This is a genomic window from Escherichia sp. E.sYA108 (assembly GCF_011754335.1).
GTDB lineage: Bacteria > Pseudomonadota > Gammaproteobacteria > Enterobacterales > Enterobacteriaceae > Escherichia > Escherichia coli.
Map to the genome: position 1 here is coordinate 2,074,441 of NZ_JAAQVZ010000001.1, position 56,746 is coordinate 2,131,186.

62 protein-coding genes, 2 tRNA genes and 2 pseudogenes (2 of these 66 running past the window's edge) are annotated in these 56,746 nt (G+C 45.0%); 30 read left to right on the forward strand and 36 right to left on the reverse strand.

The window, feature by feature from the left end; translation table 11 throughout:
* Positions 1–379, forward strand: the 3' portion of a protein-coding gene (ybtX, locus tag HBM92_RS09530; protein ID WP_001286281.1) for a yersiniabactin-associated zinc MFS transporter YbtX. The gene continues 902 nt to the left of window position 1, outside the view; 379 of the gene's 1,281 nt are visible here — the last part of the coding sequence; its start codon lies beyond the left edge, outside the window; the stop codon is at positions 377–379.
* 27 nt (positions 380–406) lie between these two features.
* Complete coding sequence (gene ybtS, locus HBM92_RS09535; protein WP_000703047.1) at positions 407–1,711, forward strand: yersiniabactin biosynthesis salicylate synthase Irp9/YbtS; 1,305 nt, start codon at positions 407–409, stop codon at positions 1,709–1,711.
* A 193-nt stretch (positions 1,712–1,904) separates the two neighbouring features.
* Here the strand turns inward: ybtS and HBM92_RS09540 are convergent, their stop codons facing one another.
* The 3 genes from HBM92_RS09540 to mtfA form a co-directional block, all read right to left on the reverse strand.
* Entirely contained in the window at positions 1,905–3,167 is a 1,263-nt protein-coding gene (locus HBM92_RS09540) for a tyrosine-type recombinase/integrase (RefSeq protein ID WP_024174323.1), read from the reverse strand.
* Positions 3,168–3,328: 161 nt separating this feature from the next.
* Positions 3,329–3,404, reverse strand: a tRNA-Asn gene (locus HBM92_RS09545).
* A gap of 100 nt (positions 3,405–3,504) precedes the next feature.
* Entirely contained in the window at positions 3,505–4,302 is a 798-nt protein-coding gene (gene mtfA, locus HBM92_RS09550) for a DgsA anti-repressor MtfA (protein WP_001325918.1), read from the reverse strand.
* Between the two features lie 93 nt (positions 4,303–4,395).
* Here mtfA and HBM92_RS09555 point away from each other — a divergent pair.
* The 7 genes from HBM92_RS09555 to HBM92_RS09585 all read left to right on the forward strand — a co-directional run bounded on the left by HBM92_RS09555 (position 4,396) and on the right by HBM92_RS09585 (position 7,530).
* Positions 4,396–4,485 (forward strand) — tRNA-Ser (locus HBM92_RS09555).
* 278 nt (positions 4,486–4,763) lie between these two features.
* Positions 4,764–5,600, forward strand: a complete 837-nt coding sequence (locus HBM92_RS09560; protein WP_000830396.1) for a DUF6387 family protein — start codon at positions 4,764–4,766, stop codon at positions 5,598–5,600.
* Between the two features lie 216 nt (positions 5,601–5,816).
* Positions 5,817–6,035 (forward strand): helix-turn-helix transcriptional regulator, encoded by a 219-nt coding sequence (locus HBM92_RS09565; protein ID WP_001298701.1) that lies wholly within the window; start codon positions 5,817–5,819, stop codon positions 6,033–6,035.
* Positions 6,036–6,116: 81 nt separating this feature from the next.
* Complete coding sequence (locus HBM92_RS09570) at positions 6,117–6,407, forward strand: hypothetical protein (protein ID WP_000687678.1); 291 nt, start codon at positions 6,117–6,119, stop codon at positions 6,405–6,407.
* 52 nt (positions 6,408–6,459) lie between these two features.
* Positions 6,460–6,756: a hypothetical protein gene (locus HBM92_RS09575; protein WP_001091321.1), complete on the forward strand. Its 297-nt coding sequence runs from the start codon at positions 6,460–6,462 to the stop codon at positions 6,754–6,756.
* Positions 6,757–6,828: 72 nt separating this feature from the next.
* Positions 6,829–7,071 (forward strand): hypothetical protein, encoded by a 243-nt coding sequence (locus tag HBM92_RS09580; protein WP_000564596.1) that lies wholly within the window; start codon positions 6,829–6,831, stop codon positions 7,069–7,071.
* Positions 7,072–7,179: 108 nt separating this feature from the next.
* A complete protein-coding gene (locus HBM92_RS09585) occupies positions 7,180–7,530 on the forward strand; it encodes a DUF6404 family protein (protein WP_000505229.1) in 351 nt (116 codons plus the stop codon).
* Positions 7,531–7,593: 63 nt separating this feature from the next.
* On the opposite strand, the gene HBM92_RS09590 is transcribed toward HBM92_RS09585, so the two are convergent.
* Positions 7,594–7,998 (reverse strand): H-NS family nucleoid-associated regulatory protein, encoded by a 405-nt coding sequence (locus tag HBM92_RS09590; RefSeq protein ID WP_001287374.1) that lies wholly within the window; start codon positions 7,996–7,998, stop codon positions 7,594–7,596.
* Positions 7,999–8,156: 158 nt separating this feature from the next.
* Entirely contained in the window at positions 8,157–8,636 is a 480-nt protein-coding gene (locus HBM92_RS09595; protein WP_001233369.1) for a DUF4756 family protein, read from the reverse strand.
* A 224-nt stretch (positions 8,637–8,860) separates the two neighbouring features.
* On the opposite strand from HBM92_RS09595, the gene HBM92_RS09600 reads away from it, so the two are divergent.
* On the forward strand, positions 8,861–9,541 hold the full coding sequence (locus tag HBM92_RS09600; protein ID WP_001351137.1) for a hypothetical protein: 681 nt from the start codon (positions 8,861–8,863) through the stop codon (positions 9,539–9,541).
* A gap of 84 nt (positions 9,542–9,625) precedes the next feature.
* Here HBM92_RS09600 and HBM92_RS09605 read toward each other — a convergent pair whose 3' ends face one another.
* Positions 9,626–10,207: a replication/maintenance protein RepL gene (locus HBM92_RS09605; RefSeq protein WP_000572033.1), complete on the reverse strand. Its 582-nt coding sequence runs from the start codon at positions 10,205–10,207 to the stop codon at positions 9,626–9,628.
* Positions 10,208–11,119: 912 nt separating this feature from the next.
* Here HBM92_RS09605 and HBM92_RS25675 point away from each other — a divergent pair.
* The 3 genes and pseudogenes from HBM92_RS25675 to HBM92_RS09615 all read left to right on the forward strand — a co-directional run bounded on the left by HBM92_RS25675 (position 11,120) and on the right by HBM92_RS09615 (position 13,755).
* Positions 11,120–11,390 (forward strand): annotated as a pseudogene (locus HBM92_RS25675) (hypothetical protein).
* A 169-nt stretch (positions 11,391–11,559) separates the two neighbouring features.
* On the forward strand, positions 11,560–12,522 hold the full coding sequence (locus HBM92_RS09610) for a hypothetical protein (RefSeq protein WP_000398601.1): 963 nt from the start codon (positions 11,560–11,562) through the stop codon (positions 12,520–12,522).
* Positions 12,523–12,582: 60 nt separating this feature from the next.
* A complete protein-coding gene (locus HBM92_RS09615) occupies positions 12,583–13,755 on the forward strand; it encodes a ComEA family DNA-binding protein (protein ID WP_001120270.1) in 1,173 nt (390 codons plus the stop codon).
* 91 nt (positions 13,756–13,846) lie between these two features.
* On the opposite strand, the pseudogene HBM92_RS25680 reads toward HBM92_RS09615, so the two are convergent.
* A pseudogene (locus tag HBM92_RS25680) lies at positions 13,847–14,213 on the reverse strand (hypothetical protein).
* Positions 14,214–14,244: 31 nt separating this feature from the next.
* The gene (locus tag HBM92_RS09625; protein ID WP_001298513.1) at positions 14,245–14,718 is read right to left on the reverse strand and encodes a DUF4755 domain-containing protein; all 474 of its coding nucleotides are present in this window, start codon (positions 14,716–14,718) and stop codon (positions 14,245–14,247) included.
* A gap of 432 nt (positions 14,719–15,150) precedes the next feature.
* On the opposite strand from HBM92_RS09625, the gene HBM92_RS09630 reads away from it, so the two are divergent.
* Together HBM92_RS09630 and HBM92_RS09635 are read left to right on the forward strand one after the other, a co-directional pair.
* The gene (locus HBM92_RS09630; protein ID WP_000722536.1) at positions 15,151–15,681 is read left to right on the forward strand and encodes a lipoprotein; all 531 of its coding nucleotides are present in this window, start codon (positions 15,151–15,153) and stop codon (positions 15,679–15,681) included.
* 10 nt (positions 15,682–15,691) lie between these two features.
* Complete coding sequence (locus HBM92_RS09635) at positions 15,692–15,967, forward strand: hypothetical protein (RefSeq protein WP_000430097.1); 276 nt, start codon at positions 15,692–15,694, stop codon at positions 15,965–15,967.
* Positions 15,968–16,026: 59 nt separating this feature from the next.
* Here the strand turns inward: HBM92_RS09635 and HBM92_RS09640 are convergent, their stop codons facing one another.
* Entirely contained in the window at positions 16,027–16,863 is an 837-nt protein-coding gene (locus HBM92_RS09640; protein WP_001151469.1) for a macro domain-containing protein, read from the reverse strand.
* A gap of 136 nt (positions 16,864–16,999) precedes the next feature.
* On the opposite strand from HBM92_RS09640, the gene HBM92_RS09645 reads away from it, so the two are divergent.
* The gene (locus HBM92_RS09645; RefSeq protein ID WP_000122165.1) at positions 17,000–17,509 is read left to right on the forward strand and encodes a TIR domain-containing protein; all 510 of its coding nucleotides are present in this window, start codon (positions 17,000–17,002) and stop codon (positions 17,507–17,509) included.
* Positions 17,510–17,640: 131 nt separating this feature from the next.
* Here the strand turns inward: HBM92_RS09645 and tcpC are convergent, their stop codons facing one another.
* The gene (tcpC, locus tag HBM92_RS09650) at positions 17,641–18,564 is read right to left on the reverse strand and encodes an NAD(+) hydrolase TcpC (protein WP_000562556.1); all 924 of its coding nucleotides are present in this window, start codon (positions 18,562–18,564) and stop codon (positions 17,641–17,643) included.
* Between the two features lie 56 nt (positions 18,565–18,620).
* Positions 18,621–20,123, reverse strand: coding sequence for a MobQ family relaxase (mobQ, locus tag HBM92_RS09655; RefSeq protein WP_000964096.1), 1,503 nt, complete (start codon positions 20,121–20,123; stop codon positions 18,621–18,623).
* 645 nt (positions 20,124–20,768) lie between these two features.
* On the opposite strand from mobQ, the gene HBM92_RS09660 reads away from it, so the two are divergent.
* From HBM92_RS09660 to pilV, 3 genes are all read left to right on the forward strand, one after another.
* Positions 20,769–21,074: a conjugal transfer protein TraD gene (locus HBM92_RS09660; protein WP_000368352.1), complete on the forward strand. Its 306-nt coding sequence runs from the start codon at positions 20,769–20,771 to the stop codon at positions 21,072–21,074.
* A gap of 398 nt (positions 21,075–21,472) precedes the next feature.
* Complete coding sequence (locus tag HBM92_RS09665; RefSeq protein ID WP_000243503.1) at positions 21,473–22,030, forward strand: type 4 pilus major pilin; 558 nt, start codon at positions 21,473–21,475, stop codon at positions 22,028–22,030.
* A gap of 52 nt (positions 22,031–22,082) precedes the next feature.
* Positions 22,083–23,546 (forward strand): shufflon system plasmid conjugative transfer pilus tip adhesin PilV, encoded by a 1,464-nt coding sequence (pilV, locus tag HBM92_RS09670; RefSeq protein WP_000592086.1) that lies wholly within the window; start codon positions 22,083–22,085, stop codon positions 23,544–23,546.
* A 114-nt stretch (positions 23,547–23,660) separates the two neighbouring features.
* On the opposite strand, the gene HBM92_RS09675 is transcribed toward pilV, so the two are convergent.
* From HBM92_RS09675 to hiuH, 6 genes are all read right to left on the reverse strand, one after another.
* Positions 23,661–25,481 (reverse strand): hypothetical protein, encoded by a 1,821-nt coding sequence (locus tag HBM92_RS09675; protein WP_001106251.1) that lies wholly within the window; start codon positions 25,479–25,481, stop codon positions 23,661–23,663.
* A 113-nt stretch (positions 25,482–25,594) separates the two neighbouring features.
* A complete protein-coding gene (locus tag HBM92_RS09680) occupies positions 25,595–26,815 on the reverse strand; it encodes a tyrosine-type recombinase/integrase (protein ID WP_001298509.1) in 1,221 nt (406 codons plus the stop codon).
* 847 nt (positions 26,816–27,662) lie between these two features.
* Positions 27,663–28,313, reverse strand: coding sequence for a metal-binding protein ZinT (gene zinT / locus HBM92_RS09685; RefSeq protein WP_001007778.1), 651 nt, complete (start codon positions 28,311–28,313; stop codon positions 27,663–27,665).
* A gap of 257 nt (positions 28,314–28,570) precedes the next feature.
* The gene (gene msrQ / locus HBM92_RS09690) at positions 28,571–29,206 is read right to left on the reverse strand and encodes a protein-methionine-sulfoxide reductase heme-binding subunit MsrQ (protein ID WP_001240078.1); all 636 of its coding nucleotides are present in this window, start codon (positions 29,204–29,206) and stop codon (positions 28,571–28,573) included.
* On the reverse strand, positions 29,207–30,211 hold the full coding sequence (gene msrP / locus HBM92_RS09695) for a protein-methionine-sulfoxide reductase catalytic subunit MsrP (protein WP_000740068.1): 1,005 nt from the start codon (positions 30,209–30,211) through the stop codon (positions 29,207–29,209).
* A gap of 108 nt (positions 30,212–30,319) precedes the next feature.
* Complete coding sequence (hiuH, locus tag HBM92_RS09700) at positions 30,320–30,733, reverse strand: hydroxyisourate hydrolase (RefSeq protein WP_000920127.1); 414 nt, start codon at positions 30,731–30,733, stop codon at positions 30,320–30,322.
* A gap of 132 nt (positions 30,734–30,865) precedes the next feature.
* On the opposite strand from hiuH, the gene hprR reads away from it, so the two are divergent.
* Positions 30,866–31,537 carry a response regulator transcription factor HprR gene (gene hprR / locus HBM92_RS09705; protein WP_001347103.1) on the forward strand — a complete coding sequence of 224 codons (672 nt, stop codon included), beginning with the start codon at positions 30,866–30,868 and terminating at the stop codon, positions 31,535–31,537.
* The gene (gene hprS / locus HBM92_RS09710; protein ID WP_000826735.1) at positions 31,537–32,895 is read left to right on the forward strand and encodes a two-component system sensor histidine kinase HprS; all 1,359 of its coding nucleotides are present in this window, start codon (positions 31,537–31,539) and stop codon (positions 32,893–32,895) included. The genes hprR and hprS overlap by 1 nt, the downstream gene beginning before the upstream one ends.
* A gap of 107 nt (positions 32,896–33,002) precedes the next feature.
* On the opposite strand, the gene hchA is transcribed toward hprS, so the two are convergent.
* Together hchA and HBM92_RS09720 are read right to left on the reverse strand one after the other, a co-directional pair.
* Positions 33,003–33,854: a glyoxalase III HchA gene (gene hchA, locus HBM92_RS09715; protein WP_000218217.1), complete on the reverse strand. Its 852-nt coding sequence runs from the start codon at positions 33,852–33,854 to the stop codon at positions 33,003–33,005.
* 595 nt (positions 33,855–34,449) lie between these two features.
* Positions 34,450–35,508, reverse strand: coding sequence for a porin (locus tag HBM92_RS09720; protein ID WP_000824389.1), 1,059 nt, complete (start codon positions 35,506–35,508; stop codon positions 34,450–34,452).
* A gap of 649 nt (positions 35,509–36,157) precedes the next feature.
* Here HBM92_RS09720 and drpB point away from each other — a divergent pair.
* The 4 genes from drpB to vsr all read left to right on the forward strand — a co-directional run bounded on the left by drpB (position 36,158) and on the right by vsr (position 39,110).
* Positions 36,158–36,439: a cell division protein DrpB gene (gene drpB / locus HBM92_RS09725; RefSeq protein ID WP_001441990.1), complete on the forward strand. Its 282-nt coding sequence runs from the start codon at positions 36,158–36,160 to the stop codon at positions 36,437–36,439.
* Positions 36,440–36,478: 39 nt separating this feature from the next.
* Positions 36,479–37,129: a phosphohydrolase gene (locus tag HBM92_RS09730; protein WP_001304276.1), complete on the forward strand. Its 651-nt coding sequence runs from the start codon at positions 36,479–36,481 to the stop codon at positions 37,127–37,129.
* Between the two features lie 111 nt (positions 37,130–37,240).
* Positions 37,241–38,659 (forward strand): DNA-cytosine methyltransferase, encoded by a 1,419-nt coding sequence (dcm, locus tag HBM92_RS09735; RefSeq protein ID WP_001157268.1) that lies wholly within the window; start codon positions 37,241–37,243, stop codon positions 38,657–38,659.
* Positions 38,640–39,110, forward strand: coding sequence for a VSPR family DNA mismatch endonuclease (gene vsr / locus HBM92_RS09740; RefSeq protein WP_000228684.1), 471 nt, complete (start codon positions 38,640–38,642; stop codon positions 39,108–39,110). Before dcm ends, vsr begins: the two co-directional genes overlap by 20 nt.
* On the opposite strand, the gene yedA is transcribed toward vsr, so the two are convergent.
* Positions 39,099–40,019, reverse strand: a complete 921-nt coding sequence (gene yedA / locus HBM92_RS09745; protein WP_001212226.1) for a drug/metabolite exporter YedA — start codon at positions 40,017–40,019, stop codon at positions 39,099–39,101. The two genes, vsr and yedA, sit on opposite strands and share 12 nt — an antisense overlap.
* Positions 40,020–40,191: 172 nt before the next feature.
* Here yedA and HBM92_RS09750 point away from each other — a divergent pair, with 172 nt between their 5' ends.
* The 3 genes from HBM92_RS09750 (at position 40,192) to dgcQ (ending at position 43,235) form a co-directional block, all read left to right on the forward strand.
* Positions 40,192–41,109: a DUF808 domain-containing protein gene (locus HBM92_RS09750; protein WP_000922688.1), complete on the forward strand. Its 918-nt coding sequence runs from the start codon at positions 40,192–40,194 to the stop codon at positions 41,107–41,109.
* 78 nt (positions 41,110–41,187) lie between these two features.
* Entirely contained in the window at positions 41,188–41,370 is a 183-nt protein-coding gene (locus HBM92_RS09755; RefSeq protein WP_000009302.1) for a YodC family protein, read from the forward strand.
* A 170-nt stretch (positions 41,371–41,540) separates the two neighbouring features.
* Entirely contained in the window at positions 41,541–43,235 is a 1,695-nt protein-coding gene (gene dgcQ, locus HBM92_RS09760) for a cellulose biosynthesis regulator diguanylate cyclase DgcQ (RefSeq protein WP_001351132.1), read from the forward strand.
* On the opposite strand, the gene HBM92_RS09765 is transcribed toward dgcQ, so the two are convergent.
* Both HBM92_RS09765 and yodD read right to left on the reverse strand, forming a co-directional pair.
* Positions 43,232–44,047 (reverse strand): mannosyl-3-phosphoglycerate phosphatase-related protein, encoded by an 816-nt coding sequence (locus HBM92_RS09765; RefSeq protein ID WP_000491477.1) that lies wholly within the window; start codon positions 44,045–44,047, stop codon positions 43,232–43,234. The genes dgcQ and HBM92_RS09765 overlap by 4 nt on opposite strands.
* Positions 44,048–44,344: 297 nt before the next feature.
* Positions 44,345–44,572 carry a peroxide/acid resistance protein YodD gene (yodD, locus tag HBM92_RS09770; protein ID WP_000844800.1) on the reverse strand — a complete coding sequence of 76 codons (228 nt, stop codon included), beginning with the start codon at positions 44,570–44,572 and terminating at the stop codon, positions 44,345–44,347.
* A gap of 162 nt (positions 44,573–44,734) precedes the next feature.
* Between yodD and dsrB the strand changes: the two genes are divergently transcribed.
* Complete coding sequence (dsrB, locus tag HBM92_RS09775) at positions 44,735–44,923, forward strand: protein DsrB (RefSeq protein ID WP_000867217.1); 189 nt, start codon at positions 44,735–44,737, stop codon at positions 44,921–44,923.
* A gap of 43 nt (positions 44,924–44,966) precedes the next feature.
* Here dsrB and rcsA read toward each other — a convergent pair whose 3' ends face one another.
* From rcsA to fliF, 14 genes are all read right to left on the reverse strand, one after another.
* Positions 44,967–45,590, reverse strand: coding sequence for a transcriptional regulator RcsA (gene rcsA, locus HBM92_RS09780; protein ID WP_000103994.1), 624 nt, complete (start codon positions 45,588–45,590; stop codon positions 44,967–44,969).
* A gap of 289 nt (positions 45,591–45,879) precedes the next feature.
* Positions 45,880–46,665 carry a flagellar biosynthetic protein FliR gene (gene fliR / locus HBM92_RS09785; protein WP_000983988.1) on the reverse strand — a complete coding sequence of 262 codons (786 nt, stop codon included), beginning with the start codon at positions 46,663–46,665 and terminating at the stop codon, positions 45,880–45,882.
* An 8-nt stretch (positions 46,666–46,673) separates the two neighbouring features.
* Positions 46,674–46,943 (reverse strand): flagellar biosynthesis protein FliQ, encoded by a 270-nt coding sequence (gene fliQ, locus HBM92_RS09790; RefSeq protein ID WP_000187358.1) that lies wholly within the window; start codon positions 46,941–46,943, stop codon positions 46,674–46,676.
* A gap of 9 nt (positions 46,944–46,952) precedes the next feature.
* A complete protein-coding gene (fliP, locus tag HBM92_RS09795) occupies positions 46,953–47,690 on the reverse strand; it encodes a flagellar type III secretion system pore protein FliP (RefSeq protein ID WP_001253318.1) in 738 nt (245 codons plus the stop codon).
* The gene (gene fliO, locus HBM92_RS09800; RefSeq protein WP_001298519.1) at positions 47,690–48,055 is read right to left on the reverse strand and encodes a flagellar biosynthetic protein FliO; all 366 of its coding nucleotides are present in this window, start codon (positions 48,053–48,055) and stop codon (positions 47,690–47,692) included. Before fliO ends, fliP begins: the two co-directional genes overlap by 1 nt.
* Positions 48,056–48,057: 2 nt before the next feature.
* Complete coding sequence (gene fliN, locus HBM92_RS09805; RefSeq protein WP_001282092.1) at positions 48,058–48,471, reverse strand: flagellar motor switch protein FliN; 414 nt, start codon at positions 48,469–48,471, stop codon at positions 48,058–48,060.
* A complete protein-coding gene (fliM, locus tag HBM92_RS09810; protein WP_001295641.1) occupies positions 48,468–49,472 on the reverse strand; it encodes a flagellar motor switch protein FliM in 1,005 nt (334 codons plus the stop codon). Before fliM ends, fliN begins: the two co-directional genes overlap by 4 nt.
* 4 nt (positions 49,473–49,476) lie before the next feature.
* Entirely contained in the window at positions 49,477–49,941 is a 465-nt protein-coding gene (gene fliL, locus HBM92_RS09815; protein WP_000133106.1) for a flagellar basal body-associated protein FliL, read from the reverse strand.
* Between the two features lie 104 nt (positions 49,942–50,045).
* Positions 50,046–51,173 carry a flagellar hook-length control protein FliK gene (locus HBM92_RS09820; protein ID WP_000620058.1) on the reverse strand — a complete coding sequence of 376 codons (1,128 nt, stop codon included), beginning with the start codon at positions 51,171–51,173 and terminating at the stop codon, positions 50,046–50,048.
* Positions 51,170–51,613 (reverse strand): flagellar export protein FliJ, encoded by a 444-nt coding sequence (gene fliJ, locus HBM92_RS09825; RefSeq protein WP_000807584.1) that lies wholly within the window; start codon positions 51,611–51,613, stop codon positions 51,170–51,172. Before fliJ ends, HBM92_RS09820 begins: the two co-directional genes overlap by 4 nt.
* Before the next feature lie 18 nt (positions 51,614–51,631).
* Positions 51,632–53,005, reverse strand: coding sequence for a flagellar protein export ATPase FliI (gene fliI / locus HBM92_RS09830; protein WP_000213277.1), 1,374 nt, complete (start codon positions 53,003–53,005; stop codon positions 51,632–51,634).
* Positions 53,005–53,691 (reverse strand): flagellar assembly protein FliH, encoded by a 687-nt coding sequence (gene fliH, locus HBM92_RS09835; RefSeq protein WP_001282674.1) that lies wholly within the window; start codon positions 53,689–53,691, stop codon positions 53,005–53,007. The genes fliI and fliH overlap by 1 nt, the downstream gene beginning before the upstream one ends.
* A complete protein-coding gene (gene fliG / locus HBM92_RS09840; protein ID WP_000067950.1) occupies positions 53,684–54,679 on the reverse strand; it encodes a flagellar motor switch protein FliG in 996 nt (331 codons plus the stop codon). The genes fliH and fliG overlap by 8 nt, the downstream gene beginning before the upstream one ends.
* On the reverse strand, positions 54,672–56,330 hold the full coding sequence (gene fliF / locus HBM92_RS09845; protein ID WP_000994423.1) for a flagellar basal-body MS-ring/collar protein FliF: 1,659 nt from the start codon (positions 56,328–56,330) through the stop codon (positions 54,672–54,674). The genes fliG and fliF overlap by 8 nt, the downstream gene beginning before the upstream one ends.
* 214 nt (positions 56,331–56,544) lie before the next feature.
* Here fliF and fliE point away from each other — a divergent pair, with 214 nt between their 5' ends.
* Positions 56,545–56,746, forward strand: the 5' portion of a protein-coding gene (gene fliE / locus HBM92_RS09850) for a flagellar hook-basal body complex protein FliE (RefSeq protein ID WP_001274301.1). Its footprint extends 113 nt past the window's final position; the window shows 202 of its 315 coding nt (coding positions 1–202); the start codon lies at positions 56,545–56,547; the stop codon falls past the right edge of the window.

The following is a 56,746-nucleotide window of genomic DNA, read 5'->3' on the forward strand; positions in this document are numbered from 1 at the left end:
GACGGCTTATGGCGTCCAGGGGATCGCGCTGCTGGCGGTGGTGATGACGCTCATGATGGCGCCGGGTCATCTGCTGCTGCAGATTCTCCAGTGTCTGGTCATTGTCCAGTCCATTTCGCTGGCCTGCGCGCTGGTCTGTCTTTACGCCACGCTGATGTCGCTTTCATCGCCTTTGCAGGCCGGTGTCGACTTCACCCTCTTTCAATGTACTGATGCGGCAATCGCCATTCTGGCAGGCGTTATCGGTGGCGTTGTTGCTCAACATTTTGGCTATGCGGCCTGCTTCCTGTTTGCCGGGGCATTCACGTTGCTGGCGGCGTGGGTTGCTTATATCCGGCTGCATTCGGCAAGAGAACTGATGACAAGCGCAATTGATTGATCCGCGAATAACACAGAGAGGTAAGGGATGAAAATCAGTGAATTTCTACATCTGGCGTTACCAGAGGAACAATGGCTACCGACGATTTCTGGCGTTTTACGCCAGTTCGTAGAAGAAGAGTGTTATGTCTATGAGCGTCAACCCTGTTGGTATTTAGGCAAAGGGTGCCAGGCACGGCTGCACATTAATGCCGACGGAACGCAGGCGACATTTATTGATGATGCCGGGGAGCAAAAATGGGCGGTGGATTCCATTGCCGACTGCGCGCGTCGTTTTATGGCGCATCCTCAGGTGAAAGGACGTCGGGTATATGGACAGGTTGGGTTCAACTTTGCGGCGCATGCGCGGGGGATTGCCTTTAACGCCGGGGAGTGGCCGCTGCTGACGTTAACCGTTCCCCGTGAAGAACTTATTTTTGAAAAGGGAAATGTCACCGTTTATGCGGACTCCGCCGACGGGTGCCGACGTTTGTGCGAGTGGGTAAAAGAGGCCGGTACAACGACGCAGAACGCACCACTGGCGGTGGATACCGCCCTCAATGGTGAGGCATATAAACAACAGGTTGCGCGCGCCGTTGCGGAGATCCGCCGTGGCGAGTATGTCAAAGTGATTGTCTCGCGCGCCATTCCCCTGCCATCGCGGATTGATATGCCCGCCACGCTGTTATACGGGCGGCAGGCAAACACGCCTGTGCGCTCGTTTATGTTCCGTCAGGAAGGACGCGAAGCGCTGGGCTTTAGCCCGGAACTGGTGATGTCAGTGACGGGCAATAAAGTGGTCACTGAACCGCTTGCGGGCACCCGCGATCGCATGGGAAACCCGGAGCATAATAAGGCGAAAGAGGCAGAACTGCTGCACGACAGTAAAGAGGTGCTTGAGCATATCCTTTCTGTCAAAGAAGCTATTGCTGAACTGGAGGCCGTTTGCCAGCCGGGCAGCGTGGTGGTTGAAGATTTAATGTCGGTTCGCCAGCGCGGCAGCGTTCAGCATCTGGGGTCTGGCGTGAGCGGTCAGCTTGCGGAAAACAAGGATGCCTGGGATGCGTTTACCGTGCTGTTTCCGTCGATTACCGCCTCAGGTATCCCTAAAAATGCTGCTCTGAACGCGATTATGCAAATTGAGAAGACGCCGCGAGAGCTTTATTCCGGCGCAATCCTGCTGCTGGACGATACGCGCTTTGATGCGGCGCTAGTTCTGCGTTCCGTATTTCAGGATAGCCAGCGCTGCTGGATACAGGCGGGGGCGGGAATCATCGCGCAATCTACGCCGGAACGCGAACTGACAGAAACCCGGGAGAAATTAGCGAGCATTGCGCCCTATTTAATGGTGTAGGAGTAACTGTTTTCTAACCTCACAACCAGATTGTCCAAAGACAATTGAGTCGCTCTTTGATTCCTCTGTGACTCTATTGTCTTCTTTTGGGATAAAATAGGTGTTTTTCGTCATGAAGTTGATAAAAGTCTATATAGAACCACCTCCTGTGGAGGTGGTGGTAATTTGCCAGAGTGTGGGATTCGTTAGTATACTATGGGATAAACTTATTTTTACCAATTGTATAAGGCGGTGCATAAGATTCTCGGCATGCTTCCAGATAATCCGACCACCACTGCATCATCGCTTTGCGGGCTTCCAGGTGCTCTGCCTTATGAATATAAGCCATGCGCACGGTATTGCGCTCCTGATGACTCATCTGGCGTTCTACTGCGTCCTTTGCCCATAAACCCGATTCCATCAGCGCACTGCATGCCATTGCCCGGAAGCCGTGACCGCAGATATCCTTTTTCGTGTCGTAACCCATCACCCGCAGTGCCTTATTGACCGTGTTTTCACACATTGGCTTATACGGGTTATGGTCGCCGGGGAAGATCAGTTCATTATTACCGGTGATATCCTTAATCTGTTTCAGAATGGCGATGGACTGTTCTGAGAGGGGGACGATATGCGGCATTCGCATTTTTGCCCCGCGGCCGGAATAACGCACGCCAATAATGGGTTCTCGCGTCGCGGGTATCGTCCAGACTCGGTTTGTGAAATCAATCTCTGACCAGCGGGCGAAACGCAGTTCACTGGAGCGAATGAACACATGCAGCATCAGCAGAACGGCATGCCGGGTCAGTTCACGGCCCTGATGATATGCCCCAATACGTTCAAGCAGTTCAGGCAGCCGCTCCAGCGGCGGGGCAGGATAGTGCCGTCTGACAGGAGGTGTGGTCACGCCGCCAAGGTTTGCTGCAGGGTTCGTATCGATTAACTCCTGATGGACCGCATGGCGCATTATGTTACTCAGGTGCTGCCGTGTGCGGGACGCAACCTCCAGCAGACCTTTTTCCTCGATCCCTTTCAGCAGGTCAATGAAATGACGGGGTTTAAGTTCTGATACAGGTAAGTTCCCGATGACCGGAAAGATGTGATTGTTCAGACTGGCACGCAGACGGTCGGCGGTGTTCTGCGACCATTTCCTGTTACTTTTATGCCACGCCAGCGCCACGTTTTTAAAAACTTTCTCCGGTGTTCGTGAGCCACGTTCAGCAGCCCGCTGCTGTACCGGGTTGATATTCAGCGCCAGCATTTTACGGATACCTTCACGTTGCTGTCGCGCATCAGACTGGGAGATGGCTGGATAGGCACCCAGCGCAATGCGGGATTCTTTACCGCTAATACGGTATTTGAGATACCAGTGGCGGGAGCCACCCGGCTTGACCAGCAGATACAGACCGTGAGAATCGGAGACTTTAAAGGGTTTATCAGAAGGCTTGAGGGTGCGGATTTTTGCGTCGGTAAGGGATATATGGGGGTCACTCCATTATCGAACTAACCTGACCCCAGATTTGACCACCAATTTTTCCCGATGCGTAGGGTAAAATCAAAATGCACCGAGAAGAGTTTTCACACTAACCTGTTGAATCAACATCAGATAAAGATTCGCAAGGATGCAAGAAAACAGAAAATTGGCTCCTCTGACTGGACTCGAACCAGTGACATACGGATTAACAGTCCGCCGTTCTACCGACTGAACTACAGAGGAATCGTGAGAACGGGGCGCATATTACTTAGCGGTACCTTGTCTGTCAACACTAAATTTCATAAGCCATTTCAATTGGTTAATTAATCTGCAAAGTTGTTAATTAATGAACATTCGTCGCCGAAAACGAGTCTGTATCATTAGCGTGATGCAGTCTCTGCAAAGGATCTTGTTGATAAAATTGACAGAAACGTTGCCACAATGAAGGGAAACGAGGAGCAAAAAGTTCTGGGGCGCTAAAGAAATATTCAGAAAGTACGGCAAAACATTCAGCAGGATCACTGGCAGCATAAGCATCAATGCTCGCCGCATTCTCACCAACTAATTCGATTTCTTCCTGAATGTTGTTCATTGCAGCATGAAGATCGTGTTCCCAGCCAGCAACCTCACGCAACGAAATAAAGGGAACTCCGCTGGCGCGATCGCCGTTACGGGTGTCCAGCTTATGAGCGACTTCATGAATAATCAGGTTAAAACCAGAAGCATCAAAAGAATCTTGTATATCCAACCAGTTCAAAACGATAGGCCCTTGCTGCCAGCTCTGACCTGACTGAACAATACGTTGGTTATGCACCAGACCGATATCGTCTTCCCATTCATCATCGACCACAAATGGCGCAGGATAAATTAAGACTTCATGAAAACCATCCAGCCATTCCAGTCCTAACTCCAGAACGGGCAGGCAAAATAGAAGTGCTATCCGGCAGCTTCTTAATGAATTCAGCTCAAAGCCCTGTAAAGGAACAAGCCGTTTTTGCTGTAAAAAACGTTCGGCAAGAGCGACCAATTTGCTTTGTTCCTGTTCTGTCAGACACGTTAAAAGGGGGATCGATAGTGCTTCCTGCCAGGGAAGGGCAGTTTGATGTGCTGATTCTTGTACTTTCCAGGGCCACTTAATCATCGTTTTGCTCGCAAACTCGTCACTTGAACAAAATTGCACGGACAGGGACTGTTAAAATGCCAAATTTCCTGGCATCATGGCAACCATCTGAACGGAGAGATGCCGGAGCGGCTGAACGGACCGGTCTCGAAAACCGGAGTAGGGGCAACTCTACCGGGGGTTCAAATCCCCCTCTCTCCGCCAATCATTCAACAAAATCAATCACTTACAAAGCATTTTTGATTTTGTCATGCATAAATCCCTGCATTAAAATTCCTTTCTCTCGCTCAATTTTTCTTACTACTGATGCTGTTTTTTACCATTTTGCCGCGCGTCGGGCATCCACTTTTATGCTCTCGAGTTCACACTCTTAACAACAACTTAGCCATTCCCCCGTCTCTGATGACAAAACAGTTGAACTTCAATTGTTCCAAACGGATCCTGTGAAGATATATCAAAGGAAATGGATTGTTGGAGGATGGATGAAAAGAAGTGAAATCAGGAAAGCACTGGAAGCATGGTTTGATGTTGAACGCTATGAGGCGATAGAGAAACTCACCTTACAGCATTTTTATGTTGAGGTTGAGCGGCGCATCTTGGCTTACAGAATGTTGTTGAGCCGGAACACCATACCTACCTTTAACCGATTAATGCTGGATGATTACCGCAACAAGATCCTCAGCGGTGAAATCTTTTTCAGTGGTGATACCGCTACTCTTGGACATGAGCTTGCCAGAACCTACGCAGTAAATCCTACGACACGAAGCCACGCGCAATTTTATGCGAAAACGCTGGCATTAACCGAAGCCACGCCTGAACTCTCTGGGTTAAGCCAGTCTGAATTTCTGTCCGAGTATCTGAAAGAGACATCCCTTAATAATCTTTCACGTATTACTGTCGATATTCATCTGGAAGAAGCATCAACCGAAGAGATCATTGAACATCTGAAAGTGTTGATCCCCCGATGGAAGAGACAGCTTAAGATGAAGTCTCCAGCGCCAAGAGAGTATCGTTTTGGGAAAAGCACATTCAGAAAAATTATTGAATATCGTCTTATCCCGATGATGGACCTGATCTTCTGGGGAGAAGATAACGGCATTAAAATCCCGCTTTCACTGATTTCCTCGCTGCTTCACGAGGACAGCGACAACGATCGTGATGAAGGAATGCTAAAGGCAACGGACTACCCGTTAGCAATGGCTTTTCTGACGGATGCGAGCTATCTGAAATCGCTTGAAGATTACATGATGGAAAACAATCACTTGAAAGACTCCCCTGTTGAAAAGCATGTAGAAGACGACAGGAATAAGAAAAAATAAGCCAAGTAAAAAGGGTTACGTTCGCTCCGTGCGAACGTGATCGCATCCAGTGTTAACCGTTATCTTTCCATCCGTGCCCCTTCGAATTTTTCAAAAAAAACTTCTTTGAACGTCCCTAAATTACCATAAGCAAAATCGCTATCATTGTTCACGTCGAAACAACATAGAGAAAAGCGAAATCTCATAGAGATTACTTACAATAATAGAGGGCAGACAATGAAAGAAAATATTGAAACCAGCGTAAAACGATTTATCCGCGTTCCTGATGTTTTAAATCGAGTGGGATTTAGTCGCACGACTTTATATGAGCGTATTAAGGAAGGAAACTTTCCTGACAGAGTAAAAATAGGTCCGAGGTGTGTCGCTTTTGTTGAAAGTGAGATTGATGAATGGATTGAAGTGACTATTCGACACTCACGCCAGAACGCTGCATAAAAAAAGAAACAAGATCTCGTGTCGAACAAATATCTGTTCGCACAGGGCATCTTATTACCCTAAACAATAATGGAGAAAAATATGAAGATAGAACTTATTACGATAAAAGAGTTTATTGAACAAGCCGAATGTTATTTCAGGAACTATATGGACGGATTACGGCGGAATGCACCAGATGATTTTTATTATTTTCTCAACAATAAATACAATATGAATGACATTATGGAAAGTATCATTAAAAAAACGCGATATCATTTTTACGATGACACAGAAGAAGGCAAAAGGAATCGGATTTATGGAGAAGTAAACCACTGTAAGGTAAAGCAACACCTTCGTCAGCTTTGGATTGTCTATAAGTGTGTATACCGCTAATGCTCATACAAATATTTTGCTATTCCAATATTAAACTAAAGAGGAAATAAAAATGAATACATTTAAAAATAAAAACACTGAAATCTTTTATGTTGTGTCCTTGCATATCTATGCGGAGCTTTTTAACTCAAAGGATAAAACGACCAGCAATATGATTATAACGCATGTAATGGATCATGAGTTTGTTTGTAAGCTAATCGATCTGGCGATGAGGAATGCTGAGAAACATCTTCTGAAAAAAGCATGGAAAAAGAACGCTGCTGGAAAACTGTCTGAAGTGGATTTTAAAGGGGTTAAGCAGGCATTAGCCAAAATGCATTATACGGTTCTGGCGGAATCAATATGTTGATATGTTCTGAGGTCTATCGGCCCCTTCTTGGGGCTGATAACAAATATTATTTTTCTATCCAAGGAGCAAAAAATGATTGATGAATTTCATGTGATGTATATGTATAAAAAAATCCAAGTGGAAGCCGCAACTACCGACATCAAAACACTTGAACAGCTTTTGAAAAAATTCAGGAGCGTGGTCAACGAACGTCGTGAAGAATACTATCAGGAGATTGGTGAGAAAAAAGCACATAAGTTGAAAATGAAAAGATTACAAAGAATGCTTGAGAAAATGGCATGTGACCGGGTTTCACCAGAAGATCTAAAGGAATGACTATTTGAGTTATTTTTGACTTACATACATGGAATTGATAATCATTATTGTCTATTGTGGCTTTTTATCGATAGATAGATGAGTAAAGGTGGATCTGGAAGGAACCTTATGGGCTTTGAAGCTAAAAAGAAACACGCTATTGCCATCATGGAAAGCAAGAGGATGTGGCGAAGTAATTATGCCCCTCCTTTGCTACACCTCGCATGGAAAGCTGGACTCAAGATACCACCGCTACCTTTTGCCTCATTCTGGCAAATCACTTTGTTGATGGGTGGATGGTTTGGTCCGGCATGGGGGATCTGTATGTGGTTTTTTACTTGGAAGGATACAGGGATACAACCGGGCACTGCATTTGTCTCAAGCGTCGTCGCAGGTATTTGTTTTGGTGTTCTTATGGCTGCGTATCATTGGTGGCGAAAGGTCGTTAACAACCTGCCAGACTGGGATAGTCTTGGATGAATAATCGAATATTTTCCGGGCCTGTTATCTTGAGAACAGTGAAGCCCGGATATGCTGTAGCGGTTAGATAGCAAAGTCTTCCAGTGTCTTACCAGCTTCGATAGCAGCGGCGATTGCTTTAGGAGTACGGCCCTGACCCGTCCAAGTCTGCTCATTACCGTTTTCATCTGTATATTTGTATTTAGCAGGACGAGGAGCACGAGTTGATTTGGTTTTAGGCTGGGATGAACCAACTGAAGCGAGTAGTTCTGTAGGATCGATACCGTCTTCTAACAATTTCTGGCGGAAGGCTTCCAGTTTAGCCTGACGTTCTTCTTGTTCTTTACGGGCTGAATTTTCTTCCTCACGGCGATCTTCAACGATTGTGGTGAGTTTTTCCAGCATCTCTTCCAGAGTTGCCAGATCTGTTTCACGAGCCTGTGCGCGAAGTGTACGAATATTGTTCAGTGCCTTAAGAGCTTCACTCATAGTATGTCATCCGGTGTTTTAAAATAGGCGATTAATAAAAATAATGCTTACGGTGCTGTTGGAAAAATCAAAAAAAAACAGTCAGTAAATAATATAGTAAACATTATTGCATAAGCAATCTAATACATCACATTTCACACGAATAGCATAGAGTCGTTTTAAAGAGACATTTTCCTGCGCTTTTGGTTTGATGGTTCGAACTCTGACGAGATACGAGATAGTTGCTCAAGACTCTGTTCAATTGAACGTTGGAACTCAACAGCGGCTTCTGTACGTTGTTTTATGACCAAGGCTACTATTTCTTCATCGCTCTTTTCTGAAATGGCCTTACGGTATAACACGCGTTCGTTAAATAAATCGAGATTACCAGTTGATCTTGCTGATGTGTTAGCTTTTGAACTGCTGATGGGATTTAACTCGTCAATAAAGTATTCAATAAGAGATTCTCTCTTTTTTTCCAACCTGCGAACTTCGGTATGGGCAGATTTAAATTTTTGCGCCTTAACCAATGGAATATCATCAGAACGCAGTTTACGATATTCATTTCTGTATTCTTCTATTGGAATGTGATTTTTTAGTTCTTTAACTGTATTTACATATTCGATTAAATCACTGTTGTCTGTTTTTACTTTTCTCATATAAAACCTCGTGGATAAAATAGTGGATATATTTATATTACGAGATATGGTGTAAGTGTCAAATTAACCGTTTGCAGCAATGTTTATTTCTGTTGATTTGTCTCGCCAATGTTTTTTTGTTGTTTATTATGGCCATGCTTAATACATTAATAATGTTGTAAGAGACAAATGACATGGTGTATCATCAGGCTCGGGACGATGAAATAAAACTGAAGGTAGGAAAGATGGATTCTATAGATAAAAGGTTTCTTGATTTTATTCGATCTAAGAAAAATAATATAGTATTGGACGATATGAAGGATGATTTCAAAAAAGACGATGGCTCTAGTTCGAAAATGGCAGATTATTTGTTATTTAATAACGATGTTATTTTAGAGCAAAAATTACTCACAAATGACAGAACTGATTTAATAAATGAAAAAATTAATGAGCTAGCTAAGACTGATGAATGGCTTAAAAGAAGTTGGTTCGGTAGGGTTCATATTGAGGAATTGATTCAAAAACACCCCGACTCAGATGCTTTCAGAAAAAAGATAATGGATTATGCTTATAGAAATATAAAAGATCTTGTAGCAACCTCCAATAGACAGATTAGAGCAACAAAGGAATCTTTAAATATTCCTAGAGCAGTCGGTGGACTTGTTATTCTTAATGAATCGATAATGCCTTATGAATCTGAATATGTAATGGCAGAACTTAATTTTCTTGTTGAAAATCCACATTATGAACATGTTGATTTTGTTCTCTATATATCAGAACTACGTAGATCAACACATAATATAATTGATATGTCAGCAATGATAAAAAGCAGCTCTCCAAGATATGAGTTTGTAAACTGGTATATAAAAAACGTTTTCTCATTCGATTTCGCTTCATTTTTTAATCACCCTATACAATTTTTATAGTAGGGTGGGAGTTTGTTAAAATGCATTGGCTTTATGGAGTTATCATTCAGATAGGAGTTGCTTGAGAAAATCTCTTTCTTGAAACTACTGTGTTTTGCCTTGGCAATTAATTTTGTTCTCTTTAGTTTTAGTTTTTTTGTCCTTCAAGTAATAAGTTTTCATGAAAGTTAAACGATCACCATTAAACATATAGTCTGGATTAATAAAATAATAGTTCTGTATCATGGTCTCAGCAATAAATTTCTTGTCAGCAAGTTCTTTCATACCTTTGAAATAAGTAGTTCTTGATATTTTCACGATATCTTGATCAACAATATCGAATGACATTAATATCGTATCTGTATCTTTATTATCTCTGATAGCAAGATACAGTATCTTGAATACTTTCTTACCGGATGAGGATAAACCCTCAATAGCTGATACGCCATCCACATAAAGCTTCACAAACTGTGTCTTGTCTACTTCCATAGACTGAAAGAAACCACCATTACCAACTTGTTCTCCCGTACTCTCATTAACTAATGCTAATCGATCTTTTCCTGTAGTAATACGTCTGACGCCAGTTTTTGTATGTAGACTTGTATCATTAAGAAATGGGTTTTTAGTATGACGTGGGAGACCTCTTCTTGATTTCTTTACTTCAGTTTGTATCTTATTTTCTATCATGGTATTTACTCCTTTATTTTTTTAGTTATACATTTAAGTAGATACTATATTTTGTGTGCAAGTCAATACTTAAAGTTTATATTTTTTAAAATAACTAACACTTGATGTTTTTACGTATAAAAATTGTAGTGCTACAGAATATATACAATAACACTTTATTATTTTTATTTGAGAATAGTTATCAACTTAAGTACCGGGATTCGGGACTTTAACTCCCAAGAGTGCGTACTTTGTTTTAAGCTATAGCTGGCTTGAGAGCATTTTTCTTCTTCATTATTCAAATAGCGAAGCTTTGGATGACATTTTAAAGAATGTAATATTGAAAATAGTTCTTCTCTTTAGTTGATTGGTGCCTTATCAAAATGGCACCAGTGGTGTTATCTGTGTTATTTTTCCTACTATGTTATTACAGCGAAGTGATTGTTTTCTACAATCATGAACCGCTGCTACTATCGGGACTGCTTGATTAATTTTACTTTAACTTTATATGCGTCTACGACGCGATCTTTTTTGGATAAATCCAATATTAACAGGGGCAAGCCCTGTTCAGCAGAGTGATTGTTCGCAACAATCACGAAGCGCTGCTACCAAGGATGTAGTTTTCCTATACGTTTAAGAGCAAATGCTATATGTCTAAAGGGAAAAACTATGTTTAAACATAGGATCTAAATTCAGCATCATGAGGAAAAGAGATCAAACAATGATCGAGTGCTTTTCTTTTTATTTAACAGACAGGAGATGAATAAAATAAAAATGTCAGCGTCAGGGCGTAGCCGTGCGTCAGCACAGAGATAAAGATTTTTTCAAAAGTAGTTTAAAAATAAGAGGGAAAATCATGGTTAAAAAATAAATAAATTTGATTTTCACGATCGCGATGTTGTATTAAATAGTAATAAAAAAGTAAAAAATAAAATGAAAAATATTAAAATGATAACACTCTTTCATCCCTATGAGAAAACACCATTTATGATCTGTATTGTAAACAAAGTAGAAGATACTGAACATGGAATAAAACTCACTCATTGAAAATGACAATGATATTTATGTCAATAATTATAGCCATTATCTGTTATCGGAGTCTGTAAGTCGTTGCGATAAAGATAGGTTGAAAAATACTTATATTCGCTTGGTTTCAGAACTCACACAAATGAGTGAAGAAACTATAAAATCACAGATGTTATAATCTGAGTTATCAGTTTCAGATATTGTGATGTTATCCATAAGGTCAATGCTTTTGGGTTGAATATATATCCAGAGCTATCAACGAACATGGGTCAGGTTAAAGTCGAATGCGGTAAGTGGTAGTGTTCTGGTAAAATGCGTTGTCTGATAGCGTCAGGAGGCGATGAGCGATGGAAGGTAAATTAATTTTTTGTTCCGATGCAATACTGCGGTTTCAGTCCGATTACGATGAAACCTCGGCGGTTCCATTGCTATCCATCCAGAACACGATAGCCAATACCGATCCCTTCTTTCTTCTTCGCTTCTTCCACCATACTGTTCTGATTGAAGAAGGAACATCGCTGGCAAGTATCTTTCTGGCAATAGAACTGTGGAAGGCACTGTTAGCAGCTTATCTGGACAGAGATGTTGGTGCTTATATAGATGAGGTAAGAAAACCGTCCGGGCCAACGACATGGGATATTGAATGGATTGGGATTGACCGTCGTAGCTCGGTTTATCGCGCTTACAAGCGTCAGGATATGGAAGAAGGGGAAGATTTTTCGACCTATTTTAATCGTGAGCGGTTCCCGACTGATGAGTTTGACATAGAAAGTAGCTGCGATGCTTCAGGTTTCATTAAAGGTGATAAAGAACGCTGGAGTATCAGCGGTGATGTTCACGAAATTAAAAATCTTCCTGTAATCCTCTATAGCAAACAGGCGTTGATGACGTCGGCAAAGGACGGCCTGTTGAAGAAGAATGTATCAGGGGTGAAGAGTTCCAAGCATGGCTGCTTTGTTTATGGCGATACCTCGTTTTCTTTCAGTGAGGTAATGGAAGCTATCTTCATCAGTGGGCTGTTCTTCTATGCGCCAATAGACGCCGCCAGTAGTCTTGATGAACTGAAAGTGAGTTTGGCTGGGCTGGAAGAAGAACTGGCCGAAGTACCAAAAGTGGATTCGAATGGCAATGAAACAGATAAAGAACCTACTATAGTCGTAGCCGAAGGTGCTTTTGATTCGGTCGCTGCTCACATGGAAACAGAAGCTGAGGAGTGGCAATCTATTAAGAACCTGTGCCAACGAGAAGGTGAGCTGCCCATACGTATTGGTGGTATTAAAATGGCTGAGCCACCAGAGTTTCATTTTTAGTTTAAAAGCAACAATCTACCACTTAATGATTACGAAGCTATAAGTTGAAGGATGATTCACATGCCACACAAGAAAGTAGCATTACAGCTCATTGAAGAAACACTTAAAGAACTCGAGTCACCAAAAGGTTCTTTGTTATCGGCTATACAAAAACTACAGCGGACTTCGGATATCATCAATGATGATGATAAAAAGATATGGTGTGCTATTCAATTAGGTGATACTAAATATACAAAGCCAATAACTGAATTGCTTAAGTTTGTTATTGAGGCTGAAAATACAAAAAATAAATCTTTCCAAGAAAATTTAGACAAACGAATACAAGAACTTGCCAAATTAGGAGTTAAGGCTAATATACATTATTCAGATGAAGAACTCACATTAAAAAATATTGAAAGTGGTGGTGGATATAATAACATTGGGTTTATTGAAGAGAAATATGCCGATCTTGTAAGAAAAAAACAAGGCAATGACGGAACGTATTATAAGAATAGTTTAAATCAACATATCAATTATGTTAGAAAAAAAGCACATGAATTAGCATCGCAAATATATAATCAACTAAAATTTTCAGGTACTGTCAGCAACTGTTTTGATGTATTGAAAAATGCTGTTGATGATAAATTATTAGATCTAAATCCAGTGATCGCAGAACAACTAATGTTGGCATTTAAAGCTATTTCTTCAGATAAAGAAGAAGAATGGTCTCAAGCTTTAACTACATGTCGTAGGCTTCTAGAAGGGTTGGCTGATGAACTTTATCCGGCATCGAAGGAAAAATTTAATGGTCGGGCCGTTGGGCAAGGTCAATACGTAAACCGCCTTTGGGCATTTATGGATGGGGCTATTCAGTCTGATAGTAATAAAGACCTTGCCAAAGCACATATAGATTTTCTCGGATCATGGTTAGATAAAGTTAATAAGTTAACAAATAAAGGTGTTCATGCCGAGTTAGATCGGATTGAAGCTGTAAAGTCAGTATTTCACACGTATTTAGTAGTGGCGGATTTGCTTGAGTATATGTCAAATACCAAAACCTCTGTATCTAAGCCTGATATCAATAAAGCTACTTTAGATGAACTGGAAGCATTGTTAAATATAAATAGAACAATCGCTAAAGAAATTGTTAAAGCACGAGTTCGTGAAGGCAAGCTTGATCTGGATATTTTAAAAAACATAAAAGGTATAGGTGCTAAGACGCTTAGTAATATACAAGAAGTGTTTGTTATGTAATTTATTTAGTATTTAATTGATATAATATCATGAAATAAAATCGGGAGTTCATACGTAGCAACTCCCGATTTTACGATGATATGTTGTATTATCAATCCATCAAACCACGTGAGGTCTTACTTGCAGTCTGACGAAAATCATAACGTTCCACAACATCACCCTTAAACCAGATATCCAGTGATTTAATGTGTGCTGTGCTGCTATTGGTCAATAGAGCAAGGCCCGGTATGTAGTTAGATAGTTGGCTTTCTCCCGTCATACTTGAGTAGTTCCACATCTCCTGTCCATCATTCGTAGCGCTCTCCAAAGGCAGCAAGAATTTCTTGTTGGGTTGTTTTTCCCTTGACGATTTTAACTTTAACCGTCTGATGATTTTCATCAGTTAGGGATTTATTACCATGAACGGTACAGCCACCAAGTGGTAATATTATAAAAATAGCAAGTAATAATTTTTTCATTTTTGTTCCAGAAATAGATGAAAGGTGAGACTCAGAAAACATACTTTTTAAATACCAGCATCCATCGCTCGCAAAGTTCGTGATTTGAGGTGCTTAAATTTTTCAGGGGAACATTAACTTTCCACATGGGATTTTTAATATCATCGGTTAAAATATTTAGGCCAGACCGTTTATTCGCTGAAAGTTGTTCTCTCCAGTTAGCAATAGCCGCATTATTCATACCTCGTAATGTTCCATTGCCATAAAACTTACCCCCCTCTGAAAGCGTATAATTTATTTCTCGAATTTGATCAAAAGTATATGTGCTGTCTTTATCTTTATTGAAAATACGGACAGTATGTTTTTGAGTATCAATAACAATACCTGTCTGTTGGCATTCATACGAAAGAATGTCGCCGTCCAGAACTTCCGTAAAGCTGTTGTAGTGCTTTTTCTTTTGTATATCTACTGCTGTCATGATGATGATGAAGAGCACCACTAAAAATACGATACCTACTGCTTCCAATCTTACTTCCTCCATGTAAATGAGTTAAAGAGACTGAACCTGCTCACAGAGCTTTGCTACGTTTTATACGTCCTACAGCACCAAGCTCATGGCGTCGGTCTCGGCGTTGCAAGGCTATCAGAACTTGAAATCATGATCGATATAAAAGATCGATAATTAATTATTGATAGGCTTTAACGATTAAAACAATGATATTGATCGGTTATTAATTGTTTTTATCGATCGAATATTTATTTATGATAGCTATTGGCTATCATGAGGTTGTTTTTGATCGTTTTAAACGATATGACGAGACGCTAAAAGAATTGAATCCTATCAATTGGTTAAGCGGTGGTTTTGCCATGTGATATCAGCCGGATCCCGCAACAACTCTAGCCCTGACCAGATTTGGTCAAAAATTTAGGCACTTTGATTATCAGGATGGATAAGCAGATGAAGAAGATTTTACTCGTTGCTGGCGCAGCTCTGGCACTGGCGGGATGTGGTGAGAAAGGTGATTTTGAGAAGGCGATCAATGCCAAGATAGGGCAGGACAAATATTGCTTCTCGCTGGATAACAATAACACCAGCTTCCCCATCCGTCTTGCCAAGCCACGACTTGATTCGACTGGTACAGGGACGAATTCAGTGATCCTCGATGGATTTGTAGAGCAGGGAATGATGGTCTTTGAGCAGGGCTATGATTCGAACGTATTAGGGATAACAGAGGAAGGCAAAAAAGCCAAAGTCTGGAGCACAACAGATGGTGCCTGTGTTGGTCGTCGTGCTGTTGACGGGATTAAGGAATGGACTGAGCCGGGAAACGGTAATCAGAAAGTAGTTCGCGTGACTTATACGTGGAAGCTGGTTGACGTTCCGGGCTGGATTGACAAAAAAGCATTCGCCAGCGTTAAAGGAATGAATGAACCTGCTGATGGTGCCATGAATCTCTTTAAGACCAGCAATGGCTGGAAAGCCAATTAAGGAAACCAATATGGAAAACAATACCATCAAATGCCCGTTCTGTTTCAAAGAGAGCCAGCGTGGGGTTCACGTTTGCACAGGTTGCTTAGCGACTGTGTTATATGGCACTTATCCCGGCTGGTATGCTGCTGTTGTTTTGTTGTTGACTTTTGGTTTATCGACGTTGATCGGTATGTCAACAGGTATGGCAGGAGCTACTATCAGTCTACCAATAATTGCGGTTGTTGGGTTTATAGCTGGTAAGGCGATATTCTCTGATAATGTTGTGTTTAGGCGAAAGATATAAAAAACGAAAAGAATTATATGATGGGCGACCTTTCATAGTTCGCCCATATATAAATATAACTAAAGACCATTTCTCGCTGATTTTATATCCAATAAGTTTATTTTATCTATCTTATCTTTGTGGATAACGATAGTAAGCTTTGCCGGAAATTTAAACCTCATTTCACTTATTCTAAAAGTCCACAACATTATTTTAAGTAAATCCTCATCGCTAATATTTTTATGTTCCTTTATTCTAGTGATTCCAGATCCAAAGATAGGAACAGAGACACTTTTTTGAGCATATATACGATTAACTTTGTCCCAAAAATTTATTAAAAATGCTAGATAATCCGGCATTGTAAGAAAAGCTCTATTTTTGTCGTCAAATTTTGAAAACGCAGTTAATAGATAATCATTATTAACGAAGATAGTTCCTAGCGAATATTTTTGTGTTTTACCCACTTTTCTTTTATGGTTGACCTCAAGCAGTTCATCTTCTTCAAACTGATGATTTGAAATACGATGGTCCAAATCAGATACGGATCCCGCTAAATAGTTATCAATATATAATCCATTAAGTGAATTATGAGAAATGATAACATCATCAACTTGCGTGTCAAAATATTCATTAAAAGCAATGACCTTGAATCCATCTTGTCTGAATAAATCGCCTGCTTTTACAGTAACAATGCTGCCCTCAACATCTAAATTAATTTCCGAAAGATTATTTGATTTAAACCATATGCCGAAATACAGTAAGAATAAAATAATTAAAAATATAATACCAAGTGTTAGTTTGTTTTCTGTTGGAATGTCTACAAAAATCAAAAAAAGTGAAAATATGGTACTAATAGTTGATGTGTAGTCTGAAAATTTTTTAAGTATACGCTTATCGAAAAAATTAACTTTCGCCATTTTTGTACCAACCTTGTTAATTATATGTAATTCAAGTGTGTTGATAGTAGTTTCTTATAAATGATGTTTACACTATCTGATATATAAGGTATTTTCAACATGTTGATACTAATGTTGACTGCTTCATGGGGACTATATGAGTTATCGTAATAAGACATATGTGGCTTTTGCAAGTGAAGATATAAAGTTTTATCGTCTTATGGAGGCATGGAAAGCAAATGAAAAAATAGACTTTAACTTTTTTGATGCTCATGATCTCTTTATTTCAAGGGATACAAGTAAACCTGAAACCATAAAGCGAAACCTCCGCGAAAGGATGAAAAATGCTAAACAAGTAGTACTGTTGGGAAGCGGTAATACTAAGAGAAAAGGTAGCGATGGAGTATCGTTTCTTGCCCATGAAATAGATCTTATCGTAGAATTTAATCTTCCTGTTGTAATAGCTAATTTAGACGGAGATAGAACAGTCGATAAGAACTTCATTCCTAAACCACTTTTAGATTCAGAACATTATACAGTATCTGTCTCTTTCCAACCTAAAATTATTAAATATGCATTAGATAATTACTGTGTTAACTATTACTCAAGTTCAAATAGTGGTAGTTATCTATACCCTACATCTGTTTATACTAAGCTAGGTCTGTAATATTTCAACGTATACTAAACAATATGTGGAATGAGCACGGAACACTCATTCCATAACAAACATACTATTTAGATGTGCTAATACAATTAATTTTATGCATCGAAGATATTAAGCACTTATGATTTATTGCTTTATCTTCTCCTGTATGCTATTTCAGCCAACTCTCTTGCTATTTCCTTAACGCTATATAAAGAAGTTTGCAGTGCCATTTTATCCGCCAAATAATGGCTGTATTTAGATACCTCTTGAGCATTGATATTATGCCAGATTGGCAATATAATCTTATTATCATCATACACTGCACGATTAATTAAACTATCTAATTCGTATTGTGTCCATTTCTTGTTTAGAAAGTTATGAGAAAGTATGACTATGCCATAATTTGCTTTTCTTAGGCCTAAATCAATATTTCTCCTTAAGCTATCGCCGACTTCAAGTGTCTGTTCATCATACCAAATAATTACACCAAGTCTATTTAACTCGTCTACCAGTGGTCTGACAAAAGTATCTTTATCCTCTTTTGCATGGGATATGAAAAAATCATAGTGCGTATTATTGTTATCTTGCATGACGTCATTCTGTATTTCATATGGTTGATGAAAAATTGCTTGTAATTTTGCCCAGTCTATTTCTGCTAAAGATTTATTATTGCGATAAAATAGTTTTTGGGAAGGGAAATCAATATTCGAAATGTAAATAATAAATATATTATTTATTTTCTTTGCCTCAACCTCCTTCCACTCCCATCTATAATCGTGGATATAAGAAATTGATGCTTGAAAATAATCATTGGAAGTTAAATTACCTGCGCGAAATGTCGCATTACTAATATTAAACGCGAGATATGAGTTACCTTCTCCGTTGAAAATAATATTATATCCCTCTTTCAATAGATATGAACGAATCTCTTTGGTTTTTAGGTGCTGTTTCCATGCGAGGAATAAAAGGAATGGAATTGCTATTGAAAGAAAGATGAAGAAAAGGATATTATACATATTGTTGCCCAAAACATTCACCAAGCATATAAAAAATTCTATGTTTTCATATGCTATCACATTTTGAGCCTATGTAACATGCATTTGATTAAAAATTAATAGTGGGGATAACATTACTATTTGATGTTAGATTTTCTGTTAGTTTGTTTTAACTTTGGCATAGAAGGTTTTCCACCAATAGACAGTATAAATTCCATGTGTTTATTGACCTCCGTTTGTTCTTGCTCAAAACGATTTGGGAAACGAACAGTCTTGTTAATATTTGATTCGTTACCATAGACTCCTGCTTCTTGTGATGTTTGGTTATTGTTAAACTTAGCGCGTCTTTCAAACTCCGAGCGTGGAACATTGACACCCAGCACTTCATCAAACACATAATTTTCAGCGATACGCTTATCATGGTCAGCATCAGTGGTATCAGTTTTCCTTCTCGCCCATACAAATCTCTCTTTCAGGAAGTCTACGATGAGTAGTGTGAAACGTTTAAACAAACCATTTTGTCGTGGCTTGGTCTGCTTTCTGATATGTAGGGGAGCACGGTTCACCGCTCTGGTGTTTTGAAGAGATGGGGTTTTCAATTTAGTGGATGCTTTTGGTTCAGGAACAACCAGAACAGGGGATTTCTTCCCTGAAACATTTACTTTACTGACCTTATTGGGATTACGGTAAGATTTTGCTGCTGGTCTTCTGCTTGTGGTAGGTGTCGCCATAGCCGGTTGCGGTTCTACTGTTGCTGGGTAGTCAGGGATAATGATCTCTTCGGGTTCAGCAAGATGTGTAATCGTAAAGCTTCTGACATCAACCACGATCTCCAGTGGTAGCTCACTGAATGTCGTATAGACCTTCTTCGCTTCCTCTATTTGCTGATCACGTTGAGCTTGTTCGGCAGCTCGTTGTTCCTGTGACTCGGTGTCATTCCATTTAGCACGATGAACACGTTGCATTGCCGGGCGGTTTGTTTCTGTTGCTTTGGCAAGCCAGAATGCTTTCTCTTCAGCGCTGAATGCTTCCTCTGCTTGAGCAAGGGCATCAGCACATTGTGTCCTGAGAGAACGGTGATCGATACGTTCTTCACTGCCTGCGGCTTCAAGGTAGCTGTTTGACATGGTGGCCCATGATTCACGCCATTGGATCATTATCTTCTTATCATTCCAGCTTCTGTCTTTTTTACCGAAGCCGTCTGGACCAATGGTTTTCAGGGTTAACATGACGTGAGCATGGGGATTCTTACTATCCAAGTCATGAAATGCGATATCAGCAATCATTCCTTTATCAACAAAGTTCTTCTGACAGTATTCGGCAACCAATTTTTTCTTATCATCGTTGTTGAGTTCTACAGGTATAGCAACATCAAAATAACGGGCTGTTTGACCGTTGTTCTGGCGTTCCACTCTTTCAACTTCATTCCAGAGTGCTGAGGAACTTTCAACAATGTGAGCAGGTGCTGAAACAGGGGCTAATAAAATATGACCATGAAGATCTGTTCTGTGGCTGAAATCAAATGTTTCGCCAATGCGATCATCTGTAATACGTGTACGGGCATGGTAGGCAGCTTTCGCAACGGAAGTCATGCCTTCGCTTCGTTTCACAATTTTAAAATCCAGATGAAAAATCGCCATTAAAAATATAATCTCAAATATATAAGCTACTGTTAGTTTTTCGTAAGAAAAACTTCGGGGTTGACGTTGACCTTGGTTTTGCTTTTAGCCTGCGGCAGGCAACCGTCGGTAGACCCCACACACTGCGTAGCAGTGTATAGGTGGGCATTGTCTTTAAAAAAATAAGCCAATGTAAAATGCCCCTCTTATTAATTAATACGAAATATATGTATGGTTGTAAAATAATACGCCGGGTTAAGCGGCGCAAACTGGATTAAAGGTGTAGGTTTCACGTCCACAGGACAAAAAGAGTAAAGATAAGGCCCGTAAGGGCAAAAGAAGTATTAATTATTCCCGCCGTAAGGCGGGGCTGCTAAATTTGATGAAAAAAACGAATAAAACAGACAGTGTTATGTGTTGCACAATTCACAGGTTGAGATTGGGAAATAGAGTTTGAAAATGACAGGTAAAAATAAAAGCACGAATGCGCAAAAATAAGTAACGCGGAGAGTGCGGGGTATTTTAAGTTAGTAATTACTATCATATGCGTTGCACATATTTATAAAGAAATGTATCAGAATCATTCTCTCTTACAAAATGGTGTAAATTTGACGTTATTTCTCTTTGTGATAATTAAATACGTATAAACAGCAAGAGGTGATAACTATGGATAATGAAAGTAAAAAAACAAGAACAGAAAAAACATTAAAGCAAAAGGTTGCTTTTGCTCAACTAGAACTTAATCGTCTTAAGTCTCTGGAGAAATCAGAACGTAAGAAAGTTGAAACAAGGCTAAAGATTATTCTTGGTGCGGAAGTAGCTAAGGCTATGCATTGCGATATCGAACAGGTGGATAAAGAGCTTGTTATGGGGATTTTGCTTTCAGTATCTGACCTGAATGATATTGAAAGAATAACGTATATAAAAGCAGGCAGGAAGTTTCTCGCGCAAATGGATAGAAGACAAAAATAAAAATCTTTAAATTTATTTTGATTCAGGTATTGATATCTAATTATTATCTGTTATCTATATAAAAGAACAGAATGCAGGATAATCCTTTATTAATATTTTTTTCCTTTTCAATCATGCGTTCTGTTTGACCAGTAATCTGTTAATTTTTATCTTTATGTAGTGAACGTCATTATTACTTTTTTATCAGATATGATAAATATCCCATGAGGAAGTAGTAATGACAGTAGTAGTGATAACAAATATTGTTTTTAAATCTCCCGGAAGGCAAAGAGAAATCTTTGCCTTTTTTAATTCATCCGTCTGTCAGACAGAGTTAAATATATCTTGCTCTTTCTATTGCCAGATATCAGAGAAGCGTTATAACAGGAGTTATCATTAAAACAAAAAAGGAGATAATAATGGTTTTATTAAATAACAAAAGAAAAAGCAAGAAAGGTTTCTCACTACTCGAACTATTACTTGTTTTGGGCATCATTGCTGCATTAGTGGTAGCTGCTTTTATCGTTTATCCCAAGGTTCAGGCTTCACAAAGAGCGCAGGCAGAATCCAATAACATTGCCACCATACAGGCAGGTGTTAAAGCGTTATACACGTCGGCATCAAGCTTTACTGGCCTGACAAATACTGTGGCTGTTCAGGCAAAAATCTTCCCTGACAATATGTTAAGTGGGTCAGGAACGGCTGCTAAACCCATCAATGCCTTTAAAGGTAATGTGACGCTGGCTGCTACAGCGACAGGTCCGTCATCAGCGACTGGCTCTTCTTTCACTATCACATACGATAATGTGCCAGCAGCGGAATGTGTGAAGATTGCGACAGCGGCGGCAGGTAATTTCTACATTACTACGGTTGGAACCAAGGTTGTTAAAGCCGCAGGAGGAACACTCGATGTGGCAGCTACGGCAGCAGCATGTACGAATGCCACAAGTAATACATTAGTTTTCACGTCTATTTAATGAAGAGGGCGCAGGCCCTTTTCTTTCTTATTGCTAAAACAGGGAGATAATTATGATAAAGAAAAAAGGATTTACCTTACTGGAAGTGACGATTGTGTTAGGTATTGGAACGCTTATCGCTTTTATGAAGTTTCAGGATATGAGAAACGATCAGGAAGCGGTATTGGCTGATAATGTCGGAACACAGATTAAACAGCTTGGTGAAGCGGTTAACCGCTATATCAGTATTCGTTATGACAAGATTTCCACACTGTCATCATCCAACAATCAAAGTAGCGATCCGGGGCCAAGAACCTGTTCGGCTGCTGGTTGTGAAATCACTTACCAGACATTAATTAATGAAGGTCTGTTACCTGTAGGCTATACAGGAACGAACGCGCAAAAAGCATCCTACAAGATTGTGTTAAAGCGTTCAGGAACAGCGCCTGATTATGTCATTAATGGCCTTATAACAACCGCCAGCCCGTGGGAGGAAGGTGGTCGTATTCGTTATGACCTGTTAGGAAAAGCGGTTCAGGCGGCAGGTGTTGATGGTGGGATGAGCAGAAACACCAAGATAGCGTCCGGCTATGGTGGTCAGTGGAGTGAGAACTCTAATAGCTACAGCAATATCACGGGGGGTGGGTTACTGGCTTACCGCGTGGGGTATAACTCTTCAATGTATTCTGTTTATCTGCGTCGTGATGGGACGTTGCCGATGACGGGCGATCTGAATCTTGGTGGGAAGAGCATCAAAAACATCAAAGATATGACGGCATCAGGGACAACAACAACCGGAGCACTTAAGACAACGGGTAATGCGTCTGTTGCATCAGATCTGAGTGTGGGTGGAACATCTACCCTTAATGGTCCTGTAAATATCAACAACAACCTGAAAGTAAAATCCGACACCTATCTGAACACGCTATCAACAACAGGTCTGGCGAAGTTTGGTAGTCGTATCGCGACGAATGGACTTAATCCAAACGATCTGCCTGCTGGGTGGGCTGGTGGTGTTCGCACCTATGATTTGTATGCGTCAGGGACTGTTGGTGTAGGAACAGGTAAAACAGTTAAAGCTTACATGAACAATGCGGGTAATATTTATGCGTCAGGTAATCTTACTGCTGGAACGATAAAATCCAATGGAACAATTGAATCAACAGGCAGAATCAAAGCAGGTGAATATCTCCATTTGAATGGTCAGGCAACATTAAATGCGAAATGTACGCCTAATGGTCTGGTGGGGCGAGACAGTACAGGTCGAGTGTTATCGTGTGTCAGTGGTAAATGGCAGACAGCAAGCGGTGATGGCCTGAAAGGTATTTTTATAACAATAACCGATCAAACATCTGGATATAAATGTGTAATACCCAATAGTGATACAGGTGCATGTGCTTGTCCGGGGTCGATGTATGACTCAAGGTATGGTTTTTTATCTGGAACACTTATTGCGGAATATGATGAACGTCGTTGTAGTGGTAGTAAGAACGAGCACTGTTATAGTAATTTTAGAAGGTTATATGCATGCAAATAAAATATTAAATTCCCATTAAACGTTTATACTATTAATTGTTACAAATTAACATACATGCCAAAGATAATGGTAAAAATATGACATGTATGTTAATTTACAAAAAATGCATGCTAATTACATTCTGGATTTCGTTCTTTTTATTAACAATGTTTCAGTTTGCGTACCTAAAAGTGTTGATTTTATTTTATCGATGTTTTTCGAGCTAATATCATTTGAATTTAACACGCTAGAGATTATTTTAAAAAAGGCAAATCCAAATGGGATATATGGATTGTCATCGTAAACACCTATTGTTGATGCTATAAGTCCGCATAAGTCTAATGAAGAAAGTTTACTTTCTTTATTTTCTATTTTTTTTATTTCTTTGTTTAGTTCGTAAATTTTTATATCAAGCTCTTCACTTGATAAATTAGACAACGATCTTGAAAAATCCCTTATCCTCGGAATATCACCTTTAAGTATTGCGTCGTCTAATTCTAAGGCTGACATGTCATTATCGATTGATAGTATTCTTGTTGCTATTTCACCGATTTTAGATTTTACAATAGCCTCTTCATTTATTCTAAAACCATTATATCCATATAAACAACATGCAGAAGCATTATATTGTGAATGCTCATTGCTGTGGTATGGATAAAAATCAGCATTTAATGCCATCGCCCACTCCAATGGCATAGCAGAAAATAATAGTTCAAGAAGAAGGTCTCGTCCTTGCCTATTGAATAACTCTGACATGACGGGGGCTATGCCAATGTTTGAAACACCCATGGCTCCACGCTCATGGATATTCATCTCCATTGAGTGCCAATTTTGAGATAGGGCCTTGATAAATAAGTTGAATATTTTGCCATCCAGTGCCCTCAATGTTTTGAGAACATTTAATTTTTCTTCGAAAGAAAATGTTGTAGCAAGAAAACCTGTTTTATTTCTGATGTCAATAATTGAGGATGATGCTAATCGTCTGGACAGAATAATGCATTCAGGATTAGTGTTTAGGCATTCTTCAAGAAATGATAAGTTATATCTTATTATGTTTTGTGGTAATGCAAATTGAATTCTACCTCTCGATATTAACTCTAGTAAATGTTGTTTCGGTATTTTTAAATGGTCTAAGAAGTCATTGTCTTGTCCGATGAGTGGATATGATATCACTACTCGTTCATAAACTGATAAATAGTTTCTTATATTATCTGGTTTAAAAATTTGCGCATCAACGAAACAACAACTATTTTTTTTGTTAAAACTTGTTGGAAGGGCACTACTTTTTTCGAAGTCATATGAAGTGAGAATTAAACTTCTGTTATCAAGCCAGAAATCCTCATCTTCTTCATGCAGGTTTCTTACTCTTGTTGGGACACTTTTAGGTAATGCTTTATTAGGTATTAACGCTAATGCATCAGAGTGCCTTTTTTCAGATAGTTCAAAGTTTAATAATGAATCATCTATTAAATAATCAATTACATATTTAATACCGACGCTGTATAATGTTGTTCCTATTTCTGACTTTTCATCATCACTCAATTTTCTTGGGAATGACAAAACCAGATGAAGAGATGGTAATTTAAGTGTGTATTTAAATGGATGAAATTTTTTATTTATATATTGATAAAGTATGTTTTCTAACTCAGAATCTGTGTATGGTGCGCCAAAAGAAAGAGCAACTTCGTAGTTTTCTCTTCCTGCGATTTTTATTGCATTATTAGGGAGTGTTTGTGTTAGTAATAATTTAGGGCTACCAATAATACGATGCTCTTCTTGTATCTTTTCAAATTCCTTTAAGTCATCCTCAGTGAGTATTCCATCCTTTTCAATCAACACATAATATTTTGAATCACAATGCCATAATCCCTTTATATCTATTTCGGGATGAGCTAATGCAAGCGATTCAAAACCATATCGTGAGTAGTTTATATCATGTTCATCTATATAATTCATATTGTATGTCCTTAAATTATAAACCTTTAATCAAATATGATTAGAAATTTATTGTATATGAATACCTGTCCGTATAGTAAAGGAAGTTGAGCTTTTGTCATCCGCAAGTATGTCTAAGAAATACAATACCCCGCCCAATCATCCATTAACGCCACCCGCTTAGGCCATAACGTCCCACGTTGATACGCAGCTTCTGCCTTATTTGCCAACTGATGAGCTAACGCATGTTCAATTACCTCACGCGGGTAGTTGGTCGTTTCACCAGCCCAATCACGGAATGTCGATCTAAACCCATGCTGCGTTAAGTCGGTATATCCCATTCGCTTTAGGACTGCCAGTAAAGCAGTATCCGAGAGTTGTCCCTTCCGAGTGGCAGGGAATACAAAATTGATACCTTTAAAGCGTGGTAAAGCCTTTAACAGGGCAACAGCAGCATCAGACAACGGAACTCGATGCTCCTTCGTTGCTTTCATTCGACTGGCGGGGATGGTCCATGTTTTACCTTCAAGATCGATCTCTGACCACTCGGCACCACGAATTTCACCTGAGCGTGCTGCGGTCAGTATGGCAAACTCAAGCGCACGAGGCGAAACGCCGCTTCGTTCACGCAGTTCTTTCATAAAGGAGCCGATCTGGTTATAGGGAAGAGCCGCATGGTGTTTGGTGATCTGAACTTTACTTGGCTGAGGCAGGAGAGGTTTCAGCATACCTTTCCATGCAGCAGGATTATCACCTTCAAAGTATTCTTTGGCCTTGGCGTAATCGATCACCGTTTCAATACGTCCACGTAGACGACTGGCGGTTTCATTCTTGGTTAACCAGATAGGTTCCAGTATTGCCAGAAGATCGACTTTGGTGATTTCACTAACGGCCTTTTTGCCAATGAAAGGGTAGGCATAGGTCTCCAGTGTGGAACGCCATTGCGCGAGATGCTTTTTGTTCTTCATCTCACTGTCTTTGACTTCCAGCACTTCTTCACAACATTCGGCAAAGGTCTTTTTCTTCCGGGCCAGTATTTCCTGCCGGGCTTTTTGCTCGTGTTTTTCCTGAAGGGGATTAATACCATTACGGATTTGTTTACGTAGCTCACGCGCTTTGTCACGCGCTTCGGCTAAGGAGACTTCCGGGTAAGGGCCAAGACCCATATTCAAACGTCTTGGAACTGTTCTACCGAGATTGTTGATTCGGGTTCCCATAGCCACGCAAAGAACCCATGCACGGGACTGATTTCGGATGCGAAGGTATAAACCATCCACACCACCAACGGCATACATGCCTTCGGATTTTAATCGTGATACGACGAGTCCTGAGAGTTCCTTGGCCTTCTTTGGCATAGCAAAATCCTGTCATACAACCCGCCATACATACGGTACTGCATAAAATAGCTGATTGTTTGCACAGTAGCAATACACTACCGAACAAAAAAATAATGACAATATTTTGTTTTTAAAGGAAAAATAGCACTTTGGTGGGCATTGTCGAACACTAAAAATTTAGACCCTCTCTCCGCCACTTTATCAATGACTTATCTCCCGACTTCCCGCCTTGCTTTTCCTAAACAGAACAATCGTAGAATATTCTTGAAGGGTTAGATCGTCACTGTTTTCTGTTCGATACTGTGACATTCAGCACTTGATTCGCTATGGGTCTGACAGGAAGGTTTCGAGCGAAAATCTACAGTTATTCAGTCGTTTTCTTATCGGTCACCATTATTCTTTTAGACATTGATCCTATGAAACTGCCGCAAAGTTGCTGGCGGGAACTGAAGTTGCGTAGATAAGGGGTCAATAATTGAGCCAAAAAAGGAACGCGGCCGTCAGATTAAAGCCGCGGGACAAAGTCCATAATTTCCAAGAGTTGTTGAATTTCCCAGCTTTTTTGAAAGCCTTTGTATCATACTAACAAGTAAAAAAGGTTTAAACACCAAAATTAACCTATATTTCTGGTTAGCTTTACCATGACAGATGACTTGCTCCTGGAGACATTTGCGCTGCCAATCTGTATGGCTGAGTTGTGTATTTATTGTTCGCCTTTTTCTCAGTTTTTTTCTACAGACATAATAAAAAAGACACGACTCAAGTATGAGCGTGTCTGAGTTTTTCTTACTTATTTGTCTTGGTAAATTATTGTTGTTACTACCAGGCACTGTTCTGTTAAATAACTGAAGTCAGCGCAAAAAAATCAATGAGACATCATCTCCTCGACCACTTCTTCGCTACTCAACTGATAGGGATAATACGTTGGCCAGTTTTCCATTTCATTCAATAAAGATTGCTGGGAATCATTACCCATAAAAATGTGAAAATGAGATGATTTTCGTGGTGCAATTATATGATCGCTAAATTGTATATATTTAGGGGCTTTACTTTCAGGATCTTTACATTCGAATAAGTAACGAACGCCTTTCTTGCCTGATTTATAGGTGAGTATTTTGTATCCATCGTAATCATATTTACAGGATGTTGTTTCATTATTTCTATGGAATTCGACAATGCCGTCCTCAATGCCAATCATTTCGATATCTGTCGCATAACCTTTGCGATAATAATCTTTAATTTCAGCAAATGTTTTGGTTTTATCTGCATCCGCTTTCTTCTGAAAGACGGGATCAAGTTTGCCACTTTGCAGTAAAGGGTAAACGGATTGCCAGACTCCATCCCAGTCACTGAGCGTTCGGTTTTGTACATTGGTATCATCAAAAACACCATTAGCAGCTTTTTGTTCGACCTCTGTTAAGGGTTTGCCGTGTGAGTGATGACCATGCGAAAAGGCAGGAGCGCTAACAATAAAGACACCTAAAGCAACAGCCAGTTTATGAAGACGAATCGCCAAAACAATTTCCTCCAGAGTTAATGTACATGATGTGTAATGTTATATTGTAACATATGAAAAAATGCAACAACTCATTAGGAAATGAGAGCATGGTATTCTCAGGTGTATTTAACTATCTTATTGAAATAAAATAAATTATTCTGGTGATGAAAGGTTGATGACAAACGAAACATAACTTGATGCGATCTGTGTGGGCCGGATAGGGCGCTCGCGCCGCATCCGGCCGGGATAACGCGAAGTTTGTCGGCAATATGAAGTTATAGAGATAATTTGTTGTGGGCCTGCTTGCGTAACCGGTTGAAAAGGGAAAGCAACTTCTTATACCGTAAGGCTAAAAGCAGTACAGCCAGCCCAGCGTAGATGAGTGGCTGCGGTGAAATAATCTTCACTGACCACAGATAATGTATTGGGGCCAGGATCGCGACAAGATAGACGAAGTTATGCAACTGTTGCCAGTGTTTGCCGAGTTTTCGCTGCATCGACTGGGTTGAAGTGAACGCTAAAGCAAGCAAAATAACCCAGCTGATAATTCCTAACGTTAAATAAGGCCGGGTAATTAACTCCTTACCTAATAACGCCAGATTATTCACGCCCAACTCCAGCAATGCGTAACTGGTTAAATGCAGTGTCGCCCAGGCAAAGCACCATAAGCCTAACAGGCGGCGAGTGCGTATCAATAACGGCTGTTTTGCGTAGCGTGCCAGAGGTGTGATTAACAAGGCCGCAAGCAAAAATTTCAGTGCAGTGCGACCGGTAAAATGCTGAATATCTTTCACCGGATCGGCACCCAGTCCACCGTGATTGATCGCCCAGACCAGCCAGAGAAACGGCAACAATCCGGCAAGATGCAGGCAAACTTTCAGCCATGTCACCTGTTTTGCTGTCAGACGCATTTAGAAATTCTCCCGCAAATCCAGGCCACGATACAGCGATGCCACCTGGTCGGCGTAACCATTAAACAGTAGTGTTGGCTGGCGCTGAACATCGAGAATGCCGCCTGAACCAATAAATCGTTCGGTAGCCTGTGACCAGCGCGGGTGATCAACATGCGGATTAACGTTGGCGTAAAAACCGTATTCGTCAGGCGCTACCAGATTCCAGGTGGTTGGCGGACGCTCGCGGGTCAGCTTAATACTGACGATCGATTTAATCCCTTTAAAGCCATATTTCCACGGCACAATCAGTCGCACTGGCGCACCATTTTGCGGTGGTAACGCCTTGCCATAAACACCTACGGTCATCAGTGTGAGCGGATGCATTGCTTCGTCGAGACGCAATCCTTCGACATAAGGATATTTCAGCCCGCCGCCGATAAAGCGGTCCTGCTGGCCTGGCATCTGTTCCGGCGCATAAATCGTTTCGAAAGCGACATACTTCGCATTGCTGGTGGGTTCGGCAAGCGCCAGCAATTTGTGTAGCGGAAAACCAATCCACGGCACCACCATCGACCACGCTTCCACGCAGCGCATACGATAAATACGCTCTTCCAGCGGGAAGCGACGGGTTAAATCATCATGATCGAGGGTCAATGGTTTTGCCACTTCGCCGCTGATTTTCAGTGTCCATGGATCGGTTTTCAGGCTACCAGCATTAGCAGCGGGATCGGCTTTATCCAGCCCGAATTCATAGAAGTTGTTATAACCGGAGACTTTATCTGCTGGCGTCAGTGGCAGGTTATTTTGCCAGGCGGCAGGCTTGCTGAACTCCAGCGGTTTTCCGGCGGGGGCGGGCGGACGATCGTTCCCTTTAAACCAGCTAAGCAGATCGGCATGCGCAGCGTGAGGCAAAGAAAATGCAGCTGCGCTGATGCCCAGTGCTTTTAACACCTGCCGACGCTTCATAAAGAATACCGACTCGGCCGTAACATCTGATTCTTTTAAAAATTGATTCTTTTTCATAAGCCATCACACTTTTTTGTCGTTAGCCAACAAGAGCCGTTTACTGTTAATCTGTCAGGGAGTCACCTCCCTAACAGTAGCAGAGATCAGCTTTTACATATTTACGCATTAACTGCCACGATAGGTTGAATACCCATATTGGCTGAGTAACAAAGGCACATGATAATGCTCGTTCACTTTATTAATATGAAATTCAACGGGGATCTCAGGGAAGAAACTTTCAAGATTTTGTTTCTTGAAATAGTCCCCGGTTTTAAATACGACACGGTAATCGCCAGTAGTCGCAGTTTGCTCGGGCCACAGTGCCTTAATTCGTCCATCCTTATCTGTTTTGGCGGTATTAAGTTGTAACCAGCCGTTATCCGCTTTCTTTTCAAGAGTGACTGTCACGTCGGCAGCGGGTTTTCCTGTTTGCTGGTTCAAAATGTGCACGCTAAGAATGTTTTGTTGTGCGGCATAAACCAAAGAAGGTAATGAAAATGCTGCCGTTGCTACCGAGAGTACTAAATAACGCTTTAACATGTTTATATCCTTGTCATGTGAATGAGTTTTGAGGATAGCGAAAAAACGTCCAGGGTAACCTTACAGCAGCATTACAATTTTGTAATGAACCAGGTTGTTTCTATAACATATGATTTATGGCATATTATTTTCATGAAGATTCTACTTATTGAAGATAATCAAAGGACCCAGGAATGGGTAACGCAGGGGCTTTCCGAAGCGGGTTATGTCATTGATGCCGTTTCTGATGGCAGAGATGGACTTTATCTTGCGCTGAAGGATGATTATGCATTGATCATTCTGGATATTATGCTTCCGGGTATGGATGGCTGGCAGATCTTACAAACGTTAAGAACAGCAAAGCAAACCCCTGTTATTTGCCTTACTGCAAGGGATTCTGTCGATGACAGAGTCAGAGGGCTGGACAGTGGGGCAAATGATTATCTGGTAAAACCTTTTTCATTTTCTGAGTTGCTGGCAAGGGTTCGGGCACAATTAAGGCAACATCACGCTTTGAATTCAACATTAGAAATCAGTGGCTTAAAAATGGACTCTGTCAGTCAAAGTGTGAGCAGGGACAATATCAGTATTACACTGACGCGCAAGGAGTTTCAGTTACTTTGGCTACTGGCCTCCAGAGCTGGCGAGATTATACCCAGAACGGTTATTGCGAGTGAAATTTGGGGAATCAACTTTGATAGTGATACCAATACGGTGGATGTCGCCATTCGCAGGCTCCGCGCAAAAGTTGATGATCCTTTTCCTGAAAAGCTAATCGCCACAATCCGGGGGATGGGCTATTCATTCGTAGCGGTAAAAAAATAATGAAAAGATTATCTATAACCGTCCGTTTAACCTTGCTTTTTATATTGCTGCTGTCTGTTGCTGGCGCTGGAATTGTATGGACTCTCTATAATGGCCTGGCAAGTGAGTTGAAATGGCGCGATGATACAACACTCATTAACCGGACAGCGCAGATCAAGCAGTTGTTAATTGATGGGGTAAATCCAGATACGTTACCTGTGTACTTTAACCGGATGATGGATGTTAGTCAGGATATTTTGATCATTCATGGTGATGGCATCAATAAAATTGTTAACCGGACAAATGTCAGTGATGACATGTTAAATAACATACCTGCTAGTGAGACAATCAGCGCAGCAGGCATTTACAGAAGCATTATTAATGATACAGAGATAGATGCTTTACGAATTAACATTGATGAAGTTTCGCCATCATTAACGGTTACTGTGGCTAAATTGGCTTCAGCCAGACATAATATGCTTGAACAGTATAAAATTAATAGCATTATAATTTGCATTGTCGCCATTATATTGTGCTCAGTATTAAGTCCGTTGTTAATCAGGACGGGGTTGCGAGAGATCAAAAAGTTGAGTGGCGTAACGGAAGCGCTGAATTATAACGATAGCCGAGTGCCGGTTGAGGTTAGCGCATTACCGAGAGAACTAAAACCTCTTGGGCAGGCGTTGAATAAAATGCATCATGCTTTAGTCAAAGATTTTGAGCGCCTTAGTCAATTTGCTGACGATCTCGCTCATGAACTTAGAACGCCAATTAATGCATTACTGGGTCAGAATCAGGTTACGCTCAGTCAAATCAGAAGTATCGCTGAATATCAAAAAACAATTGCCGGAAACATTGAAGAGCTGGAAAATATTTCGCGGTTAACAGAGAATATACTGTTTCTTGCCAGGGCAGACAAAAACAATGTTTTGGTGAAACTGGATGCGCTTTCTCTCAATAAGGAAGTTGAAAATCTTTTGGACTATCTTGAATATCTTTCAGACGAGAAAGAGATTCGTTTTAAGGTCGAGTGCAATCAACAAATCTTTGCGGATAAAATTTTACTGCAACGAATGTTATCGAATCTTATTGTTAACGCCATTCGATATTCACCAGAAAAATCGCGTATTCATATAACCAGTTTTCTTGATGCCAACGGTTCTCTTAATATTGATATCGCCAGTCCTGGAACGAAAATTAATGAGCCTGAAAAACTCTTCCGTAGATTTTGGCGGGGAGATAATTCGCGTCATTCCGTAGGTCAGGGACTTGGCCTTTCTTTAGTCAAAGCGATTGCCGAATTACATGGAGGAAGTGCTACGTATCACTATCTCAGTAAGCATAACGTGTTCCGAATTACGTTACCGCAAAGAAATTAACATCGGGCTTCAGTACGCCATAAGTTAACCGTGAAAAAACGCAGCCACGTCGTGAGTATTAACGTGGCTGCGATTGATTATGCGCTTACATCACAATGTAACAGGGATTAACTCGCGTAAGCTGCCAGCATTTCCTGCGCCGCCAGTTTACCCAACGCATTCGCTGCAAAAGGACTGTCGCCGGTGAGAAGTTTACGGTCCTTATGTACTCGCCCGGTGATGTCGTCATTAATGATGTTCATGCCCATTTTCTTCAACTCTTCGCCGAAGTACCAGGTGAGATGACCCGGCATATAGCCAATATCTGGCGTTTGTTTGTCTGCGGCGTCTGGGAATGCGCAAATAGAATAACCATTCAGTGGGTTATCGCTGTGGCGAAGTGCCAGAAAAGCCGCCGGACCGTGGCAAAGGGAGATAACAAAACGGTCATTTTTGATTGCCCACTGTAAAGCGGCAGCCACGTCCTGGCTTTCTGGTAAACCAATAAGTGCGCCATGCCCACCAGGAACAAAGATTGCTGCATATTCGCTATCAGCGTTGAGGCTGGCGACAACATCCGCGAGTTTCTTCGGATTACGGAATAACGATTTATGCTGTTCAAAGAATGGCATTACTTTTTCATCTTTGTGCGGCATAGCCCAGTATTCAAACTTGGTCATCAGACCGGAAATGGTCGCCACTTCGAATTCGAAACCTGCAGCATGGAGATGATACAACGGCAGCAACGTTTCAATCGGATGGTTACCGGTCGAGAACAGTTTTCCGTTATCGGTCGGCAAATAACGTTCGTCCGCGGCGATCACCAGAATTTTATGTTTACCGCGATACGGTTTTGGATAGTCCACGCCATCAAGATCAGAGACGGGACTCGTATATTGGCTAAGCGAATATTCTGAAGGGAAGAACGCATTATCTTCAGCAATATCGACCTGCGGGTTTTTACTTGTTTGAACAGTCATAGTGTATTCCTTATTGTTGCTTAGTTAGGGTAGTCACTATATTTGCGACTGAGCTGGTCGCTATTTTTAACCAGGCTGAAAAATTGAGTCAATATATCGAAAGCGGTAGTTGGCGGGCATAAGTATGTAATGATGATGCTGCACTGGTGTTGAATATTATTCACGCCAAACTTTCCTTATTGAGTAACGTCGTCGCAAGTGGTCTCAATGATTTTAGACCATTATCAGAGGTTTGGGGGCGATGGGGAGAGATTTAGTGCTGTGGAATGTTGTGGTACTGATGAATATTTATATCCCGGATTGGTAGGGAAAAAGCTTTTTTCATGCACTATTTTTGCAAATATTTCTATATGGGAAGCGGTTTTGTTACAGATTAAATTTATAAAGAAATGCATTTGGGGTGTTGGCTGGAAGAGTTGCTGGTAGAGGATATTGTGCCAGGAGGGGCAGGGTAAGGGGCTGTATCGAGATGCTTTGGCAATTGCGTGTGCCGCAGATGGAGATGAAATGCCAATAAAAAAAGCCTGAGTTCGATGAGGGACGAACTCAGGCTGGTGTTATGTTTTACAGTAACACGCCTCGGCGCGTTGGCTGATTAGAACTGGTAGACGATACCAACTGCCAGTTGGTCGTCGGTGTTCAGTCCATGAGCGAGAACATAATCACTCTTATCAAGCAGGTTGATCTGATAAGCGGTATATACGTTCATATTCTTATTGAAGTAATACCAGGTACCGATTTCAATATAGTTCAGACGATCAGAATCTTTGTAACCTGCTACGTCCAGTGCTTTAGAATAGGAGTAACCGATGGATGGACGCAGACCAAAGTCGAACTGATATTGCAGAACAGCTTCGAAGTTTTGTGTTTTGTTCACAACATCACCGTCGTCGGAATTCATGTTGTGAGATTCACCGTACATCACAGCAGCATAGACATTGTTAGCGTCATATTTTGTTGACAACGCCCAAACTTCGGCTCTTTCGCCTTTACCATCACCAGACTGCCAATCAGTACGGTCAGAGTTTGCATAAGCACCAGCAAATGAGAAACCGTCAATAGTGTAAGTTGCAGATAAACCATGGCCATCGCCATTTGCTTTGTAGTTGCCTGTACCTTCATTTTTACCCTGATATTGCAGAGCAAAATTTAGACCTTCAACCATGCCAAAGAAATCTGTGTTACGATAGGTTGCAACACCGTTGGTACGGTTGGTCATGAACAGGTCAGTACCAGCCCATGAGTCACCGCCCCACTCAACAAACATATCAGTAAATGCTTCTGCATCATACGCGACACCGACATTACGACCGTAGTCGAATGAACCAAAATCTTTGTAACTCAAACCAGCATATGCCAAACGAGTTTGGTCAGGGTTGTGTCTGTTTGATGCTTCCAGGTCTAGTTCAAACTGACCGTAACCAGTCAGTTCAGGGTTGATCTGAGTTTCACCTTTCACGCCTACACGGGCATAAGAGGTATCTTGAGAATTATCGCCTTTTTCACCATTTTCACGGTCGGTCAGAATGCGCTCACCAACCATCTTGCCGTATAGCTCAACTTTATTGCCATTTTTATTATAAATTTCAGCCGCATTTGCTGCGCCAGCAACTAATAACGCCGGGACCAGCATTGCCAGAACTTTTCTTTTCATTATGTATTCCCTTGTGATTATAATCTTCATGAATATATCAATAAGTGCTGTTATCCAAAAAAAGCACATTTGGATACTATTCTATGAAGTTCATTTTATTTTAAAGATTACATGTAACAAATGTATTTAAAAGATTTCAAAATGTTTCTAATCTATTTAATATAATTCATAGTTATGAATTCTGAATATAAATATTCATGAATATTATGGATGTATATCAATATGTTATGAGTTGATTGAAAAGATAGGGAGTATCAATGATTGTTGCGCTAAACGGCTGGCGTGATCTCGCGCACATTAATGAAGGCATAAAAAAAGCCGGCATCATGCCGGCCAAAAAAAATATAAACAAGACGATAAAAGGCTAATAACGGAGGCATGATGACACAGAAAAATAAAAAGGTATAATTGTAATCAGTACCAATATATTGATTGAATGAATTAATAAAGCCGAAATCAAAGATAAATAAAATCGTTCAAATCGAATTTTCCTGTATTCACCGCCGTTGCGCAAAATTTATCTATTTGTTCAAAAAATGATTGAGTCTTGACTGGCTCATCCAATGTGGAAAAATGTGATTTTTATCACATAATAGTTCTAAGTCTGAATTTTCCGGGTTATCTCAAAATGGAATACGGTTCGACAAAGATGGAAGAGAGACTCTCTCGCAGCCCTGGCGGCAAATTGGCTTTGTGGGCTTTCTATACATGGTGTGGCTATTTCGTCTGGGCAATGGCGCGATACATCTGGGTGATGAGCCGGATCCCCGATGCCCCCGTGTCGGGATTTGAAAGTGATTTAGGATCTACCGCGGGGAAGTGGTTAGGAGCATTGGTCGGATTTCTGTTTATGGCCCTGGTTGGTGCCTTGTTAGGCGGCATTGCATGGTACACCCGACCTCGTCCCGCACGTTGCAGACGCTATGAATAAAAACTGCTAAGGTTGCGACTCTTTGGCAACGGAGCGCGTATGGAGTTACAACACTGGCAGGCACAGTTCGAGAACTGGTTGAAAAACCATCATCAACATCAGGACGCGGCGCATGACCTGTGTCATTTTCGCCGTGTCTGGGCTACGGCACAGAAACTGGCGGCAGATGACGATGTCGATATGCTGGTGATTTTAACCGCCTGTTATTTTCACGATATCGTGAGCCTGGCGAAAAATCATCCGCAACGGCAGCGTTCTTCAATCCTGGCGGCAGAAGAGACGCGTCGCCTGCTCCGTGAAGAGTTCGTGCAATTTCCGGCGGAGAAAATTGAGGCCGTTTGTCATGCCATTGCCGCTCACAGTTTCAGCGCGCAAATCGCCCCCTTAACAACGGAAGCTAAAATCGTCCAGGATGCGGATCGGCTGGAAGCCCTGGGGGCGATTGGCCTGGCGCGCTTATTTGCCGTTTCAGGGGCATTGGGCTTGGCGCTGTTTGATGGCGAAGATCCGTTCGCACAGCATCGCCCGCTTGATGATAAACGCTACGCGCTGGATCATTTCCAGACAAAGTTACTGAAATTACCGCAAACCATGCAAACCGCAAGAGGCAAGCAGCTGGCACAGCACAACGCGCAATTTTTAGTCGAGTTTATGGCGAAGCTCGGTGCCGAACTGGCGGGGGAGAATTAAGGTATCGATCACAAGGTGATAGATGCGTTTTCACCCGCTGGCTGAGCGCGTGGCCCTAAACGGCAGTAATTATGTTAACCTGTCGGCCATCTCAGATGGCCGGTTAAATCTATGCAGGAAAATATATCAGTAACCGATTCATACAGCACCGGGAATGCCGCACAGGCAATGCTGGAGAAACTGCTGCAAATTTATGATGTTAAAACGCTGGTGGCGCAGCTTAATGGTGTGGGTGAGAATCACTGGAGCGCGGCAATTTTAAAACGTGCGCTGGCGAATGACTCTGCATGGCACCGTTTAAGTGAGAAAGAGTTTGCCCATCTGCAAACGTTGTTACCCAAACCACCGGAACATCATCCGCATTATGCGTTTCGCTTTATCGATCTATTTGCCGGAATTGGCGGCATCCGTCGTGGTTTTGAATCGATTGGTGGACAGTGCGTGTTTACCAGCGAATGGAACAAACATGCGGTACGCACTTATAAAGCCAACCATTATTGCGACCCGGCGACGCATCATTTTAATGAAGATATCCGCGACATCACCCTCAGTCATCAAGAAGGCGTGAGTGATGAGGCGGCGGCGGAACATATTCGTCAACACATTCCTGAACACGATGTTTTACTGGCCGGTTTCCCTTGTCAGCCATTTTCGCTGGCTGGCGTATCGAAAAAGAACTCGCTCGGGCGGGCGCACGGTTTTGCCTGCGATACCCAGGGCACGCTGTTCTTTGATGTGGTGCGCATTATCGACGCGCGTCGTCCGGCGATGTTTGTGCTCGAAAACGTCAAAAACCTGAAAAGTCACGATAAGGGAAAAACGTTCCGCATCATCATGCAGACGCTGGACGAACTGGGCTATGACGTTGCCGACGCAGAAGATAACGGGCCGGACGATCCGAAAATCATCGACGGTAAACATTTCCTGCCGCAGCACCGTGAACGCATCGTGCTGGTGGGTTTTCGTCGCGATCTGAATCTGAAAGCCGATTTTACTCTGCGTGATATCAGCGAATGTTTCCCTGCACAGCGAGTGACGCTGGCGCAGCTGCTGGACCCGATGGTTGAGGCAAAATATATCCTGACGCCGGTGCTGTGGAAGTACCTCTATCGATATGCGAAAAAACATCAGGCGCGCGGTAACGGCTTCGGTTATGGAATGGTTTATCCGAACAATCCGCAAAGTGTCACCCGTACGCTGTCTGCTCGTTATTACAAAGATGGCGCGGAAATTTTAATCGACCGCGGCTGGGATATGGCCACGGGTGAGAAAGACTTTGACGATCCGCTGAATCAGCAACATCGTCCACGTCGGTTAACACCTCGTGAATGCGCGCGCTTAATGGGTTTTGAAGCGCCGGGAGAAGCGAAATTCCGCATTCCGGTTTCGGACACTCAGGCCTATCGCCAGTTCGGTAACTCGGTGGTCGTGCCGGTCTTTGCCGCGGTGGCAAAACTGCTTGAGCCAAAAATCAAACAGGCGGTGGCGTTGCGTCAGCAAGAGGCACAACATGGTCGACGTTCACGATAAGGCCACCCGCAGCAAAAATATGCGCGCGATTGCCACGCGTGATACGGCGATTGAGAAGCGCCTCGCCAGTTTGTTAACCGGGCAGGGCCTTGCGTTTCGCGTTCAGGACGCCAGTCTGCCCGGACGCCCGGATTTTGTCGTTGATGAATATCGCTGCGTGATATTTACCCACGGCTGCTTCTGGCATCATCATCACTGCTATCTGTTTAAAGTGCCTGCGACCCGAACCGAGTTCTGGCTGGAGAAGATAGGTAAAAATGTTGAGCGCGATCGCCGCGATATCAATCGCTTGCAGGCACTCGGCTGGCGCGTACTGATTGTCTGGGAGTGTGCGTTACGTGGGCGCGAGAAGCTGACGGATGAAGCGCTTACCGAGCGTCTGGAAGAGTGGATCTGCGGCGAAGGTGCCAGCGCGCAGATCGACACGCAGGGGATTCATTTACTCGCTTGATGCATCCTGAATAACTGGCGCGACAACGGGTTTGGCCGGGAAGAGATATTTTCCCAACGTGACCAGTACCACCGCGAAAACAATTACGCCGAGCGCCAGCCATTCAATCTTCGACAGCGTTTCGCCGCCCAGTCCCGTACCCAGCAAGACCGCGACCACTGGGTTAACGTAGGCGTAGCTGGTGGCGAGAGCCGGACTGACGTTGCGGATTAAATACATATAAGCGTTAATGGCGATAATCGAACCAAACAGCGCCAGATAGCCGACCGCAAGGAAGCCTGAAAGGGAAGGGAGCGCCGTCAGTTTTTCACCCGCAATCATCGACGCGATCATTAACACCACGCCAGCCGCCAGCATCTCAATCGCACCCGCCATCATCCCTACAGGTAAGGTAATGCGCGAGCCATAAACCGAGCCAAACGCCCAGCTAATCGAGCCGATTAAAATCAGAATCGCGCCCCACGGATTGCCGCTTAAATTTCCACCGCTATTGAGCATGATGATTCCGGCAAGCCCAATGGCGATACCCACCCATTCCAGTTTGCGCGTTTTAATGCCAAACAGGCGGCTGAAGCACAGGGTAAAGAGGGGCACGGTTGCAACCACAACGGCGGCGATGCCGGAAGGAACATTTTGATGTTCGGCAACCGTCACCATGCCATTACCGACAGCCAGCAATAACAGGCCAATCAGCGCGGCATTGAGCAGCGGACGTAGCGGGGGAAGTTTGTGTCCGCGCAGTAGCAAAAATGCCAGCAATAAAATACCGGCTGCCAGGAATCGAACGCCCGCCATCATTAACGGAGGCCAGCTTTCCACGCCAATCCGAATGACAAAATAGGTTGAGCCCCAAATGATATACAACGCAAACAGCGCGCCAAAAAGCGGTAACAACTGGCGGAAACGCATAATCCCTCACGGTGGAAATAAAAAGGTGGTTCATAGTAAACGTGAAAATCATTCTGCTGGCGAGAGATATAATTGCACTTGATTGTTAAAAAAATGTTGACCTGTGAAGCAAGTATCAGAGCTGCCGTTTTTGCTTCATACTTACACCCTTCAACAATAAAAATGAGAGGGAATGCTTTTGGCCGGGAGTAGTTTACTGACGTTGCTCGATGATATCGCCACACTGCTGGACGATATCTCCGTGATGGGCAAACTGGCGGCGAAGAAAACCGCCGGTGTATTAGGGGATGATCTATCGCTCAATGCGCAACAAGTTTCAGGCGTGCGGGCCAACCGGGAACTTCCCGTGGTCTGGGGCGTGGCGAAAGGATCGCTGATCAATAAAGTGATTCTGGTGCCGCTGGCGCTGATCATCAGTGCGTTTATCCCGTGGGCGATTACGCCACTGTTGATGATTGGTGGCGCGTTTCTCTGCTTTGAAGGGGTAGAGAAAGTGCTGCATATGCTGGAGGCGCGTAAACATAAAGAAGATCCGGCGCAGAGTCAGCAGCGTCTGGAGAAGCTGGCGGCGCAGGATCCGCTGAAGTTTGAAAAGGACAAAATTAAAGGGGCGATTCGTACCGATTTTATTTTGTCTGCGGAAATCGTCGCCATCACGCTGGGGATTGTGGCAGAGGCGCCGTTGCTTAATCAGGTGCTGGTGCTTTCAGGCATCGCGCTGGTAGTGACCGTGGGCGTCTACGGTCTGGTAGGGGTTATCGTTAAGATTGATGACCTGGGGTATTGGCTGGCGGAAAAATCCAGCGCGCTGATGCAGGCATTAGGTAAAGGGTTATTGATTATCGCGCCCTGGCTGATGAAAGCATTATCGATTGTCGGCACGCTGGCGATGTTCCTCGTCGGCGGTGGGATTGTGGTACATGGTATTGCGCCGCTGCATCACGCTATTGAACATATCGCCGGGCAGCAAAGTGCAGTGGTGGCGATGATATTACCGACTGTTTTAAATCTGATTCTTGGATTTATCATCGGCGGCATCGTGGTGCTGGGAGTGAAAGCAGTAGCGAAAATGCGCGGTCAGGCACATTAATACTCGCACTGGCTATTATGCAAAATTCGCCATCTTCAACTAAGGTGAACAAGTTTCACTCGAAAAAAGGAGGCGAGTATGAGCTTTATGGTTAGTGAGGAAGTTACGGTTAAAGAGGGCGGCCCGCGGATGATTGTCACTGGATACTCCAGCGGTATGGTTGAGTGTCGTTGGTATGACGGTTACGGGGTCAAGCGGGAAGCTTTTCATGAAACCGATCTTGTTCCGGGGGAGGGGAGTCGTTCTGCGGAAGAAGTTTGAAAGGGTATCATTAACACCAGGCCGGATCACATCCGGCCTGGTGTCCCAATGCCTGCAATGAATGATAGTCGCGTCTTATCATGCCACCATTATAAAATTATCGCTGTTTTGCGGTACGCTATCGCCGGGTTATGCCAGAATCATAAAAAAGCAGGTTGGGAGTCGTCAGGGTGCAGCACGAGACAAAAATGGAAAACCAGAGCTGGTTGAAAAAACTCGCACGCCGCCTGGGGCCTGGTCATATCGTTAATCTCTGCTTTATCGTGGTATTGCTTTTTTCCACCTTGCTCACCTGGCGTGAAGTGGTGGTGCTGGAAGATGCCTATATATCCAGCCAGCGTAATCATCTGGAAAACGTAGCCAACGCGCTCGATAAGCATTTGCAGTATAACGTCGACAAACTGATCTTTTTGCGTAATGGCATGCGCGAAGCTCTCGTGGCGCCACTGGATTTCACCTCTCTGCGTAATGCCGTAACCGAGTTCGAACAGCATCGCGACGAGCACGCCTGGCAAATCGAACTCAACCGACGGCGCACCCTGCCAGTCAATGGCGTATCGGATGCATTAGTCAGCGAGGGGAATCTCCTGTCTCGCGAAAATGAAAGCCTCGACAATGAAATTACCGCTGCACTGGAAGTTGGTTACTTGCTGCGACTGGCGCACAACTCCTCGTCGATGGTTGAACAGGCTGTGTATGTCTCGCGTGCTGGATTTTACGTTTCGACGCTGCCGACCTTGTTTACGCGCAATGTACCAACGCGTTATTACGGCTATGTCACCCAACCCTGGTTTATCGGCCATTCACAACGAGAAAATCGTCACCGCGCGGTACGCTGGTTCACTTCGCAACCGGAACACGCCAGCAATACTGAACCGCAGGTTACCGTCAGTGTTCCGGTAGACAGTAATAACTACTGGTATGGCGTGCTGGGGATGAGTATTCCCGTGCGTACTATGCAGCAATTTTTAAGAAACGCCATCGATAAAAACCTCGATGGTGAGTATCAGCTCTATGACAGTAAGCTGAGATTTTTGACCTCTTCAAATCCTGACCATCCAACAGGGAATATTTTTGATCCTCGTGAACTGGCCTTGCTGGCGCAGGCAATGGAACATGACACGCGGGGCGGCATTCGTATGGACAGTCGCTATGTTAGCTGGGAACGTCTGGACCATTTCGACGGTGTGCTGGTGCGCGTCCATACGCTAAGCGAAGGCGTGCGCGGCGATTTCGGCAGTATCAGCATTGCATTAACCCTGCTGTGGGCGCTCTTTACCAGCATGTTACTCCTCTCCTGGTATGTGATTCGCCGGATGGTCAGCAACATGTATGTTCTGCAAAGCTCGTTGCAGTGGCAGGCGTGGCACGACACCTTAACGCGTTTATATAACCGTGGCGCATTGTTCGAAAAAGCCTGTCCGCTCGCTAAATTGTGTCACACGCACCAACATCCTTTTTCTGTCATTCAGGTCGATCTTGACCATTTTAAAGCGATTAATGACCGCTTTGGTCATCAGGCGGGCGACCGTGTTCTTTCTCATGCTGCCGGATTAATTAGCAGTTCCTTGCGTGCGCAGGACATTGCCGGGCGGGTCGGTGGTGAGGAGTTTTGTGTGATTCTGCCAGGCGCGAATCTGACGCAGGCTGCGGAGGTCGCAGAACGTATTCGCCTGAAGTTAAATGAAAAAGAGATGCTGATCGCCAAGAGTACAACGATACGCATTAGTGCCTCGCTGGGGGTAAGCAGCAGCGAGGAAACCGGTGATTATGATTTTGAACAACTCCAGTCATTGGCCGACCGTCGGCTTTACCTCGCAAAACAGGCCGGGCGCAATCGGGTATTCGCGAGCGATAACGCTTAACGGGCGGAGAAAAAATGGTCCAGCCCTTCACGCCAGCCTTCCGGTCCTTCACGCTGCGTTCGCCAGACGCGGGCCGGATCCTCATCATGCAGATGGACCCCTTCACGGTTTAGCCCTTTCACAATCACCGCGTAATCCATTACCTCCAGTAAAGGCGCATCGTTTGGCCCATCGCCCAGGCCAAGTGTGGTTGGGCGTCTGCCTGACAATTGTTGATAGGTCGCGATAATCCAGTTGGCAGCCTGATCTTTTCCGGCAGAGGCATCCAGTACGTGCCAGAAGCGCGCACCCTGCATAAACTGCAAGCCCAGTTCGTTCAGACGAGCGATAAATTGTGCCATATGCTCGTCACTGTCGCGCCAGATTAGCGTTACCGACGCCTCATGCAGCTGCGTCAGCGCCGCCTGGCTACGGCTTAATCCCGTCCATTCGGCAATGGTTGCATCGTCGACATCATCAAAAGTCGTGAATTTAAAATGTTCTTTCTCGCGTAGCTTATTTAAAACCTGGCAGATTTCGCCATGGCTAATACCTGAGATGATGCGTGGAAAACCGTCTATATCCTGCCATTGTTCAGCAAGCTGGATCACTGCGCCATTCTCTGCAATCAGCGGTAAGCCTTGTAGCCCCAACATTTTTTGCAAGTACAGCATTTCCGCTGAAGTTTTACTGCTACAGAGAATGACGGGAATATTGGCTTCGTGTAAACGGCTGAGCCAGGGGGCTGCCGGTTGCCAGTCATAACTATGACTGTCCAGCAGGGTGCCATCAAGATCGCTAAAAACCAGTAGTGGTTGTTGAATTGAAAACATGGTCGCGCAGTACTCCCCTTACCAGGATGATTCTCAAAACAGCACAAATAATCAAAGATGATTTTTTCGGGAGCGATCCCGTTGACACCAGAGCCACCAAGGGGTGACGCGCGTCACATTTCTATTCATAAGTAGCGTTAATCATTCATAGCGCGAATATTTTCTTGTCAGCGAAAAAAATTGCAGATAAGGTGATGAACACATCAGATTTCCTGGTGTAACGAATTTTTTAAGTGCTTCTTGCTTAAGCAAGTTTCATCCCGACCCCCTCAGGGTCGGGATTTTTTTATTGTGCATTCAACGATTCACTTCAGAGACGCTGAAGTCATGAATATCCAGTTCGAAGGCATCCGCCAATTCACGCCATGTATGATATTCACGTCCATCGACGCTAACGTGTTCAGAATCGTTCTGGCTGCGATGAACTTCGCTTTCGCTAATTTCATTGATCGCCGCCAGCAGGGCATCGACATCGACGCTGACCTCACGTTTTGCGGTATCGCTGTACTCTTTTGCGGTTTTCATCATCTTTCCTCGCAACCGTTACTCTGTTGTTGCCGCCAGTCGTTAAGTCCGCCTGGCATCTCTTAAGTATAGACCGTCGAGAAAATCAGCACTCGCGCGCGCCTGGCGCTGCCAGAAAAACGAAATTGTTCTACACTGGCACAAAGCCACAGGAGGAAAACGATGAAGGTGAATGATCGGGTAACAGTCAAAACGGATGGCGGTCCGCGTCGTCCTGGCGTGGTACTGGCAGTTGAGGAGTTTAGTGAAGGCACAATGTACCTGGTTTCGCTGGAAGACTACCCGCTCGGCATCTGGTTCTTTAATGAAGCAGGGCATCAGGACGGTATCTTTGTTGAGAAAGCAGAGTAATCTTATTCAGCCTGACTGGTGGGAAACCACCAGTCAGAATGTGTTAGCGCATGTTGACAAAAATACCATTAGTCACATTATCCGTCAGTCGGACGACATGGTAGATAACCTGTTTATTATGCGTTTTGATCTTACGTTTAATATTACCTTTATGCGATGAAACGGTCTTGGCTTTGATATTCATTTGGTCGGAGATTTGAATGGTTCCCTGACCTGCCATCCACATTCGCAACATACTCGATTCGGTTCGGCTCAATGATAACGTCGGCATATTTAAAAACGAGGTTATCGTTGTCTCTTTTTTCAGAATATCGCCAAGGATATCGTCGAGAGATTCCGGTTTAATCGATTTAGAACTGATCAATAAATTTTTTCTGACCAATAGATATTCATCAAAATGAACATTGGCAATTGCCATAAAAACGATAAATAACGTATTGGGATGTTGATTAATGATGTGCTTGATGCGCTGACTGTTAGAAGCATCGTGGATGAAACAGTCCTCATTAATAAACACCACTGAAGGGCGCTGTGAATCACAAGCTATGGCAAGGTCATCAACGGTTTCAATGTCGTTGATTTCTCTTTTTTTAACCCCTCTACTCAACAGATACCCGGTTAAACCTAGTCGGGTGTAACTACATAAATCCATAATAATCGTTGACATGGCATACCCTCACTCAATGCGTAACGATAATTCCCCTTACCTGAATATTTCATCATGACTAAACGGAACAACATGGGTCACCTAATGCGCCACTCTCGCAATTTTTCAGGCGGACTTACTATCCCGTAAAGTGTTGTATAATTTGCCTGGAATTGTCTTAAAGTAAAGTAAATGTTGCGATATGTGAGTGAGCTTAAAACAAATATTTCGCTACAGGAGTATCCTGGAAGATGTTCGCAGATATTATTTTTCGGATAATCCTTAGGGTAGCATGATAAACGTTACGGAATTATATTAATGGTAATTCACTAATAATATCAGCCAGCAAATTAAAAATTTCACTGAATAAATGTTCGCAAAAAGGCGCAATTAACGGCATTAATGCCGCCATTAAAGAGATGCCGACAGTCAGAGTTAATGGAAATCCAATAACAAAAATGGATAATTGTGGGGCCATACGATTCAGTAAACCTAATGCCAGATTCAGGGTCAGCAACAGAGTAATGAGCGGTAACGCCAGCATCAGCCCGTTAAGGAAAATCAAACTCCCTGCTTTGGTGAGTGCCAGAAACGCATTGCTGTTCAACGGTTCGCTACCAATCGGCAGGGTGTGAAAGGTATCGACCAGCAGTGAAATCAACCATAAATGACCGTTAAATGTCAGGAACAGCAGTAATGCCAGCATATCCATGATGCGCGCTAAAACGGGCATATTGAGATGGCTGCCAGGATCGACAAATGTCGCAAATGACAGCCCCATTTGCAGACCGATAATTTCGCCAGCGGTTCGCACAGCGGCAAAGGCAAATTGCATGGTAAAACCAAGCGCAATGCCGATCAGGATCTGCTGCACGGCCAGCCACAGAGCAAAGAACGAAAAAACAGGAACATCGTTGGCAGGTAATGATGGGGCAATGGCGAATGTGATCATCATTGCCAGACCCAGTTTTACCCGTTTCGGCACGCTGCGTTCGCTCAGAATTGGCGCGGTAGAAATGAGCGCCAGCACGCGCAGTAACGGCCAGAAGTACAGGCTTAACCAGGAAAGCCATTGATCGCTTGTCACCTGCATCATTGTACGGGCTACCCGATGATATACGGCAGGTTAGTGAACAAGGTGCGGACGTAATCCAGCAACAGATTGAGCATCCACGGTCCGGCAATAATAATGGCGATAAATACGGCGATGATTTTCGGAATAAACGACAGCGTCATTTCGTTAATCTGCGTGGCTGCCTGCAAAATACTGATGATAAGGCCCGTGACCAGCGCCACCAGCAACAGCGGGGCTGCCAGTGCCAGCGCGACTTTCATCGCTTCAGTTCCCATCATCATGACCGATTCAGGTGTCATTTTGCCTCTCTAGCTGTAAAAGCTCTGCGCCAGCGAACCGACCAGCAATTGCCAGCCATCCACCAGTACAAACAGCATCAGTTTAAAGGGCAGAGCAATGGTGGCGGGGGGAACCATCATCATCCCCAATGCCATCAACACGCTGGCAATCACCAGGTCGATAATCAAAAAAGGGATGAAAATCGTGAAGCCTATCTGAAATGCGGTTTTCAACTCGCTGGTCACGTAGGCCGGGAGCAAAATGCGCATCGGCACAGCTTCAGGCCCCTGCAACGGGCCGGTATTCGCCAGTCTGGCAAACAACCCTAAATCTGCCTCGCGGGTCTGACGCAGCATAAACTCACGCAGCGGCTGCGCCCCTTTTTCCAGCGCCTCCTGCATTGAGATTTTCTCTTCGCTGAATGGCTGGTACGCATCGACATAAATTTTGTCGATCACTGGCGACATAATAAAAAAGGTCAAAAACAGTGCCAGCCCCAGCAATACCTGGTTAGGTGGCGCGGAGGGCGTTCCCAGCGCGTTACGCAATAAACCAAAAACAATAATGATGCGGGTGAAACTGGTCATCATCAGTAAAATCGCTGGAATGAACGTCAACGAGGTGATGAACACCAGCGTCTGCACCGGGAGCGACCAGCTTTGTCCACCGCCAGGTAGCGGCTGGCTGGTGATACCCGGCAGTTGCGCGAAGGCGAGGGGCGTAATCAGCCAGAGAAGGACCGGTGCGACAGAAAACAAACGACGCATCAGGATCTCCCGCCACGCTTAAGCAAATTTTTCATGACCGACTGAAAATCGGTCTGCGGTATCTCTTCCGTTGGTGCTGAAGGGGGAAGTTTATGCAGCAGATTGATTTGCCCTGCGGTAACGCCGAGCACCAGCCGTGCATCTTCCACATCGACCACCACGACCCGTTCACGCGCGCCCAGCGAAGCACTGGCGCTAATTTTCAGACCGTTAACGCCAGTGCGTTTAGGGGCAAATCCCAGCCGTTTTACCAGCCAGGCAGCAGCGAGGATCAGGGCAATAATGGCGATGAGTGCGCCGCTCACCTGCAGCAGTGGCTCAGCAGAAACCGGCGCGGAAGATTGCACAGTAGCATGGTTATTCATCACTAACGGCTCAGGCGGCGCATCCGCTCGGACGGGGTAATGATATCGGTGATCCGCACGCCATATTTATCGGCAACAACCACCACTTCGCCCTGGGCGATTAAATAACCGTTGATCAGAATATCCAGCGGTTCGCCCGCCAGACCGTCCAGCGCCACGACGGACCCTTGCGTCAGACGCAACAGCTCTTTGATGGTCATCCGCGTACGGCCCAGCTCGACGGTCAGCTTGACCGGAATATCCATAATCAGGTCGATATCCTGCAACGTTCCGCTGACATCACCACCGCCAAATTGCTGGAACACCGCATCGGTAGCGCTTTTTCCGCTGGTTGATTTTTGCTCGCTCAACGCTTCAGCCCACAGATCGTCCATTGCGCCGTTGTTGTCATCGGCCGGATTATTCATGTCACTCATTTGGGCTGTTCCTCGTTCAGAGAATTTAAAATCGGGTTAATCAAATGTTCTATCCGTAACGCATACTGACCGTTGAGAGTGCCGTACTGACTGGTCAGAACCGGGACGCCGTCAACATGGGCGATGATGCGATCGGGTTTTTCTATCGGCAGGACGTCGCCGGGTTTCAGTTTTAAAATCTGCGACAGGCGTAGCGAGATATCGGCAAAGTTGGCCACCAGTTCCAGCTGTGAATGCTGCACCTGGCGCACCAGGTTATCGCGCCAGTTCTGATCTTCATTACGCGAGTTTTCCAGCGGCGGGTTAACCAACAATTCCCGTAGCGGCTCGATCATGCTGAATGGCAGGCAGATATTAAATTCGCCGGTCAGGTTGCCAATCTCCACATGGAACGGCGTGTTAACCACAATGTCGTTCGGCGAGGTGGTGATATTGGTAAATTTCACCTGCATTTCCGAACGCACGTACTCAACTTCCAGCGGATTAATCGCCTTCCATGCGTCGCTATAGCCTTCAAGCGCCAGTTTCAACATGCGGTTGATGACGCGCTGTTCGGTATGGGTAAACTCGCGACCTTCCACTTTGGTCGGGAAGCGTCCATCGCCGCCAAACAGGTTATCCACGGCGATAAACACCAGGCTCGGCGAGAACACCACCAGCCCTGTGCCGCGCAGCGGTTTCAGGTGGATAAGGTTCAGATTGGTCGGCACCGGCAGGTTGCGGGCAAATTCATGGTACGGCTGAATGCGGATGGCCCCGACGGTAATGTCCGGGCTACGGCGCAGCAGGTTGAACAGCCCCATACGAAAATGGCGGGCAAAGCGCTCATTAATGATTTCCAGCGCCTGCAAACGTTCGCGCACAACCCGTCGTTGGGTATTCGGATCGTACGGACGAATGTCACTTTCGCCGCTAACACTGGCTGTCGGTTCGTCTTTGACTTCGCTGTCGCCATTCAACAGCGCATCAATTTCAGCTTGAGAAAGAATACTATCGCCCATGTCGTTATCGCAGAATAAAAGCGGTATACAGCACGTCGGTGACATCCTGTTTCGGTTGCCCGGCAACAAGCGGGGTGGAAAGTGTGGTTTTAATCTCGGCAATCAGGTTTTTCTTGCCTTCTTCTGTCGCCAGTACGGCAGCATCCTGACGCGAAAACAGTAACAGCAAGCGACTACGGACTTCCGGCAAATACTCACTCAGCCGCGAGCGGGTTGCTTCATCTTTCAGTCGCAGGGTTATGCCGATATAAAGCACGCGATCCGCATCGCCCAAATTGACCGTAAAGGTATCCAGAGCATAGAAGACCGGGGAGGGCACGACGCGTTGCTGCGCTTTGTCGTCAGCGGCAACCTGATGCGAATGCCAGTAGCTGTAACCTGCGCTGGCACAGGCCGCGAGGGTAATGAATACCAGAATCGGGATCCAAAGCGATCGCTTGCTTTTCTTGCTTATCGCGTAATCAGTCATGTGTTGCGGTCTTCCTGTGTCGCTACTGCTTATCGGCTAATTATCCTGCGTCTTGAGCGCAACAAAGCGGGGAAAAGACGCGGATTACGGTGCTACCTCTGACGTTAGGCGAAAATATCAACGCCGCTGTTACCTGTTACACGCCCTTGTAAAGAGACGGGAACCGGAAGCGTATCGTCGTCTTCCCCCGCCAGAGGTTCATGGTTTGCTGTGCGTTGGCTTTGCTGTTGCTGGGAAGCGGCCTGCTGCTGACCACTAAAGCTTTCGCCACTGATGTTGCTTTGCCCTAACTGAATGCCACTTTCGGCCAGCTGCGTACGCAGTACCGGCAGCGCTGCTTCCAGGGCGGCGCGTACGTGCTGATGCGGTGAAATCATCTGGATCTGCGCCTGGTTATCATCCACTTTGAGGGAAATTTGCACTTCACCTAAATCCTGTGGGTGCAGACGCAACTCTGCACTTTGTTGCCCCTGGCGGGTGAACAGCGAAATATGCTGGCTTAATGATTGTTGCCATTCGTGAGAACCCAGCGGTGCACTCAAAACAGGCGCGGCGACGGTGGGCAGTGGCTGTGTCTGGTGTGGAGTGATTAGCGGGCTGGCGTCAGCGGTCACCGGCGAAGGCGTGCTGATGACTTCCGCTTTACTCTGGGCTTCTGCTACCAGCGGTGTTAATGGCTGAGCTGGTGTGCCGGGGGCGTCATCAGGCTGTGCTGTAGTGAGTTGCGCAGAAGTCAGTTTTGTGAAGAGCGTTGGTTTCTCTGCCGGTAACACGGTTGACGGTGCATCAGTCACTTTGGGCGTATTGTCAAAACCCGGCAACATCGCAAAAAGGGCGCTCAGACTTGCGGTGACGTCTTCATTAAGGTCATCCGCTTTTTCGTCTTTTGTCGTATTTTTGTCAGCCACCGCAGCCAACGTCATCGTCTGAGCGGTGGTTAACGGTGTTAATGTGGATTGTTCGTCGTTGATGACAGGCGGTGTTTCATCCACAGGGATCAGTAAATCTGCTTGTTGCGCGTCTGAAAGAATATCGCTGACCAGCGGCTCGCCTTTTGCCGTGGGCTTATCTGTTGCCACCAGCAACTGGGGGGCCGCTTTGTCGGTTGTTGTCTCGCCTGCTAATGCTTCGCTCAACAACGCGAGAAAATCTTGTGCAGCATCGCTGGCTTTGCCGCCAGGCAATGTGGTGGTGTCAACGTCGGCGGTAATCAAGGGCGCTAAGCGAATCATTCAGGTTTCCTCATGGCGGCGCGCTGGGCGAACTCATCCATCTTTTTCTGATCGAGGCGGTTTTCTGCAAGCAGTGCCGCCGTGGATTGCCGTTCCTGCAGTGTCTGCCAGGCCTGCAAACGTTGTTTCTTTTCTCGCCAGCTGTTCAGGGCAATGTCAACTTTCTGCGTCCACTGATTAAGTTGCTGGCGATGCTGAGTAATGGCTTTTTCCAGCGTCTGGATAAACTGCTGATAGTTGATCCAGCGGTTGCTGGTCATCCCGGCACTCATATCGCTATTGAGGTTATTGCGATATTCATTCTGATAATCGATCAGCATTTTGAGCTGTTCTTCCGCCTGCTGACATCCGCGACGCATTTCACCCAGCAGGCGAGCGGCATCCTCTACCTCTTTTTCTGCCAGATCTTTCAGGGTCGCCAGCGCACCATGTTCCGCCATCTGCCGTTATCTCCTGGGTTATGACACTGTCGGGAAAATACGCTCCAGCCCCTGGAGAGACGCTTCCCAGTCCGCGCGTTCAAAAATGCCTTGTTGCAAATAGCCCTCCAGCTGCGGCCACAGGGCGATGGCTTTGTCGAGCATCGGATCGCTGCCTTTGGCATACGCGCCGACGCTAACCAGATCGCGGTTACGCTGAAAACTCGACAACAGCTGTTTGAAGGTGCGCACTCGCGCGTAATGTTGCTCACTGATCAACGCCGTCATTGCGCGACTGATCGACGCTTCAATATCGATAGCCGGATAGTGCCCGGCTTCCGCCAGTCGGCGAGACAGCACAATGTGACCGTCGAGGATTGCCCGCGCGGAGTCAGCAATGGGGTCCTGCTGGTCATCGCCTTCGGTGAGCACGGTATAAAACGCGGTAATCGAGCCGCCGCCGCTAATGCCATTTCCGGCACGCTCGACCAGTGCCGGTAATTTGGCAAACACCGACGGTGGATAACCTTTAGTGGCAGGTGGTTCGCCAATCGCCAGCGCAATTTCACGCTGGGCCATCGCGTAGCGGGTGAGGGAGTCCATAATCAGCAACACATGCTGACCACGATCGCGAAAATCTTCGGCAATGCGCGTGGCATAGGCGGCACCCTGCATTCGCAGGAGCGGAGAAACATCCGCCGGAGCGGCAATCACCACGGAGCGTGCACGTCCTTCGGCACCGAGGATATTCTCAATAAAATCTTTTACTTCGCGCCCTCGTTCACCAATCAAACCCACGACAATGACATCGGCGCGGGTGTAACGGGCCATCATCCCCAGCAGCACACTTTTCCCAACGCCGGACCCGGCAAACAGCCCCATACGCTGCCCGCGTCCGACGGTAAGCAGGGCATTGATTGGGCGCACGCCGGTGTCCAGCACATGTTCAATCGGTGTACGTTGCAACGGGTTAAATGGCGGGGTAATCAGCGCACCGGTTTCCGTCGTATCGGGGAAGGGCAGGCCATCGAGCGGTTTACCGCTACCGTCCAGAACACGACCTAATAACGCCGGACCGAGCGGCAACTGCTTGCCGCTTTGCAGCCCTTCTGCCGAAATGTTTTTGGCATATACACGCGCGCCGGGCAGGACACCTTCCACTTCCTCCAGCGGCATTAAAAACAGCCGTTGACCGTTAAAGCCAACGACTTCGCTTTCTACTTCGTGCGTTTCGCTGCCGTTCTGGCGCTCAATGACACAGGTTGCGCCGAGCGGCAATTGTAATCCGGTGGCTTCCAGCACCAGCCCGGTAGCGCGGGTTAATCGCCCGTAGCGACGTACCGCAGGCAACTGCGCCATTTTGGCTTCAAAGTTATCCAGCGTGGTTAGCCAGCGAGTCAGGCGCGTGGTCATTACACCACTCCTGGTGCTGCCAGACGGCAGAGTTCTTGCCAGCGGGTGGCGACACTGGCGTCGAGATCGCCTTCATCGGCGGAGACTTTACAGCCGCCAGGATGGAGGGTGGGATCGCCCCGCAAGCGCCAGCCATGCAAACTTAAAGTTGCGCCGAGCATATCATCCACACGTTGCAGATCATCCGGGTGTACGCGCAGCTGTGGTTTCCCGCTGAATAACGGTTCTTGCTGCAACAACTGTTGGATCTGTTTGATCAGTGCCGAGTTATCCACCGTTGGCGTCTGACCTATGACCTGACGTGCTGCCTCCAGCGCCATCTGCATCAGGCGCGAAGCTATCACACTATCAAGCGCATCAAGGGTAGTTTGAAATTCGCTGACCAGTTGCTGCATCCGGGCATGAATTGGCGCTTGTTGAGCCTTCGCCTCTGCCAGACCTTGCTCCAGCCCCTGGGCCAGTCCTTCCTGATAGCCCTGTTCGTGACCTTGCTGGCGACCTTCGGCAATCCCCGCCTGATAACCCTGCTCGTGGGCCTGCATTTGCAGTTGCGCCAGTTGCTGCTCAAGGCTGGGTTCGACCTCTTCAATAATGGTTTCTTCCGACTCGGCCATTGGCACAAACTCTGCCGGTGGTGGCGCGAGATCGTCTGGCGTCCAGGTTTTCCACGGCAGATTATCAGACATAGGTATCCTCGCCGCTGCCAATCACCATCTCGCCAGTTTCGGCAAGACGGCGCACAATCAGCAGAATCGCTTTCTGTTCGTTTTCGACCTGCGACAGACGCACCGGACCACGGTTGGCGAGATCGTCGCGCAGAATATCGGCGGCACGCTGCGACATATTGCGCAGGAATTTCTCGCGCAGTGGCTGCTCGGCCCCTTTCAGCGCGATCAACAGCGATTCGGAATCCACTTCCTGCAACAGACGCTGAATGCTGCGATCATCGACATCCACCAGATTCTCGAACAGGAACATCTCGTCGATGATTTTCTGCGCCAGCTCGCCGTCGAATTCACGCACGGCGGTAATAACGGCTTCTTCCTGCTGCGTTTTCATCAGGTTGATAATTTCGGCTGCCGTTCTCACGCCGCCCATTTTGCTGCGCTTGAGATTCTGACCGTCGAGCAAGCCATTCAGTACTTCGGTCAGTTCCGCCAGCGCGGCTGGCTGCACGCCGCCAAAGGTGGCGATACGCAACATCACGTCGTGGCGCAGACGTTCATCGAACAACGCCAGAATATCGGCGGCCTGGGCGCGCTTCAGATGCACCAGAATGGTGGCGATAATTTGCGGATGCTCATCGCGAATCAGATCGGCGGCGCTCTGCGGCTCCATAAAGTTGAGCGTTTCAATACCGCTGGCGGTATCGCGGGTTTCGAGAATATCTTCCAGCAGGCTGGCGGCACGTTCTTCACCCAGAGCTTTGACCAATACCGAACGCAGATAATCGTTGGCGTTGATATTCAGTGCGGCAAACTGTTCAGCTTCTTGCTCAAACTCCGCCAGCACATCGGTTAGCTGCTTGTTGGAGATCTGCGTGACGTTCGCCATTGCAGCGCTCAGGGTTTGCACTTCGCGCTGGGAGAGGTGCTTGAACACCTCTGCCGCCCGGTCTTCGCCAATGGTCATCAGCAGGATGACGCTTTTATCGGTGCCTGTCAGGTTACTCATGATCGTTATTTATCCACTGGCGAATGACCAGCGCCACCACGCGCGGATCGTTATCAGACATTTCACGGATACGCTGGCTCATGACTTCTGCCCCCAGTCGTTGGTTAGCGCGCCGTTGTTGGAGTTGTTCGTCTTTGCTCAGACGGACTTCCACCGCATCTTCCACTTCCTCGCGGGCCTGTGCCTGTTGCTGCACAGTCTTCACCGCCTCGGCGCGACGTGTTAGCTGCGGGCGTACCGCTTTCCGCCACAGCAACCACGCCACCAGCAGTACCAGCAACCAGCGACCGGCAGCCAGCAACTGATCGATAAACGCTTGCTGTTGCCAGAACGGCAGTGCTCCGCCGCTTTCGTCACTGCTATTGAACGGCGAGTTAACAACATTGAGCGAATCACCGCGTTTTTCAGAAAAGCCCATCGCCTCGCGGGTCAGAGCTTCAATTTGCTTCATCTGTTCGTTGCTGAGAGGCAATGGTTTACCGTCTGGCAAGGTTTTGTAATTCACCACTACCGCGACTGACAGACGTTGCACATCGCCCACGTTCATTTTGGTATGACGAATGGTGCGATCGACTTCGTAGTTACTGGTTTCATTCCGCTGTGTGCTACGCGGCCCACTATTGCTGGTGGTGCTCGCCTGCTGCTGGCGGTTATTTTGATTTGCCGGAGGCGTGCTGATTGGCGCGTTATTCGCAGGTGCCGGTTGATTCGACAACGCCCCCGGTACGCCGCCCGGATAACCGGAACCGCTTTGCTCGCTCTCATTAAGCTGGCGTGAACGAAGCGCCGCGTGAGATTCATCACCGTTAGGGCGATACTGTTCTTCCGTTTGTTCTTTACTGGCGAAGTCCAGTTGCGCCGTGACCTGGGCGTGAATATTACCGTTACCAACAATAGGCGACAGGATCGCTTCAATACGCCGCTGAATACGGCCTTCGACATCGCTGGCATATTTCAACTGAGCGTCATTAAGATCGCGCCCGCTGGTGTTGGACTGGGTTAACAGATGTCCGCCCTGATCCACCAGCGTGACGTTTCCCGGCGGCAGACCAGCCACCGCGCTGGAAACCAGATGTACAATGGCGCTAATTTGCCCTTCATCGAGTGCGCGGCCGGGTAACAGATTTACCGTCACCGATGCAGAAGGGGATTTTTGTTCACGGACGAATAAAGACGGTTTCGGCATTGCCAGATGTACGCGCGCCCCTTTTACCGGGCCGATAGTTTCGATGGTACGAGAAAGCTCGCCTTCCAGCGCCCGCTGATAATTCACCTGTTCGCTGAACTGGCTGATACCAAACTTTTCCTGATCGAGCAGTTCGAAACCGACCGCGCCGCCTTTTGGCAAACCTTGTTGCGCCAGGCGCAGGCGCAGTTCGTGAACTTTATCTGCCGGAACTTCAATAGCGCCGCTGGCTTCGCTGAAGCGGTAAGGAATATTCATTTGCGTCAGTTGGCTGACAATTGCGCCACCATCCTGATCGGAAAGATTGCTGAATAATGTGCGGTAGTCGGGGGCTTTCGCCCACAGGATCAGTGCGACCATGACCGCCACTGCTGCGGAACCGGCAACAATCAATGGAATTTTCGGATTCGCACGCAGGCGATTAAGCCACTCAAGAGATTTTGTCTGGGCTGCAGTCGCATTCATCGCGCACCTCGTGGCTGATTATGGACGGCGTTATTGGCAAAGTGGAACAAGACTCACTCCCGGGTCAGCAAACTCGAAAAATTGACGCTCCCATTATTTGTGCTTTCGTTTTTTTCTATCCGCCAATAAACCCGTTTTTTTGTTGCTATTTAGCGCCTTTGTCTTATTGACTTACTGGTAGGCTTTGTTACCAGAAATTATCCGGGAGACGAAAATGTCAGCGATACAGGGGATTGAAGGGGTTATCAGCCAGTTACAGGCTACGGCGATGAGTGCGCGTGCGCAGGAATCACTGCCGCAACCGACCATTAGTTTTGCCGGGCAGCTGCACGCCGCGCTCGATCGCATAAGCGATACACAAACAGTCGCCCGCACGCAGGCAGAAAAATTCACCCTCGGTGAACCCGGCGTGGCGC

Coding starts and splice junctions, on each gene's coding strand:
- HBM92_RS09570 (WP_000687678.1), top strand. CDS start 6,117: ATGAAGATAGAACTTATTACGATAAAAGAGTTTATTGAACAAGCCGAA.
- hchA (WP_000218217.1), bottom strand. CDS start 33,854: ATGACTGTTCAAACAAGTAAAAACCCGCAGGTCGATATTGCTGAAGAT.
- HBM92_RS09730 (WP_001304276.1), top strand. CDS start 36,479: ATGGAGTTACAACACTGGCAGGCACAGTTCGAGAACTGGTTGAAAAAC.
- HBM92_RS09720 (WP_000824389.1), bottom strand. CDS start 35,508: ATGAAAAGAAAAGTTCTGGCAATGCTGGTCCCGGCGTTATTAGTTGCT.
- mobQ (WP_000964096.1), bottom strand. CDS start 20,123: ATGGCGATTTTTCATCTGGATTTTAAAATTGTGAAACGAAGCGAAGGC.
- HBM92_RS09575 (WP_001091321.1), top strand. CDS start 6,460: ATGAATACATTTAAAAATAAAAACACTGAAATCTTTTATGTTGTGTCC.
- drpB (WP_001441990.1), top strand. CDS start 36,158: ATGGAAGAGAGACTCTCTCGCAGCCCTGGCGGCAAATTGGCTTTGTGG.
- pilV (WP_000592086.1), top strand. CDS start 22,083: ATGATAAAGAAAAAAGGATTTACCTTACTGGAAGTGACGATTGTGTTA.
- fliH (WP_001282674.1), bottom strand. CDS start 53,691: ATGTCTGATAATCTGCCGTGGAAAACCTGGACGCCAGACGATCTCGCG.
- fliL (WP_000133106.1), bottom strand. CDS start 49,941: ATGACTGATTACGCGATAAGCAAGAAAAGCAAGCGATCGCTTTGGATC.
- yedA (WP_001212226.1), bottom strand. CDS start 40,019: ATGCGTTTCCGCCAGTTGTTACCGCTTTTTGGCGCGCTGTTTGCGTTG.
- HBM92_RS09635 (WP_000430097.1), top strand. CDS start 15,692: ATGGAAAACAATACCATCAAATGCCCGTTCTGTTTCAAAGAGAGCCAG.
- HBM92_RS09615 (WP_001120270.1), top strand. CDS start 12,583: ATGCCACACAAGAAAGTAGCATTACAGCTCATTGAAGAAACACTTAAA.
- HBM92_RS09665 (WP_000243503.1), top strand. CDS start 21,473: ATGGTTTTATTAAATAACAAAAGAAAAAGCAAGAAAGGTTTCTCACTA.
- HBM92_RS09585 (WP_000505229.1), top strand. CDS start 7,180: ATGGGCTTTGAAGCTAAAAAGAAACACGCTATTGCCATCATGGAAAGC.
- mtfA (WP_001325918.1), bottom strand. CDS start 4,302: ATGATTAAGTGGCCCTGGAAAGTACAAGAATCAGCACATCAAACTGCC.
- fliP (WP_001253318.1), bottom strand. CDS start 47,690: ATGCGTCGTTTGTTTTCTGTCGCACCGGTCCTTCTCTGGCTGATTACG.
- hiuH (WP_000920127.1), bottom strand. CDS start 30,733: ATGTTAAAGCGTTATTTAGTACTCTCGGTAGCAACGGCAGCATTTTCA.
- dsrB (WP_000867217.1), top strand. CDS start 44,735: ATGAAGGTGAATGATCGGGTAACAGTCAAAACGGATGGCGGTCCGCGT.
- hprS (WP_000826735.1), top strand. CDS start 31,537: ATGAAAAGATTATCTATAACCGTCCGTTTAACCTTGCTTTTTATATTG.
- fliF (WP_000994423.1), bottom strand. CDS start 56,330: ATGAATGCGACTGCAGCCCAGACAAAATCTCTTGAGTGGCTTAATCGC.
- HBM92_RS09820 (WP_000620058.1), bottom strand. CDS start 51,173: ATGATTCGCTTAGCGCCCTTGATTACCGCCGACGTTGACACCACCACA.
- HBM92_RS09600 (WP_001351137.1), top strand. CDS start 8,861: ATGGATTCTATAGATAAAAGGTTTCTTGATTTTATTCGATCTAAGAAA.
- HBM92_RS09605 (WP_000572033.1), bottom strand. CDS start 10,207: ATGATAGAAAATAAGATACAAACTGAAGTAAAGAAATCAAGAAGAGGT.
- HBM92_RS09660 (WP_000368352.1), top strand. CDS start 20,769: ATGGATAATGAAAGTAAAAAAACAAGAACAGAAAAAACATTAAAGCAA.
- HBM92_RS09680 (WP_001298509.1), bottom strand. CDS start 26,815: ATGCCAAAGAAGGCCAAGGAACTCTCAGGACTCGTCGTATCACGATTA.
- hprR (WP_001347103.1), top strand. CDS start 30,866: ATGAAGATTCTACTTATTGAAGATAATCAAAGGACCCAGGAATGGGTA.
- fliJ (WP_000807584.1), bottom strand. CDS start 51,613: ATGGCGGAACATGGTGCGCTGGCGACCCTGAAAGATCTGGCAGAAAAA.
- HBM92_RS09755 (WP_000009302.1), top strand. CDS start 41,188: ATGAGCTTTATGGTTAGTGAGGAAGTTACGGTTAAAGAGGGCGGCCCG.
- fliQ (WP_000187358.1), bottom strand. CDS start 46,943: ATGACACCTGAATCGGTCATGATGATGGGAACTGAAGCGATGAAAGTC.
- HBM92_RS09565 (WP_001298701.1), top strand. CDS start 5,817: ATGAAAGAAAATATTGAAACCAGCGTAAAACGATTTATCCGCGTTCCT.
- HBM92_RS09580 (WP_000564596.1), top strand. CDS start 6,829: ATGATTGATGAATTTCATGTGATGTATATGTATAAAAAAATCCAAGTG.
- HBM92_RS09645 (WP_000122165.1), top strand. CDS start 17,000: ATGAGTTATCGTAATAAGACATATGTGGCTTTTGCAAGTGAAGATATA.
- ybtS (WP_000703047.1), top strand. CDS start 407: ATGAAAATCAGTGAATTTCTACATCTGGCGTTACCAGAGGAACAATGG.
- vsr (WP_000228684.1), top strand. CDS start 38,640: ATGGTCGACGTTCACGATAAGGCCACCCGCAGCAAAAATATGCGCGCG.
- HBM92_RS09610 (WP_000398601.1), top strand. CDS start 11,560: ATGGAAGGTAAATTAATTTTTTGTTCCGATGCAATACTGCGGTTTCAG.
- rcsA (WP_000103994.1), bottom strand. CDS start 45,590: ATGTCAACGATTATTATGGATTTATGTAGTTACACCCGACTAGGTTTA.
- HBM92_RS09595 (WP_001233369.1), bottom strand. CDS start 8,636: ATGAGAAAAGTAAAAACAGACAACAGTGATTTAATCGAATATGTAAAT.
- HBM92_RS09640 (WP_001151469.1), bottom strand. CDS start 16,863: ATGGCGAAAGTTAATTTTTTCGATAAGCGTATACTTAAAAAATTTTCA.
- fliG (WP_000067950.1), bottom strand. CDS start 54,679: ATGAGTAACCTGACAGGCACCGATAAAAGCGTCATCCTGCTGATGACC.
- HBM92_RS09560 (WP_000830396.1), top strand. CDS start 4,764: ATGAAAAGAAGTGAAATCAGGAAAGCACTGGAAGCATGGTTTGATGTT.
- HBM92_RS09765 (WP_000491477.1), bottom strand. CDS start 44,047: ATGTTTTCAATTCAACAACCACTACTGGTTTTTAGCGATCTTGATGGC.
- fliN (WP_001282092.1), bottom strand. CDS start 48,471: ATGAGTGACATGAATAATCCGGCCGATGACAACAACGGCGCAATGGAC.
- fliO (WP_001298519.1), bottom strand. CDS start 48,055: ATGAATAACCATGCTACTGTGCAATCTTCCGCGCCGGTTTCTGCTGAG.
- yodD (WP_000844800.1), bottom strand. CDS start 44,572: ATGAAAACCGCAAAAGAGTACAGCGATACCGCAAAACGTGAGGTCAGC.
- msrP (WP_000740068.1), bottom strand. CDS start 30,211: ATGAAAAAGAATCAATTTTTAAAAGAATCAGATGTTACGGCCGAGTCG.
- fliR (WP_000983988.1), bottom strand. CDS start 46,665: ATGATGCAGGTGACAAGCGATCAATGGCTTTCCTGGTTAAGCCTGTAC.
- HBM92_RS09675 (WP_001106251.1), bottom strand. CDS start 25,481: ATGAATTATATAGATGAACATGATATAAACTACTCACGATATGGTTTT.
- dcm (WP_001157268.1), top strand. CDS start 37,241: ATGCAGGAAAATATATCAGTAACCGATTCATACAGCACCGGGAATGCC.
- HBM92_RS09630 (WP_000722536.1), top strand. CDS start 15,151: ATGAAGAAGATTTTACTCGTTGCTGGCGCAGCTCTGGCACTGGCGGGA.
- HBM92_RS09590 (WP_001287374.1), bottom strand. CDS start 7,998: ATGAGTGAAGCTCTTAAGGCACTGAACAATATTCGTACACTTCGCGCA.
- fliM (WP_001295641.1), bottom strand. CDS start 49,472: ATGGGCGATAGTATTCTTTCTCAAGCTGAAATTGATGCGCTGTTGAAT.
- HBM92_RS09750 (WP_000922688.1), top strand. CDS start 40,192: ATGCTTTTGGCCGGGAGTAGTTTACTGACGTTGCTCGATGATATCGCC.
- fliI (WP_000213277.1), bottom strand. CDS start 53,005: ATGACCACGCGCCTGACTCGCTGGCTAACCACGCTGGATAACTTTGAA.
- msrQ (WP_001240078.1), bottom strand. CDS start 29,206: ATGCGTCTGACAGCAAAACAGGTGACATGGCTGAAAGTTTGCCTGCAT.